At 45.2% G+C, this 57,671-nt stretch carries 55 protein-coding genes and 2 other annotated features (2 of these 57 only partly in view); of the genes, 7 read left to right on the top strand and 48 right to left on the bottom strand.

All coding sequences use genetic code 11. The features are described 5' to 3' along the window. A protein-coding gene (pheS, locus tag JSY36_RS12205) for a phenylalanine--tRNA ligase subunit alpha (protein WP_205166616.1) crosses the window boundary here: on the bottom strand, positions 1–141 show its start. Its footprint begins 888 nt before the window's first position; only the first 141 of its 1,029 coding nucleotides appear in the window; its start codon is at positions 139–141; the stop codon falls past the left edge of the window. 67 nt (positions 142–208) lie between these two features. Further along, positions 209–435, bottom strand: a binding site (T-box leader). Between the two features lie 403 nt (positions 436–838). Next, on the bottom strand, positions 839–1,594 hold the full coding sequence (locus JSY36_RS12200; protein ID WP_205166615.1) for a TrmH family RNA methyltransferase: 756 nt from the start codon (positions 1,592–1,594) through the stop codon (positions 839–841). 159 nt (positions 1,595–1,753) lie between these two features. Between JSY36_RS12200 and sspI the strand changes: the two genes are divergently transcribed. Beyond that, complete coding sequence (sspI, locus tag JSY36_RS12195) at positions 1,754–1,963, top strand: small acid-soluble spore protein SspI (protein WP_122897915.1); 210 nt, start codon at positions 1,754–1,756, stop codon at positions 1,961–1,963. Between the two features lie 237 nt (positions 1,964–2,200). Here the strand turns inward: sspI and JSY36_RS12190 are convergent, their stop codons facing one another. Next, positions 2,201–3,280 carry a M42 family metallopeptidase gene (locus tag JSY36_RS12190; protein WP_205166614.1) on the bottom strand — a complete coding sequence of 360 codons (1,080 nt, stop codon included), beginning with the start codon at positions 3,278–3,280 and terminating at the stop codon, positions 2,201–2,203. 303 nt (positions 3,281–3,583) lie between these two features. Here JSY36_RS12190 and JSY36_RS12185 point away from each other — a divergent pair, with 303 nt between their 5' ends. Continuing rightward, complete coding sequence (locus JSY36_RS12185) at positions 3,584–3,925, top strand: hypothetical protein (protein ID WP_205166613.1); 342 nt, start codon at positions 3,584–3,586, stop codon at positions 3,923–3,925. A gap of 22 nt (positions 3,926–3,947) precedes the next feature. On the opposite strand, the gene dut is transcribed toward JSY36_RS12185, so the two are convergent. Then, positions 3,948–4,382: a dUTP diphosphatase gene (gene dut, locus JSY36_RS12180; RefSeq protein ID WP_205166612.1), complete on the bottom strand. Its 435-nt coding sequence runs from the start codon at positions 4,380–4,382 to the stop codon at positions 3,948–3,950. Positions 4,383–4,641: 259 nt separating this feature from the next. On the opposite strand from dut, the gene JSY36_RS12175 reads away from it, so the two are divergent. After that, entirely contained in the window at positions 4,642–5,034 is a 393-nt protein-coding gene (locus tag JSY36_RS12175; RefSeq protein ID WP_205166611.1) for a sigma-w pathway protein ysdB, read from the top strand. Between the two features lie 302 nt (positions 5,035–5,336). Here JSY36_RS12175 and JSY36_RS12170 read toward each other — a convergent pair whose 3' ends face one another. The 22 genes from JSY36_RS12170 to JSY36_RS12065 form a co-directional block, all read right to left on the bottom strand. Next, positions 5,337–6,764: a dihydrolipoyl dehydrogenase family protein gene (locus JSY36_RS12170; protein WP_205166610.1), complete on the bottom strand. Its 1,428-nt coding sequence runs from the start codon at positions 6,762–6,764 to the stop codon at positions 5,337–5,339. Between the two features lie 19 nt (positions 6,765–6,783). After that, positions 6,784–7,440 (bottom strand): TVP38/TMEM64 family protein, encoded by a 657-nt coding sequence (locus JSY36_RS12165; RefSeq protein ID WP_205166609.1) that lies wholly within the window; start codon positions 7,438–7,440, stop codon positions 6,784–6,786. Positions 7,441–7,454: 14 nt separating this feature from the next. Further along, positions 7,455–8,540: an FAD-dependent oxidoreductase gene (locus JSY36_RS12160; protein WP_205166608.1), complete on the bottom strand. Its 1,086-nt coding sequence runs from the start codon at positions 8,538–8,540 to the stop codon at positions 7,455–7,457. After that, on the bottom strand, positions 8,541–9,140 hold the full coding sequence (locus JSY36_RS12155) for a CDP-alcohol phosphatidyltransferase family protein (RefSeq protein WP_205166607.1): 600 nt from the start codon (positions 9,138–9,140) through the stop codon (positions 8,541–8,543). Beyond that, on the bottom strand, positions 9,133–10,104 hold the full coding sequence (locus JSY36_RS12150) for an ABC transporter ATP-binding protein (RefSeq protein WP_205166606.1): 972 nt from the start codon (positions 10,102–10,104) through the stop codon (positions 9,133–9,135). The genes JSY36_RS12155 and JSY36_RS12150 overlap by 8 nt, the downstream gene beginning before the upstream one ends. 2 nt (positions 10,105–10,106) lie before the next feature. Beyond that, positions 10,107–10,919 carry an ABC transporter permease gene (locus tag JSY36_RS12145; protein WP_205166605.1) on the bottom strand — a complete coding sequence of 271 codons (813 nt, stop codon included), beginning with the start codon at positions 10,917–10,919 and terminating at the stop codon, positions 10,107–10,109. Then, complete coding sequence (locus JSY36_RS12140) at positions 10,916–11,785, bottom strand: ABC transporter permease (RefSeq protein ID WP_205166604.1); 870 nt, start codon at positions 11,783–11,785, stop codon at positions 10,916–10,918. The genes JSY36_RS12145 and JSY36_RS12140 overlap by 4 nt, the downstream gene beginning before the upstream one ends. Beyond that, positions 11,760–12,986 carry an ABC transporter substrate-binding protein gene (locus JSY36_RS12135; protein WP_205166603.1) on the bottom strand — a complete coding sequence of 409 codons (1,227 nt, stop codon included), beginning with the start codon at positions 12,984–12,986 and terminating at the stop codon, positions 11,760–11,762. Before JSY36_RS12135 ends, JSY36_RS12140 begins: the two co-directional genes overlap by 26 nt. Before the next feature lie 250 nt (positions 12,987–13,236). Beyond that, a complete protein-coding gene (locus JSY36_RS12130) occupies positions 13,237–13,827 on the bottom strand; it encodes a TVP38/TMEM64 family protein (protein WP_205166602.1) in 591 nt (196 codons plus the stop codon). 79 nt (positions 13,828–13,906) lie between these two features. Further along, positions 13,907–14,203, bottom strand: a complete 297-nt coding sequence (locus tag JSY36_RS12125) for a DUF1294 domain-containing protein (RefSeq protein WP_122897942.1) — start codon at positions 14,201–14,203, stop codon at positions 13,907–13,909. Positions 14,204–14,704: 501 nt separating this feature from the next. Beyond that, positions 14,705–15,061, bottom strand: coding sequence for a 50S ribosomal protein L20 (gene rplT / locus JSY36_RS12120; RefSeq protein ID WP_026690618.1), 357 nt, complete (start codon positions 15,059–15,061; stop codon positions 14,705–14,707). 94 nt (positions 15,062–15,155) lie between these two features. After that, a complete protein-coding gene (gene rpmI / locus JSY36_RS12115; protein WP_205166601.1) occupies positions 15,156–15,350 on the bottom strand; it encodes a 50S ribosomal protein L35 in 195 nt (64 codons plus the stop codon). A 118-nt stretch (positions 15,351–15,468) separates the two neighbouring features. Next, complete coding sequence (gene infC, locus JSY36_RS12110; RefSeq protein WP_122897946.1) at positions 15,469–15,972, bottom strand: translation initiation factor IF-3; 504 nt, start codon at positions 15,970–15,972, stop codon at positions 15,469–15,471. Between the two features lie 129 nt (positions 15,973–16,101). Further along, positions 16,102–16,219: a sequence feature (ribosomal protein L20 leader region), on the bottom strand. Positions 16,220–16,361: 142 nt separating this feature from the next. Then, complete coding sequence (locus JSY36_RS12105) at positions 16,362–16,562, bottom strand: UPF0236 family transposase-like protein (protein WP_336511485.1); 201 nt, start codon at positions 16,560–16,562, stop codon at positions 16,362–16,364. A gap of 253 nt (positions 16,563–16,815) precedes the next feature. Next, positions 16,816–18,759, bottom strand: a complete 1,944-nt coding sequence (thrS, locus tag JSY36_RS12100; protein WP_205166599.1) for a threonine--tRNA ligase — start codon at positions 18,757–18,759, stop codon at positions 16,816–16,818. Between the two features lie 393 nt (positions 18,760–19,152). After that, complete coding sequence (gene ytxC, locus JSY36_RS12095; RefSeq protein ID WP_205166598.1) at positions 19,153–20,013, bottom strand: sporulation protein YtxC; 861 nt, start codon at positions 20,011–20,013, stop codon at positions 19,153–19,155. A gap of 148 nt (positions 20,014–20,161) precedes the next feature. Then, positions 20,162–21,856 (bottom strand): M3 family oligoendopeptidase, encoded by a 1,695-nt coding sequence (locus tag JSY36_RS12090; RefSeq protein ID WP_205166597.1) that lies wholly within the window; start codon positions 21,854–21,856, stop codon positions 20,162–20,164. A 423-nt stretch (positions 21,857–22,279) separates the two neighbouring features. Then, on the bottom strand, positions 22,280–23,386 hold the full coding sequence (gene mqnC, locus JSY36_RS12085; protein ID WP_205166596.1) for a cyclic dehypoxanthinyl futalosine synthase: 1,107 nt from the start codon (positions 23,384–23,386) through the stop codon (positions 22,280–22,282). A 179-nt stretch (positions 23,387–23,565) separates the two neighbouring features. After that, on the bottom strand, positions 23,566–24,510 hold the full coding sequence (gene dnaI, locus JSY36_RS12080; RefSeq protein ID WP_205166595.1) for a primosomal protein DnaI: 945 nt from the start codon (positions 24,508–24,510) through the stop codon (positions 23,566–23,568). A 12-nt stretch (positions 24,511–24,522) separates the two neighbouring features. Next, on the bottom strand, positions 24,523–25,926 hold the full coding sequence (locus JSY36_RS12075) for a replication initiation and membrane attachment family protein (protein WP_205166594.1): 1,404 nt from the start codon (positions 25,924–25,926) through the stop codon (positions 24,523–24,525). Between the two features lie 148 nt (positions 25,927–26,074). After that, positions 26,075–26,545, bottom strand: a complete 471-nt coding sequence (nrdR, locus tag JSY36_RS12070) for a transcriptional regulator NrdR (protein ID WP_122897962.1) — start codon at positions 26,543–26,545, stop codon at positions 26,075–26,077. A 27-nt stretch (positions 26,546–26,572) separates the two neighbouring features. Then, positions 26,573–26,986: a DUF1499 domain-containing protein gene (locus JSY36_RS12065; RefSeq protein WP_122897964.1), complete on the bottom strand. Its 414-nt coding sequence runs from the start codon at positions 26,984–26,986 to the stop codon at positions 26,573–26,575. Between the two features lie 164 nt (positions 26,987–27,150). On the opposite strand from JSY36_RS12065, the gene JSY36_RS12060 reads away from it, so the two are divergent. Next, positions 27,151–27,417, top strand: a complete 267-nt coding sequence (locus JSY36_RS12060) for a phage holin family protein (RefSeq protein ID WP_205166593.1) — start codon at positions 27,151–27,153, stop codon at positions 27,415–27,417. A gap of 1,074 nt (positions 27,418–28,491) precedes the next feature. Here JSY36_RS12060 and speD read toward each other — a convergent pair. From speD to JSY36_RS11990, 14 genes are all read right to left on the bottom strand, one after another. Beyond that, entirely contained in the window at positions 28,492–28,893 is a 402-nt protein-coding gene (gene speD / locus JSY36_RS12055; RefSeq protein WP_205166592.1) for an adenosylmethionine decarboxylase, read from the bottom strand. A gap of 219 nt (positions 28,894–29,112) precedes the next feature. Further along, complete coding sequence (locus JSY36_RS12050; RefSeq protein WP_122897970.1) at positions 29,113–30,138, bottom strand: glyceraldehyde-3-phosphate dehydrogenase; 1,026 nt, start codon at positions 30,136–30,138, stop codon at positions 29,113–29,115. Between the two features lie 270 nt (positions 30,139–30,408). Continuing rightward, positions 30,409–31,002 (bottom strand): dephospho-CoA kinase, encoded by a 594-nt coding sequence (gene coaE / locus JSY36_RS12045; RefSeq protein WP_205166591.1) that lies wholly within the window; start codon positions 31,000–31,002, stop codon positions 30,409–30,411. A gap of 71 nt (positions 31,003–31,073) precedes the next feature. Further along, positions 31,074–31,712 carry a sporulation membrane protein YtaF gene (gene ytaF, locus JSY36_RS12040; protein ID WP_205166590.1) on the bottom strand — a complete coding sequence of 213 codons (639 nt, stop codon included), beginning with the start codon at positions 31,710–31,712 and terminating at the stop codon, positions 31,074–31,076. Positions 31,713–31,811: 99 nt separating this feature from the next. After that, complete coding sequence (mutM, locus tag JSY36_RS12035; RefSeq protein WP_205166589.1) at positions 31,812–32,639, bottom strand: DNA-formamidopyrimidine glycosylase; 828 nt, start codon at positions 32,637–32,639, stop codon at positions 31,812–31,814. Positions 32,640–32,691: 52 nt separating this feature from the next. Then, on the bottom strand, positions 32,692–35,328 hold the full coding sequence (gene polA, locus JSY36_RS12030; RefSeq protein ID WP_419466043.1) for a DNA polymerase I: 2,637 nt from the start codon (positions 35,326–35,328) through the stop codon (positions 32,692–32,694). A gap of 968 nt (positions 35,329–36,296) precedes the next feature. Further along, positions 36,297–38,081, bottom strand: coding sequence for a two-component system histidine kinase PnpS (gene pnpS / locus JSY36_RS12025; protein WP_205166587.1), 1,785 nt, complete (start codon positions 38,079–38,081; stop codon positions 36,297–36,299). Next, positions 38,074–38,790, bottom strand: a complete 717-nt coding sequence (locus JSY36_RS12020) for a response regulator transcription factor (RefSeq protein ID WP_205166586.1) — start codon at positions 38,788–38,790, stop codon at positions 38,074–38,076. The genes pnpS and JSY36_RS12020 overlap by 8 nt, the downstream gene beginning before the upstream one ends. A gap of 225 nt (positions 38,791–39,015) precedes the next feature. Next, complete coding sequence (locus tag JSY36_RS12015) at positions 39,016–39,162, bottom strand: hypothetical protein (protein WP_205166585.1); 147 nt, start codon at positions 39,160–39,162, stop codon at positions 39,016–39,018. Continuing rightward, complete coding sequence (locus JSY36_RS12010; protein ID WP_205166584.1) at positions 39,149–39,628, bottom strand: MaoC/PaaZ C-terminal domain-containing protein; 480 nt, start codon at positions 39,626–39,628, stop codon at positions 39,149–39,151. Before JSY36_RS12010 ends, JSY36_RS12015 begins: the two co-directional genes overlap by 14 nt. 116 nt (positions 39,629–39,744) lie before the next feature. Next, entirely contained in the window at positions 39,745–40,683 is a 939-nt protein-coding gene (gene mdh / locus JSY36_RS12005; protein WP_122897985.1) for a malate dehydrogenase, read from the bottom strand. Between the two features lie 83 nt (positions 40,684–40,766). Next, positions 40,767–42,029, bottom strand: coding sequence for an NADP-dependent isocitrate dehydrogenase (gene icd, locus JSY36_RS12000; protein WP_122897987.1), 1,263 nt, complete (start codon positions 42,027–42,029; stop codon positions 40,767–40,769). A 110-nt stretch (positions 42,030–42,139) separates the two neighbouring features. After that, positions 42,140–43,255 carry a citrate synthase gene (citZ, locus tag JSY36_RS11995; protein ID WP_205166583.1) on the bottom strand — a complete coding sequence of 372 codons (1,116 nt, stop codon included), beginning with the start codon at positions 43,253–43,255 and terminating at the stop codon, positions 42,140–42,142. A gap of 420 nt (positions 43,256–43,675) precedes the next feature. Then, positions 43,676–44,149, bottom strand: a complete 474-nt coding sequence (locus tag JSY36_RS11990) for a DUF441 domain-containing protein (protein ID WP_205166582.1) — start codon at positions 44,147–44,149, stop codon at positions 43,676–43,678. 80 nt (positions 44,150–44,229) lie between these two features. On the opposite strand from JSY36_RS11990, the gene ytvI reads away from it, so the two are divergent. Next, complete coding sequence (gene ytvI, locus JSY36_RS11985; protein WP_205166581.1) at positions 44,230–45,339, top strand: sporulation integral membrane protein YtvI; 1,110 nt, start codon at positions 44,230–44,232, stop codon at positions 45,337–45,339. A gap of 73 nt (positions 45,340–45,412) precedes the next feature. Here ytvI and JSY36_RS11980 read toward each other — a convergent pair whose 3' ends face one another. Further along, entirely contained in the window at positions 45,413–45,814 is a 402-nt protein-coding gene (locus JSY36_RS11980; RefSeq protein WP_122897996.1) for an FxsA family protein, read from the bottom strand. A gap of 285 nt (positions 45,815–46,099) precedes the next feature. Between JSY36_RS11980 and JSY36_RS11975 the strand changes: the two genes are divergently transcribed. Further along, entirely contained in the window at positions 46,100–46,369 is a 270-nt protein-coding gene (locus JSY36_RS11975; RefSeq protein WP_205166580.1) for a hypothetical protein, read from the top strand. 31 nt (positions 46,370–46,400) lie between these two features. Here the strand turns inward: JSY36_RS11975 and pyk are convergent, their stop codons facing one another. From pyk to dnaE, 7 genes are all read right to left on the bottom strand, one after another. Beyond that, complete coding sequence (pyk, locus tag JSY36_RS11970) at positions 46,401–48,155, bottom strand: pyruvate kinase (protein ID WP_205166579.1); 1,755 nt, start codon at positions 48,153–48,155, stop codon at positions 46,401–46,403. 88 nt (positions 48,156–48,243) lie between these two features. Continuing rightward, a complete protein-coding gene (gene pfkA, locus JSY36_RS11965) occupies positions 48,244–49,203 on the bottom strand; it encodes a 6-phosphofructokinase (RefSeq protein WP_122898000.1) in 960 nt (319 codons plus the stop codon). Between the two features lie 217 nt (positions 49,204–49,420). Beyond that, positions 49,421–50,398 carry an acetyl-CoA carboxylase carboxyl transferase subunit alpha gene (gene accA / locus JSY36_RS11960; protein WP_205166578.1) on the bottom strand — a complete coding sequence of 326 codons (978 nt, stop codon included), beginning with the start codon at positions 50,396–50,398 and terminating at the stop codon, positions 49,421–49,423. Between the two features lie 2 nt (positions 50,399–50,400). Continuing rightward, the gene (accD, locus tag JSY36_RS11955; protein ID WP_122898004.1) at positions 50,401–51,297 is read right to left on the bottom strand and encodes an acetyl-CoA carboxylase, carboxyltransferase subunit beta; all 897 of its coding nucleotides are present in this window, start codon (positions 51,295–51,297) and stop codon (positions 50,401–50,403) included. Positions 51,298–51,582: 285 nt separating this feature from the next. Then, on the bottom strand, positions 51,583–52,248 hold the full coding sequence (locus JSY36_RS11950) for a FadR/GntR family transcriptional regulator (RefSeq protein WP_205166577.1): 666 nt from the start codon (positions 52,246–52,248) through the stop codon (positions 51,583–51,585). Positions 52,249–52,712: 464 nt separating this feature from the next. Beyond that, a complete protein-coding gene (gene ystJ, locus JSY36_RS11945) occupies positions 52,713–53,954 on the bottom strand; it encodes an NADP-dependent malic enzyme (protein ID WP_122898008.1) in 1,242 nt (413 codons plus the stop codon). Positions 53,955–54,093: 139 nt separating this feature from the next. Next, a complete protein-coding gene (dnaE, locus tag JSY36_RS11940) occupies positions 54,094–57,483 on the bottom strand; it encodes a DNA polymerase III subunit alpha (RefSeq protein ID WP_205166576.1) in 3,390 nt (1,129 codons plus the stop codon). Positions 57,484–57,631: 148 nt separating this feature from the next. On the opposite strand from dnaE, the gene ytrH reads away from it, so the two are divergent. Beyond that, positions 57,632–57,671, top strand: the start of a protein-coding gene (gene ytrH, locus JSY36_RS11935; RefSeq protein WP_122898012.1) for a sporulation membrane protein YtrH. Its footprint extends 293 nt past the window's final position; the window shows 40 of its 333 coding nt (coding positions 1–40); it begins with the start codon at positions 57,632–57,634; its stop codon lies beyond the right edge, outside the window.

Genomic DNA, 57,671 nt, shown 5'->3' with positions numbered 1-57,671 from the left:
GCCCATTCCCTTCAGGACTTCTGTGATTGGTCCTTTCTTTCCTAAGTAAGCAACACGAACGTCTTTTATGTCTTTCACTTCGGCTGCCTGTTCGACTTTTTGCAGAGCTTCTGCCTGCAGTTCTTCTAAGCGGTCGAGCATGTTCATTTCCTCCTTTATTTTGCTATCTTCATTTTTTTGACAAACAAAAAGAGCCTTCAATCCCCTGGAAAGGGACGAAGACTCGCGGTACCACCCTCATTAGTAAACTTACGCTTACTCACTCGATCGTTAACGGACAGGGTCCGGGCTGCCTTAATAAAGCGTTGTGCTTTACGTTCCGGCGCCAACTCCGGAGTGAATTCGGCTGGGTCTCGCATCAAAGTGCTTTCAGTCTGCGGCACTTTGTCCCTGAATGCTGACGGTCAGCGTACTACTCTCCATCACAGTTTTTAAAAGGCTGTAATTGTCTGGGGTTAATTATATCCTTTTTCCTTTTTTGTTGCAACGGCTCTGGGTATACATTCTAACCATTTTTATACTTTTTAAAGCAGGTTACTAAATAAAAGGCTCTGTTAAACTCAGTTGTTGATTTCCGGTCATTGCAGCGGGGGCGCCGGTGAATGGAAGAATCCCTGCTTCTTCCTCTGCAGCTTATTCTTCCAAGCTTTCTGCGTCGAAACAACTCGGAGCTTATTCGTGATGTAAACGCTCATTGCTCCTCCAGGAGTGTCGCGCATTCGCTGCAATCAACCTATTTTATATAAAAGCAACAATGGTCTTTAACAAGCGAAACAAAACTGGATGCACCCCGATTCATGGAGGTGCCGTGACGCTCCGCTGTTTCTGTCTGGCTGCTTTAAACGACCTTGAGATGATACAGGAGGATTCCCGCTGCCACGCTTACGTTAAGGGATTCCGCCCCTCCGTATAAGGGGATGTAAAGATTGTGATCTGTTTGTGCAAGAAGTTCTTCGTCAATACCCTGACCTTCGTTTCCCAGAAGCAGGGCAAACTTCTGCTGGGGCTCGATAGCGGAATAGGTGCTTCCGTCAAAGGATGTGCCGAATACCGGTACACCGTTTTCTTTGCACAAGGCAATCGCTTCCTGCAGGTCCATCTTCTGAACAGGAATATGGAACAAAGACCCTTGAGTGGAGCGGATGACTTTACTGTTATAAGGGTCCGCTGTTCCTTCAGAGTAAGCGATTCCCGTCACGCCTGCTGCGTGGGCAGTGCGGATAATTGTTCCCATGTTCCCCGGGTCCTGTATACGGTCGAGAAAAAGAAACTGGCCGGTTTCAAGAGGAATGTTCACATTTTCCGGCAGTTCACATACAGCCGCAAAACCTTGAGGAGTTTCCGTTTCCGACAGCTCCTTCATGACACGTGCGGTCACTTCCACAGGCTTGACATCTGCTGCTTTCCATTCTTTCGGCATCTCCTCTCCTTCCCGAATGATGAGTTCCACAAATGGGAGGTTCGCTTTGAGTGCTTCTTCTATAAGATGACGTCCTTCAATGAAAAACAGGACCGATTTTTCACGGCCTCGCTTTGTATGAAGTTTTTTCCACGCTTTTATTTTTGGATTTTTAGGGGATTCAATTCGTTCCATTTTGGCTGCTCCTTTAACTTGCTGCGGTGTTAAGTAACGCACAGCTCTATGTTTTTTACATAATTCTTCTTTTTAATATCATACTATACCTGAGACTACATCCAAAATGCGAGGGATGTTTTTGTTTCAGGAGTTAGATATGATGAAAGGATGATAACCATGAGCTTTAATCTGCGCGGTGCTATTATGCAGAACATTCAGGGCAGTGACGAAGAAAAAGTAGAAGCGACGATTCAGGACGCGATCCAGAGCAAAGAAGAAAAGATGCTGCCAGGTCTTGGCGTTTTATTTGAAATTTACTGGCAGGAAGCAAATGAGCAGGAAAAAGCTGAAATGATTCAGCAGATTTCCCAGGGCTTGCAGAAGTAAATATCCAAAACCGGCTTCTTATGAGGCCGGTTTTTGTGTTTAAGAGGATGAAGGTCGTTGTTATAACAGGATATTGGGATTTATTTTCCATGAAATCTCATCAGGGGGCAATTATTCACACTCGCGCCCCATTATTTAACAATCGCGTTTGAATTTTTAACACAAAAGGCCAAAAAAACCACTCCCCTCTAACTAAAATACACAAAAAAGACAGCCGCAGCTGCCTTTTCATCCGTATTATTCAAACGTAATTTTATTTACTGTATCACGGTCAAGCTTTTTAATAACCTCTACAATCAGCTTCACGGCATTTTCAAAATCGTCGCGGTGAAGAACTGCCGCATGGGTATGAATGTAGCGCGTCGCAATCGTAATGGACAATGCAGGTACACCGTTCGCTGTTAAGTGGATCGCACCTGAGTCTGTTCCGCCCCCTGGTACATAGTCAAACTGGTAAGGAATTTCTTTGTCGTCCGCTGTTCCAGTTACGAAATCACGAAGACCTTTATGGCTAACCATGGATGCATCGTACATGATGATCTGCGGGCCTTTACCCATTTTAGCCAGAGCATCACGGTCGCTTACTCCCGGAGTATCGCCGGCAATACCGACATCCACTCCGAATCCGATGTCAGGCTGAATGTGGTGGGCTGCCGTGCGGGCACCGCGGAGACCGACTTCTTCCTGAACCGTTCCGACACCGTATACCGTGTTCGGATGGTTTTCGTCTTTCAGCTGGCGGAGAACTTCGATGGCAATGGCACAGCCGATGCGGTTGTCCCACGCTTTGGCCATAAGCATCTTTTCATTTTTCATTACAGTAAATTCACACACCGGTACCACAGAGTCTCCCGGGCGCACACCGAATTCAGCTGCTTCTTCACGGCTGGAGGCACCGATATCAATGTACATGTCTTTTTTATCCACGCTTTTCTTTCGTGCTTCCGGGGGGAGGATATGCGGAGGCTTGGACCCGATCACTCCGGGAATGTTTCCGTCTTTTGTCATTACCGTCACACGCTGGGCGAGCATGACCTGCTCCCACCATCCGCCGACCGTCTGAAATTTCAAAAAGCCGTTATCATCAATATTGGTTACCATAAAACCGATTTCATCCAAATGACCGGCAACCATAATTTTAGGACCGTCAGAAACAGAACCGGTCTTTTTAGCAATCAGGCTTCCGAGGCCGTCAGTTTCAATCTCATCGGCAAAAGGCTCGATATGTTTTTTCATGACGTCACGGGCTTCACGTTCGTTACCCGGAATCCCATTGGCATCAGTGAGCTCTTTGAGCATCTTAAGCGTATTATCCATGTGTTAAACCCTCCTGAATTTATTACAAAATTATGTATCTTCAAATAGTATAACGTTTTTACACCTGCCGCTCAAACGTTATGATGCTAAAGCCCGGAGGTCAGATGACTATCAATTCTGATCAAACAGACAGGTAGGCAAGCAACCAATACCGTTTTGAATCCATATGATATAAGAGCTTAATGCCTTAGAAAAGACAGGTTATATAAGATTGACAGTAACGAGGTAAGGGCAGAATTCCAGCCAGCCTTATGGTAAAAGCAATTCGAGAGTGAAGTATTTAAAACGGGAGGTACAGGGTAAATGAACAATAATCCGCCTCAAAACCTTCAAAGGTTTGTTGATGATATCAATACGATTACTGCAATGAACAATGAAACTAAAAAAACGAACAATCCCTATGATGTAAGCTTAAGCTTAAAGCTTGCTTTAGTTGCCGGATTCCTTACAACCTTTGCTGATGCTCTTGCTACAGTTGCAGCTAAGATTGCCATTGATGAGGAAATTCAGGGTAATATCCAGAACCTTAAGGATGAGCAGGCACAGGAAGCCAAGTTTACTGAAATGCAGAATCAATTAGATGAACTGCAAAAGCAACTTGCAGAATTGACTGGTGAAAAAAACGGGAAGGCGTCAAAAAAATAAAAGGATGAAGAGATCGTAATCATTATTTGCCAGACGATCCAAATCCTTTTTCTGCACGGATAGTTTCGGAAAGATCATTCGTTTCTGATACGTTTACGAACAATACCGGAGCGATCACCATCTGTGCGATACGCATTTCCTTCTCCACAATAAAAGGTTCTTTACCATGATTAATCAAAATAATTTTAACTTCTCCTCTGTATCCTTCGTCAATGGTACCCGGACTGTTTAAAACAGTTACAGAATGCTTGAGGGCAAGTCCGCTTCGAGGTCTGACCTGGGCTTCAGTGCCTTCTGGCAGTGCAATCTGAATCCCTGTTCCTATGAGCGCGCTTTCTCCGGGTTTCAATTCTTTTCTTTCTATTGCATATAAATCCAGACCAGCATCACCCTCGTGCGCCCGTTCTGGTAAAATAGCATCTTCATGGATGCGCTTTACATGTAAAGTCGGCTGCATTTCGCTCTTTTCTCCTTTCAGATTGTGATTACACTATTACTATCAGTGTAATCGTATCACTCCAGTTATTATTGTACAAAATTCATCATTTGTTCATTTATTTTCTGGAACTTTATCGCTGAAGGTTCGTAACCCATAATAATGAATCCAAAGAAATTACATGACAGTTGAAACTTTTTTTAATTCCTTTCGTATACACTAAGGAATAAAACAAAAATCATGATTGTTATATATAAGGTTTATTAAAGGAGAGATAACTATGCTCAGCGTCATTCTGTTCCGAATCCTTCTGCTGATTGCTGTTTCCATACTCGTGTTCAGTGTCATAAAGTATGCTGTTGACCCTCGCCGCAAGCTTGAAATTGCCCGTAACAAAGGCGGGTTTTATTTCCTTGATGACTCAAACAACGTTAGGAAGAACTTTTTCCTGACTTATGGACATGTCATGTTTGAAGGGGAAAAATACCTCGGAACCATTAATGACTCCTTTGAGGTGACCTCCATTACGGTATGGACGGAAGAAAAAGACAAGCTGAAAGGGCTCAGGAAAACAGACTTCCTTTTTATTGAGAAGGAAATTTCCATTCGCTATCCTCACGCAAAAATCGAATGGAACAGCCCGATTAAAGAGCTGCTAAAGAAAATGAATTAACTCCCTCAACAGAGCAGTGTCCAAAAAGTTTAAAAGCAGACTGTCAATGGCTTCGTACGCTGCTCGACCTGAAGGAGTAAACCCACTCCTTCCGGTCTCTATAAAGAGGGACGGCTACTCTTTAAAGAGGTTGGACAGAAGTGTTTTTGTCAACAAGAATCTGAACGAATAAAATGCGGTGCAAATAAATCGCTCCTAAAAATACTTCGCTTTCCGCGGGAAGCTGGTGAGCCTCCTCGATCTTCGCACTAATGTTCGGATTCTCAGCTAAACTCTTTCTTATTGTCCCAGCCTCTCTTATTTCATCGTAACCATTTGATATACGTTTCCGTCAACTTTGGGACTTTTCCTTCGAAGAGCCGCTTTTGCCAGTATTGATCGGCCGCTTTTGAGACCATTTCCCCGTGACTCGGATAAGGGTGGATCACACTGGAAAAATCCTTGATTTTGTGACCGTGCTGTTTGGCGAACACCACTTCCTGCATCCAGTCCCCGGCCAGGGTACCGATAGCATGTGCGCCGAGAATCGCACCTTTTTTGTCAGTAATGATTTTCACCAGACCTGTTTTGATCCGCTCTGCTGTAAACCGGTCAACATGCCTTGCATCGCTCCTGTAAACATGAATGTTATCTCCATACTCATCCCGGGCTTCTTTTTCCGTCAAACCCAAATGAAAAACTTCAGGGTCTGTATAAATCGTATAGGGGGTGTGGGTGTAGTCAACCGACTGCTTTACTCCAAAAACAGCATTGGCAACCACCGTTTTCCCTTCCAGTCCCGCTGCGTGAGTAAAAGGATATTCTCCTGTCACATCACCGCACGCGAAAATGGTGCTGACGGATGTCTGCATTTTTTTATTCACTACAATCTTTCCATCTTTTACGTCCACTCCTGTTTTTTCCAAACCCATTTCTTTAACGTTCGGTTTTCTTCCCGCAGCGATAAGTAATGCATTACACTCAATTTCCTGCGTGGTACCGCTATCCCCTTCTACAGTCAGTCCAATCTTTTCGGCCTTTTTCTGAGCCTTCGTTACCTTACGATTGAACATAAACGTCATCTCTTCTGATAGAAGATGATGCGCGAGCTCACGAATTTCCGGCTCTTCTTTTTCCATCAGCCCGGAATGATCAATGACGGTCACATCAGATCCGAACCTGGACATAGCTTGTGCGAGTTCGATTCCAACGGGACCTGATCCGAGAACAACAAGTTTAAGAGGCACACGGTCGATACTAAAAATGGTTTCATTGGTCAGATAGGATATATCTTCAAGACCGGCAATCGGGGGAATCATCGGACTCGAACCTGTAGCAATGACGATCCGTTTTGCATAAATGGTTTCACCCGTGTCTATTGAAATTTCATTTTTCGTTTTCAATGAAGCTGTACCATGGTACTCGTCAATGCCAAGAGAACGGAGACGTTTTCGGTCATCATGGGGCTGAATCTCAGCAATGGCATCTTGTACCCGGGACTTCACGACCGAAAAATCAGGAGCGCCCGAAAGCCCCAGCCCAAACTCCTCCGCTGCTTTTTTCGCATCTCTGAGTTCTTTTGCAGCTTTAATATATGCTTTTGAAGGGACACACCCGTAATGGAGACAGTCCCCGCCGGGTTCGGGATCTTTTTCAATCAAAGCTGTTTTTGCCCCGAATTGAACGGCACCGATGGCCGCTGTCAATCCTCCTGCCCCTCCGCCTATCACAGCAATATCATATTTCTTCATTGCACTCGACCTCCTTTTTTCAAGCATCATTATCTTTGTTTAAACCAAGAGCCGACCGGACCTGATCTTTAAAAAAGAGCGGAACAAGCATAATGATAAGAAACAGGCTTCCAGCAAAAATAAGTGTTCCGAATCCCCCGTCCACAAAACTCGACCCAAGATAGGTAAAGGCAAAAACCCCCGGGGTCATTCCGATTACCGTAGCGAGGATAAAGGCTGAAAACCTCACCTTGGAAATGCCGGCTGCATAGCTGATCAGGTCAAAGTTGAATAAAGGAATGAGTCTTAATACAAGCACATAGAAGAACCCTTTCTTTTCAAGCTGGTTCTGAATGGCCTTTCTTTTTCCAGCTGACCCTTTACCTATGTTCTTTCCAAGCTTTCTCGCTGTCCAAAAAGCAACCGCAGCACTTCCCGTGGCTCCAGCCAGCGTATAAACAGTGCCAAGAAGGGGGCCAAAAGCGAGACCTCCTGTAATGGACAGTACAGAAGCGGGGAATAAAACAAGCGGACGCAGCGTGTATATGAGTATGTAGATAACGGGGCTGAACCAGCCAAACGACAAAATCCACTCTCTTAAAACTTCCGGGTTAACCTGGAGTACTTCCCGGTTTAAAAAATACAGGAAAATAACTACGAAGGCTGCTCCACCGTAAACCAGCATGTTTTTCTTCATCCCCCACGCTCCTTTCAGCACCGGAGGGTCTTCATAAATTTCCGGTCGATTTTGTTCTTCAACTTCCATGCCCACTTTCCGTAAAACGAATAATCACCGTATGTGAGCACTCCTTCTTTATGCCCGGCAGATAAAATCGCAAGGTACTTATTCTGAGGCTTAAAGGGCTGCAGCTCTTCTCCTTTTAAATACTCTGTAACGTTCTTATATAACTCCCTGGACTGCCTGATTGCGTAAACACCGTTTTTAGGGAGGTCAGGATATGGTTGTAACGTCACGCAATCCCCTGCCCCAAAAATAGAAGGGTCCGATACCGATTGCATAAATTCATTCACAAGGAGGAATCCGTCACTGCTTTTTTTCACACTGCTTTTTTCAATAAGTGGTGGAGCTTTTGGCCCGGCAAGCCAGAGTATGTCATCCCCATCTATTACCCCTTTTTCAGTCTTTAGGAGACGGGGCAGGACTTCCTTTACAGCATCATTCTCAAACAAGTGGATGTTTTTATCCAGTAATAAACGCCGGACTTTACGCTGTGTGGTTCCAGCCTGTCCATCCAGAACATGTCCTCTCGTCACAAGAGAAATCCCTTTATTCCCCGGGACGTTCTTATCCCTCCAGGCGGTTAATGAAAAAGCAAGCTCAACGCCGGCTGCTCCTCCCCCCACAATAACCGGTTTTTCTGAATAGCGGAGTTGATCAACCACCTCCGGGAAACGGAAATTCGGTTTCAGGGATAAAGCATGCTCACTGACACCGGGAACAGGATCCTGAACATACGAGCCTGCGTTAACACTCAGGGCATCGTATGCAAGAGGTTCGTTGTTACTTAAAATCAGCTGCTTATTCTCAGATTCGATCCGTTCTGCCGTATCGCAGACAAACGTAACGCCATGCGCGTTACAAAAAGACTGCAAATCGATTCGAATGTCGTTAAGCGAATAAATCCCTTCCGCAAAACCGGAAAACATCCCCGAATAATACTGATAGGGGTCAGGGGAAATGAGGGTAAAGTTTTTATCACGATGACTCTCTTTTTTCTGTTTTTTTATGATGGAGAGGTTGGCATGGCCCCCACCCACGAGAACGAGGTTTTTCATCTAACCGCCGCCTTCCGTATCCGAAAGAATCCTTTTCGCTTCAAGCATCCTCTGCATGCCTGTAAACACTTCAACGAATAAAAAGAGCAGAGTTGTATAAAGGAGTACCGAAGGGAATAAAATCATCAGGGAGAAAAGAATGAACCCTTCTGTTCTCTCCGCCAGTCCGGCCTGATAGTAGAACGATTTCACTCCTCTTTTTTCCGATACGGCTCCCACTGTTAAAAACACGGTCATGGAAAAGATAATGGAAACGCTCAGAAGTAGCAGGGCCCACATCACATCCGGGTACAAAAAGGCGAGACCGAGGATCACACTTACTTCCACAAGCCGGTCAAAAGTCACATCCATCACCGTGCCAAACGGGGTGGACGCAGTCTTTCTTGCCATAGACCCGTCAACGGCATCAAGAAACCCGGAAATCCATAAGACTAGGACAGCAGTGACAGGCATTTCCATTAAAATAAAGACCCCTGATGACACACCGATAATAAATGCAGCTACCGTTACCTGATTGGCAGTCAGGTTGAGCTTCAAAAGCTGATCGGCTGTTTTTCCGATAAGGGGTTGTACGTATTTTCTGGCATGTGTATCAAGCATGATTATCGCCCTTTTCTCTTTGATACTCCACAAACGAATCTTCGTCCCAAGTAACAGCTATTTTCTCTCCGACAGTTAAATCCCGCTTGCTGTGAACGGTCACGCTCGTACGTTCAAGCTGTACACGATAAAACACGACACCGTGCAAGGTCCAGACCCGCTCAACCGTACCATTCTCCCCGTTTTGACCAGTGGGATTTCCCCTTTCTAAACGCAAGTTTTTTGCAGGGACGAACCCACCTTCCAGAGCAAGTCCTTCTCCTGTAACACCAGTGACACCTGAAGACTCCGGTCTTTCCTGCACTTCTTTTGGAGATCCCGTCTGCAATATCGTTTTATTTCCCATCACTGCCAGCTTGTCCCCCATAAAAGAAGCTTCATCACGGTCGTGTGTGACAAAAACAGCCGTCATGTTCTCTTTTTTCAGGAGACTGCGAATCCACGACCTTAAGTTAATACGAAGCTTCGTATCAAGACTTGAAAAAGGCTCGTCCAACAACAGGAGCTGAGGTTTAATGACCAGCGCTCTCGCGAGGGCTATCCGCTGCTGCTGCCCTCCGGAACACTCTGATGGGTAATGGTTCCCGTAGTCCTTCAGTTCAACTTTTTCAAGTACGGCAAGTCCCGCTTCGTTTCGTTCTTTTTTCTTAACACCACGGATACGCAGTCCGTATGTCACATTCTCCAACACTGTCATATGAGGAAACAGTAACGGCTGTTGAAACATGAGTACTACAGGACGTGCCTCCGCACGAACATTGCTCATGTCCTTACCGTCAATTTTAATCTCCCCTTTGGTTATACCTTCGAGACCTGCCAGGCAACGGAGGAATGTGCTTTTCCCTGTACCTGATGGTCCTATTAAACTTAGTAATTCCCCTTTCTGCAAAGAAAGCGTCACATTTTCAAAGACCGTTTGTTGCTCATACGTTTTTTTCAGTTGCTGTATATGCAGGAAATCCATTGTTATCCTCTCCTGTTCCATTGTGACGGGTAAGGGGAAAGCAGCCGGATCAAAAGTTCAACAATCCCAGCCACGATCACGGGCACAGCTGCAAAGAGTAAAGAGAAAGCAGCAAGAACCGTATCATTCCCAGAAGACACGTAGGGGTAATAGAGCATTGGCAGGGTCACAATCCGACCGCCCCCGATAATGACAGTCAGAACATACTGACTTAAGGAAATAACCATCGTCAGAAACACTGCAGCCCTGATACTTGAGGTAAACTGGGGCAGTTGAATGTGCAGGAAGATCTGCCAGTCCGTCGATCCAAGAACTCTCCCCTGATCCTCCCAACGGGCACCTGTTCGCTCAAAAGCTGAACGGAATATCCGAATCGAATAAGGAACCGTAGGAATTAAATGCACAAGGACAACCCCTGTCCAAGAGTCAGCGAGCCCGAATCTTATCATGGCAAAGTGAAGACCTATGGCAATAGCCAATACCGGGATGAGAATAGGAAGAAACAACAGGGTATCGACTACTCCCTTACCTCTGAAGTCTTTCGAGGCAAGAGCCTTTGCTGCCGGGATGGCAATCAGTAAATTTAAAACGATTACGGCGGAGCCTATTCCTACCGTAACCAACAAAGAATGTAACAGTGCCGGATCGGACAGAACCTGATTCCACCCACGCAGCGTGAATTCGTCCGGAAACAGCATCCCAAACCGCCAGGGTGTGGATATACTCTGAAGAAATAACAGAATAACCGGGATCACAAAGACAATCAGTGAGAGGATGAGTCCTAAAGCCGCCACACCTTTTTTTACAGTAATCATACCGACCCCCACATCCGCTCTCTGAGACGCCGGATCCGCCTGCTGAGGAAATAATAGAAAACAAGGATACAAAGGGTCAGTAATGCTATTAGGGCAAAGGCAGAAGGACGCATTCCCCAGTCTCCCCCATAAAACCAGTTATAGCTTAAAACCGGCAGCATTTGCGGGTAGGTCGCTCCGATCAGATAAGGTACTTCAAAAGCTCCAATAATAAAAGCAAACAGGATCACAGAGATCTCAAGCATTGCATGCTGAATATACTTCCACTCCACATCCCAAAACCTCCGAAAACTTCCCCCGCCCAGAGTCGTAACTGCATCTTTAAGCCTGTGATCCATCTCATAGAAGACCGGCAGCATCATGAGCATGACAAAGGGTATTTCTTTCCACACATAAGCCAGGATCAGACCAGCGCCACGCTGATCGTTTGTGAGGATTAGAAATTCCGCGGGATCCTTTATCAGCCCGAGCTGATAAGTTAAGGATGCGATCCACCCGCTCTGGGAAAAAAACACCATGATCAGATAAGCTGCCACAAAATGAGGAAACAACATCGGAAGCCATGCAAGCCATTTCCAGTGAAAGCGGGCAAGATATGTGTAGAACACCTTTGCCAGAGCAGTCCCTGCCACCAGGGCAATGACGGTAGATACCATGGTTACAGACAGACTGAACCGAAGACTGTCCCAAAAGGCCGGATGGGAAAACAATGTTGTGTATGCCTCCATTGTCCAATACTCATTCCACCCGTCTCGGAAACTGAAAACCAGTCCCTGAAAGATAGAATAAAGAGTCAACAGCGTTAGTAGAGAAGCCGGCAGGGTGAGTAGGATTGTTTTTTTATTCGCCTGAAACCACGTTTTCAAACCATTTCTCCTCCAGCCACGGTACAAATTGAGCGTCCAGTTCGGGCAAAAATGCCTCACCCAGCGTTTCTGCATCCAGGACAGACTCTCCCCGGTCCACTGCTTCAAATGCCGACCGCTCCTCATCCGGAAGAAGACTGACATCCAGCACCGTATTTTCACCCCATCCTTCAGGGCTTAATTTTTTCAGCTGGGCTTCAGGTGACAATAGCTCATTAATGACCACCATGGCACCTTTCGGGTTTGGTGCATTAAACGGAATGGAAAGGAAGTGCGTGTTTCCGATTGACCCGCTGTCCAAAACAAACGTCCGGACAGAATCAGGGAAACTCCCTTCTTCCACTTTATTTACAACCCTGGCTTCGTTGTATCCCATTGTCATCCATACTTCGCCTCGCCGAAACAGCCGGTCAAGCTCTGTGAGAGATGCTGGATACGTTTGTCCTTCACGCCACAGGTTCACCTCAATCCGGTTTAAATACTGCCATACACCTGCGGCTTTTTCTTCCACCTCGTCATCGTCGGACCTCATTTGCAGAAGCTCTTCCGGTTCATCAAACTGGGAATATAACAAGTGGCGGAGAAATGCATTTCCTGTAAAGTCGGTCGCTTCAGGATAAGTGAACTTGCCTGGATTATCCTCAATCCATTCTGCAAGCTCTTCAAAGGATTCAGGCGGAGTATCCACTTTTTCGCTGTCGTAAACAAAAACAAACTGTACTTTCCCCCAGGGCGCTTCATAGCCGTCAACATCAGTTCCGAAATCAACCTGATGATCGAGACTGTTTTCATCTACGTATTGTTCCATGTTCGGAAGTATGTCTGAAAAGGAACCATAAAGGAGATCACGCTCTTTGGCATTTCTGAAGTTTTCTCCATTGATCCACATCACATCAACAGACCCGTCCCTCTGACCGGCCTGCCGTTCTGTCTGAAGGCGCTGAAGAACATCCGGAGTATCCATAGGAACCCGGGTTAATTTAATTCCGTGTACGTCCTCCATCCGCGGTGCCGCCCACTCATCTATGTATGAATTAATTGCTTCGTCGCCGCCCCACATATAAAGACGTACTTCTGTATCAGCAGCACCCGCTTCAATTTCTCCCCAGTCTTTATTAAGGACTTCCAGATTCTCTTCCCCGTCTGCTGTTGAACAAGCAGCCAGCAGGGTAAGAACCAAAGGTAGTAATCTTTTTCTCATCCGTCCCTCTCCCTTGCTGAATTCATCATATATTCACTTTATCATGTTCTATTTATATCTCACGTAATTTTGCTTACTCCCTTATGCCCGGAAAAAAAGGTTGATCCAAAAGGTCGGTTTTTACCTTTTGGATCAACCTCGAAGCAATGGCACCTGCCTGGCCCTTTACGAATAGGTTCTCGTGATGGGCGAGTAGCGGGCAGAGTCATTGCCAATCTTCTTTTGTACTTTTGGGACACCATCCACACTTTTATTCAGACATTCTCGATCGGGATCTTGATGCAAAGAATTTATCCCATTTATACGTAATCGGACCCTTTTGGCCCATCAGATAAAAAATGACGGCAAGACCTCCAATTGTAATGAGAGATCCCGTTAACGACATCTCACTTATGGCCTGACCAAAGGCTGTAAAGAGCATAGCCGGCAGAATCAGTCCCCCAAAAGAATACTTCATATATTCTTTAAAAGACGACGTCATTTCCATCAGATAGAGACTTAACAGATGAAAGTGAACGAAAGGGAGCATTCTTAATATCATGACCTGCCCCAGTGTAAGCTGACGGTTTTTAAAGATCCGCTGTTTCATCTTTGAAAAACGGGCTCTGATTGATGGGAAATAATCGACAACTTTGTAAAAGAAAAAACTCATTAATGTAAGACCGACCAGGGAATACAGACTTCCGTAAAAGAAGCCGAAAAAATACCCTCCTGCAATACAGACTACAATAACAGGTAAAAATAAAAACGGACGAATGAGGTGAAGGAGAATAAAAATAAGAGGGGCCAGCCAACCTGCTCGTTCAATAATTGTTGGAATGCCTTCAATGAAATCATTCATGGTGTATCTCCTCCTCTCGTAGTCTATCCTATGATACCGTCAGACAATCTATGATGAAAGGCTCGGTACACCTTCACGGTTATCCATACATGGACCCGGCAAGCCACACAAGTAAAGCAAATAAAGCAATATGCAGTAAGCATAAAAACGGCAATCCGATTGAAAAGGTTTTTTTCCTCGTTTTATGTCTGAACGTTTTTGATGCAAAAAGCATTCCAAATGCACCGCCAAATGCAGCCCATGTAATAAGGGATTGCTCAGATGTTCTTCTGACCTGCTTTTGCGCTTTTCGTTTATCATTCCACATGACGACAAATGCAAGTACGTTAATAATTCCATAATAACATAGAAAATACATGATCACGCCTTGTACCATCTGCTCTTCCGCCTTCCAAAAGGACTATACTAATCTATTCCCTTACATCCCGATACGTAACCAGCTGGGAAAAAACAATCTTCTTGCAGGAGCTGTTTTATGATGGTGATGCAAGATTCCGGGGAGTGAGAGGCAGGGTGAGACCTCTCAATACGACAATAGGCCGATGAAAAAGTCAACCACTGAAAATAACGTCACTACTCTGGTGTCGGATGGTCACTGATGTGTTTAAGGTCATTTATGTATAAAACATTGATTGGAGCGAAATGAGCGCAAATCAAAACATGCCTGTTACAGAGCCGATCTTTAAAGAAAATGGACCTTTTCAGTGCCCTCACCCTCAGCATGAGGAGGCTCTCCGCCACCCCCGCGGAAAGCGAAGGGCATGGAGGCAGATCCACATCCCCATTCACAGCAAATATGGCTTAATATCATCCCTAATAAGAAAAGCCACCCTCAAAGAGAGTGACTTTTTGTTTTAAATTAAAGCTTCATAACCAATTACTTAAGGTTAGCTTTTGCTTTTTCAGCAAGAGCCGCGAAGCCCTGCTCGTCGTTTACAGCAATGTCAGCAAGCATTTTACGGTTCATTTCGATACCAGCCTGCTTAAGACCGTGCATGAAACGGTTGTAAGAAAGACCGTTAATGCGAGCCGCAGCATTGATACGTGTGATCCATAGCTTACGGAAATCACGCTTCTTCTGTTTGCGGTCACGGTAAGCATATTGTAAGGACTTCATTACTTGTCCTTGTGCTGATTTAAATAAACGGTGTTTGGAACCGTGGTAACCTTTAGCTAGCTTTAAAACTTTTTTACGACGACGACGTGCTACATATCCGCCTTTTACTCGAGCCATCGTAATCCCTCCTCAATAAATAATTCTATACAATACGATCAATAAATGTTGAAACAATCACAGGCATCAGCCTGTTAACGGCCTGGTGCCGTTATTATCTTGGCAGCATTGCGTCGATACGCTTCTGGTCACCTTTGGAAACCATTGAAGCTTTACGAAGCTTGCGCTTTTGTTTAGTTGATTTGTTAGCAGCAAGGTGGCTAGTGTAGCCTTGGGAACGCTTCAACTTGCCAGTTCCCGTTCTCTTGAAACGTTTTGCTGCGCCACTGTGTGTTTTCATTTTAGGCATTTGCAAGTCCTCCCTGTTAAGAAAGATTAGTTGTTGTTTGTTGTCGTTGCAGGTGATTGCCGGTTGTACCCGGCAGAATAAATATGGTCGTTGTATTGTTGTCTGTCTCTATTTAAGTTTACTTTTCGTTAGTCGGCGCAAGCACTAAGAACATGCTGCGGCCTTCCATCTTCGGCTTAGACTCGATGGTAGCAATGTCTTTACATTCTTCAGCAAGCTGCTCAAGCACTTTTTTACCGAGTTCAGAGTGAGTAATCGCACGTCCGCGGAAACGGATCGCAGCTTTTACTTTGTCACCTTTGCTCAGGAACTTGCGGGCATTACGTAACTTCGTGTTGAAGTCATGCTCCTCAATGTTCGGGCTTAAGCGAACTTCTTTTAAGTTCACGATTTTTTGGTTTTTCCGAGCTTCTTTTTCTTTTTTCTGCTGCTCGTAACGGAACTTACCATAATCCATGATGCGGCATACCGGCGGTTTTGCGTTCGGTGCAACCATAACAAGGTCAAGGTTAGCGTTTTGGGCCATTTCCAACGCTTCACTCTTGGGTTTTACACCAATCTGATCACCGTTCGCTCCTACCAGTCGTACTTCACGAGCACGAATAGATTCGTTAATGAACATATCCTTACTAATATTGAGCCACCTCCAAATTGATCCGGATCAAAGCAAGACTTGCTACAGCACCGTTATGCTTCCCGCTTAAGCTTATGGGAACCCACAAAGGCAGTGTAAGCAAAGCTTTATTATCTCTGCACAAAAAAGGTGCGAGCGCATAAAATCGCCCACACCTCTACTGGTTATGTCTAATCAGTGATAACCTGTCAACTTGTGTCAATCAGGTGAGAAGCGGGCGCTTCTGCTTGCTTTGTGTCCATATTTTGTTCACTAAAATAGAATAGCACATCCAAAAACGAAATGTCAACAGATGTTTGCTTTTCTTATTTTTCAAGCATAGCAATCATAACGCAGCCCGGTGGAAAAAGCAAATGTCTGTGCGTATAAGGTTTGAGTCAAGTATTTGTGGGAGAAACTTTACCAACTGTGTCAATCCCTTTATTTGCGAGCTTCTTTCGGTAGTCTCCAAGCGCTTCAGGGTACTTGCTTACCTGCTCAATCAGTCGCTCTAAGGCTTCTTCCTTTCTCTCGTGTTCAATCGTCCCTACAGCGCTGTTTAGCTCCACCATGAAGCCCTGAGTGTAAAAAAAGCCGATTTTTCTGTTAACCGGCTAATCCGGGGCTTGGCATCCCGCAGCATCAGGGCGCGTCCATGCGGAGATTGGGGATAACCGTAAAATAGCGCGTGAGAAGGGTAAAATCCACGCTGCTAAGTGTAAAATCCCAAGGCATAAGTGTAAAAAGCGAAGCGCTAACCGTAAAATCCAGTGGAAGAAGGGCAAACCCCCTCTCCCATCACCACCGAAAAAAAGCCCAGAAGGGATCTTATCCCTTCTGAGCCTGAATACCTTAACGGCGTTCTCGAATATCCTGTTGAATTTGATCAACGAACTCGTCGAGGCCGACGACTTGTGTTTCCTTTTGTCCGTAGCGGCGTACGTTTACACTGCCCGACTCGATCTCTTTATCCCCAAGAACGAGGAGGTACGGAATTTTTTGCATCTGTGCTTCACGGATTTTATAGCCGAGCTTTTCGTTCCGGCCGTCCACGTGTACGCGGGCTCCGGCTTCACGAAGCTTGTCTTCCACTTTGCGGACGTATTCGTCGTGAACGTCACTTACACCTATCAGCTGAACCTGTACCGGTGAAAGCCATACCGGAAGGGCACCTTTGTACTCTTCAAGAAGGAATGCCACAAACCGTTCCATGGTAGATACAACACCACGGTGGATAACAACCGGGCGATGCTCGTTTCCATCGTCCCCTACGTAAGTGAGGTCAAAGCGTTCCGGCAGGTGGAAGTCGAGCTGAACAGTTGAGAGTGTCTCGTCTTTTCCAAGCGCTGTCTTCACCTGTACGTCAAGCTTCGGACCGTAGAAAGCCGCTTCTCCTTCGGCTTCCACGTACTCTACTTTCATATCGTCCATGGCTTCTTTTAAGAGTGCCTGTGCTTTTTCCCACATTTCATCGTTGTCTACATACTTCTCAGTATCTGCCGGATCGCGATAGGACAGGCGGAAGTAGTAGTTGTCGATGCCAAAGTCACGGTAAACGTTCTGAATGAGTTCCACTACACGGATGAACTCTTCTTTCATTTGATCGGGACGGCAGAAGATGTGAGCATCGTTCAGTGTCATGGCACGAACACGCTGAAGCCCCGCAAGAGCACCACTCATTTCGTGCCGGTGCATTGTGCCAAGCTCAGCGATACGTACCGGTAAATTGCGGTAGCTGTACTTCTGGTGCTTGTAAACCATCATATGGTGAGGACAGTTCATCGGACGAAGAACGAGCTCTTCGTTATCCATTTTCATGGAAGGGAACATGTCATCCTGATAGTGATCCCAGTGACCGGATGTTTTATAAAGCTCGGAGCTCCCTAATACCGGCGTATACACGTGATCGTAGCCAAGCTTTTCTTCAAGATCAACGATGTAGCGCTCTACAGTACGGCGGATTGTTGCTCCTTTTGGAAGCCAGAGTGGAAGTCCCTGACCTACTTTTTGGTTTACTGTAAAGATTCCAAGTTCTTTACCCAGCTTACGGTGATCACGCTCTTTTGCTTCTTCAAGCATCTTCAGGTGCTCATCAAGCTGCCCCTGTTTTTCAAACGCAGTTCCGTAAATACGCTGCAGCATTTTGTTTTTACTGTCCCCGCGCCAGTAGGCACCGTTGATTGTCATAAGCTTGAATTTCTTGATTTTCCCAGTAGACGGAAGGTGAACGCCCCGGCAAAGGTCAAAGAATTCTCCCTGCTCATAGATGCTGATTTTTTCCCCTTCAGGAATATCCTTAAGAAGCTCAAGCTTCAGGTCGTCACCGATTTCTTCGTAGCGGCGGACCGCTTCTTCACGGCTGACTTCCTTACGCTCGATAGCAAGGTTTTCGTCTGCAATACGCTTCATTTCCTTTTCGATCTTCGGAAGATCTTCTGGAGTCAGTGTGTGCTCCATATCGATGTCGTAGTAAAAACCGCCTTCAATAACTGGTCCTACTCCCAGTTTTACATTGTCAAACAGACGCTTTACTGCCTGGGCAAGAAGGTGTGCTGAACTGTGACGGAGTATTTCCAGACCGTCGTCACTGTCGAGTGTCACAATTTCAATTTTTCCGGACTGGGTAATCGGGGCTTTTAAGTCGATCGGATTCCCGTCGAGTTTTCCCGCCACAGCTTTTTTCTTAAGCCCCGGGCTGATGGAAGCAGCTACATCTTCTGTTGTCGTCCCGTGTGAAAACTCCTTCTCTTTTCCATCCGGAAACGCCAGTACAATTGCTTGGTTTACTTCTGCCATGGTGTGTCACTCCTTTAGTTTTAGAAATACAAAAAACACCCGTCCCAATAAAGGGACGAGTGCTGTCATTTTTATACCCGTGGTTCCACCCTGATTCCTGAAAGCGCACTTCACGCCTTCAGCTTCATTTTATCGGTAACGGGGTGGCCGTCAATAGTTAATAGGTGTAGATACCGTTCCCTATTGAAGTTCAGAGGTGGTAACCCTGTTTTTCAACACCCTGGAAGCTTTCAGCCGGTGACTTCCTTCTCTTATGAGCTGTAAAAACGGATCGTGTCCTCATCGTAACTTTTGTTTTTCGTATGTCCTTATGTTACGTATTATAATCACCTGTCATCCGAAATGCAACAGCAGATTATGAGGTTTTATCATCTTATCCACGATTGTCCGTTTTCATTCAATCTCCGGGTACGGCTCCTCACAAATACAGATTCGTTCCTGAAAAATAGCGAGCAGAGTACGGATAATATTTTCCTGGCCTTCGTCAGAATAAAGATACACACGTTCCGGTGCCATACTCACAAGAGGACTGATGATCCGCTCTGAAACAGGAAGTGATCCGTCAAACGCAACCTCATCGTCCAGCATCCTTAGTATATGGGACAGTGTAAAGCGCTCTCCGTCTGAATTATACATGGACACAGGGGTATCATTGAGTACCACATGAATCTCTGAGTACAGCGGTGGCTTTTGGACGAGGTACTGTCTGCAGGATTCGACCATCAGCTGATAGTCCTGCTCCATCTTATACTCGTCAATCGCAATTTCCACAGCTTCTGTTAAGTCCTTTTTCATATTCCGAAGCCTGAATTGAAGGAAGGACTCAAACGAAAAGCTTTCCCTCTCTTCAATCATGCCCCGGAACAAGAGATAAAGCTCTCGTTGAAGCTCATTCATTCCAAAGTCCAGATGAAGATCCTCATGCTCACCACTAATGATTTCCCTTGTCAGAGCAACAATATCTTCAACTTCTTCCATTCCCTGAAAATAAAACCGGTCCCGAACGACCGTTTCAAGCCAGGAAGTCAGATAATGTTTCAGCGTGAAATTCGTCATTACTGCACTGACCGTGGACAAGGCAAGTGACAGCCTCTCCTCATTATGGTCGTGAAATGTAATGGACACGCAGGTATCATCATCATTTTTAGAAAGTGAAATATCTTCATTTAACTTATCGAAAGTACGTAGTGACGTTGTCAATTGCTCATGGCAATTCCGGCATTGCTGACTAACTTCAAACTCGATCGTTACCAACGGCAGCCCCTCCCAAACGTGCAATTGAGTTGAGGGTCTTGGGCGTTTACCTGCTATGCTTCTTCAACTCTTTGCAAACATCTAGTACATATATATGGGGCTGTCCTCATTTTATGTTTACCTGTTTTGACTTTTGTCCGTTTATTGCTTACAGCTTCGTATCATCCACGCTGCTCAGGTACGCTTCAATGTCATCAATGACTGCTTTTACTGTGCCGTCCTCAAACGGGGAAAGTAAACCGGCTTCGTTTACAAGGGAAGTAAAGGACTGACTTCCTCCGGCCTTACATAAGGATAAATAATCATTCCATGCACGATCCCAGTCGTTTTTCATGTTTTTCCAAAACTGAAACGCACAAATTTGCGCAAGTGTATAGTCGATATAATAAAACGGTCCCTGAAAAATATGCCCCTGGCGCTGCCAGTAGCCGCCGTTCTCTAAATAGCTGTTATCCCCGTAATCACGGTGAGGAAGGTATTTCTGTTCAATCCTACGCCAGGCTTCCTTTCGTTCCTTCGGCGTCGCCTCAGGGTTTTCATAAACAAAATGCTGAAATTCATCAACCGTCACACCGTATGGGATAAATAACAGACCGGATGACAAATGTTCAAATTTGTACTTCTCTACGTCCTCTTTGAAGAACGACTCCATCCATGGCCAGGTGAAAAATTCCATGCTCATGGAATGAATTTCTGCTGCTTCCATTGTCGGAAAATTGTATTCCGGTACTGAATAATGCCGGCTTTCATACCCCTGAAACGCATGTCCTGCCTCATGTGTAAGAACATCAATGTCTCCTGAAGTGCCGTTAAAATTGGCAAAGATAAACGGTGCCTGATATTCACTCAGGTATGCACAATATCCTCCGCCCTGCTTCCCTTTTTTACTGAGGAGATCCATCAGATCATTTTCCTGCATAAAATGGTAAAATTCCTTCGTCTCAGGAGATAATTGCGCGTACATTTTCTCACCATTCGCAATGATCCATTCAGCGTCTCCTTTTGGTGTTGCGTTTCCGGATTTAAAACTAAACGGTTCATCAAAATACTTGAGTGTGTCAACACCAATCCGGTTTTGCTGCCGTTCTCTTAACTTCACAGCAAGAGGTACAATGTGTTCAGCTACCTGATCACGGAACCTGGCAACCATGTTCTTGTCGTAATCGGTCCGGCTCATTCTTGCATAACCAAGCTCCACAAAGTTCTCGAAGCCAAGCTTCTTGGCAATCTTCGTTCGTACTTTTACAAGCTCATCATAAATACGGTCAAAGTTTTCTTCGTTCTCACTCATAAATCTGTAGCGCGCTTTTGCAGCGGCCTCTCTCACTTTGCGGTCCGTGTTCATTTCAAAAGGAGTGAGCTGGGACAGCGTTCGCTCTTCTCCTTCAAAGTCAATCTTAGCTGATGCAATAATCTGATTGTACTCTGTAATAAGCTTATTCTCTTTTTGCAAGTCTTCAATAACCGCTTCATCAAACGTTTTTAATGACATTTCAGCCAGCTGGAAAAGCTGCTTTCCCCACTTCTTTTCGAGACCGCTTCTGAATTTCGCATTCACAAGTTCCCGGTATACGTTGGTCGAATAGCCCTGAAGGACAGGGGAAATTTCATCTATGTAGTCTTGTTCCTTTTTATAAGATTCATCATTCGTATCAATAGAGTGACGAATGTACACAAGAGAACATTGAGTGTCCACCTCACTCCGGAGCTTGTTAATGGCTGCCAGCGACTCATCCTGTTCTTCAAAGCTTGATGATTCCTTAAAAGATTTCAACAGTTGTTCAAATTGCTGCTCTACTTTTTTTACATCAGGGCGAGTATACGTCATATCATTAAATTTCATAAGATCAATCCTTCCCGTTATGGTTGCATACCCTTAACAATTTCGTGATGGGGGGTACTGAATCCTCTAATTCTGAAAACGATGTTGGTTCCGGTTTCACACAGACATTACATCAAAGAGGAGGGGACCAAAGTGAGAATCCATATTAATAAAGGAAATTTAAAGGATTTATTTAGCTTCGGTGAAACAAGCGGAGGTGCAATGGTCTCTGGGTTAAAGAGCTGTTGGTTTCTTAAAATGTTGATTGGAGCGAATGCGCGACACTCCTGCGGGAGGAGCGGGTGCCGGGGAGACCCCGCAAGTGCGCAGCGCTGAGGATCGAGCCGCCCGCGGTGCAATGAGCGGAAATCAACATCTGAGTTTATAAAGCCTAAAAAACTCCGGAAGCCTGATACGGTTCCCGGAGTTTAACTGTTTTATTGTTTAGTTTTGCATAATGAAGTCTTTTTCCGCCTGCTCGTCGCCTTCGAACACTCTGAGGGTGTTGTACTTTGTATCACGCTGGGCAGGGGTTTTACCCGCTTCACGAATCAGACGGAGAATCAGGTTGGTATCCACTTTGTGCGTTGCACCTGCTGCAGATACTACGTTTTCCTCAATCATCGTACTTCCGAAATCATTACATCCGTAAGTGAGTGATTTTTTCCCTACTTCAGGCCCCATCGTAACCCATGATGATTGGAAGTTTGGAACGTTATCAAGGAAAATTCTTGAAATAGCCAGGTTTTTCAAATACTCTTCAGGAGTAACCTTCTCTGCCTTCATGTTCGTATTGTCAGGCTGGAACGTCCATGGAATAAAAGCAAGGAAACAGTTCGTTTCGTCCTGGGCATCACGAACACGCTTTAAGTGAAGGGCCCGCTCTTCCATGGTTTCCCCAAATCCGATAACCATGGTGGCTGTTCCGTGCATGCCGACTTTTTTGGCCGTCTTCATACACTCGATCCACTCTTCCCATGTTCCTTTTAAGCGGCTGATCCGCTTTCGGGTTCGGTTGTCGAGAATTTCAGCCCCTCCGCCTGGCAGGGAATCCAGACCGGCTTCATGAAGTTCAGTTAACACTTCTTCCAGTGACAGACCTGAGACTTCAACCATCTTCCAGATCTCAGCCGGGGAAAAGGAGTGCATCGTAATATCAAAACGTTTTTTGATCTCTTTTAGAAGATCCGTGTAGTAGCTGAAAGGAAGATCAGGGTTTGTTCCCCCCTGCATCAAAATTTCTGTACCGTCTACATCTTTTGTTTCCTGGATTTTCTGGAAAATCACGTCATTGTCCAGTACATAGCCGTCTTCATGTCCCGGCGGACGATAGAAAGCACAGAATCGGCAGTATGTGTCACAGAAATTTGTATAATTAATATTGCGTCCGATAACAAATGTCGTAATCGGTTCCGGATGCCACTTCTGCATCATTTCATTGGCAACGGCTCCGATTTTTTCCACTTCATTACTTTCGTAAAGTTCAATCGCATCTTCAACTGAAATGCGCTCACCAGACCGTGCCCGCTCTAAGATGTGATCCACACTCATGTATATATCCCCCATCCTGACTAAGCTTATGTTTATGAATCTATTAAAATGGAAAACTTGCCCCGCATACAAAAGAATAACGGATATCTTTCGCTTCCCGTTAATCTCTCCATCCTATCGTAACATAGAAAAGGATGAAATAAACAGGAAAAAGCCAGGCTCACACCCGTACCTTTTCCTTACGCATTATACGTCCGCCGGTTCGTACCTTTCATTGCGATTTCTTCATTCAGGTGCCGGATCCGCTCCATAATCCTCTTCGCTTTCAGCACTTCAATGTTCTCAACGCCACCACGGTTTGTATATGTCAGATGGGTTTCCAGTTCATCAAGATCGTAGTTCGAGGTAAATACGGTAGGCAGCTTCTCCATCATTCTGTATTGAAGAAGAGCTCCCAGAATATCGTCACGTACCCAGGCACTCATCGTTTCCGCTCCGATATCATCAAGAATCAATACCGGAACACGCTTGACCGTCTCCAGTTTATCCTGATAGCTTCCGTCCGTAATTCCCTGCTTCAGTTCCCGGAAAAAATCAGGTGTGTATATAATCATGGATTCGATTTCCCGCTCTGCAAGAGCATTACTCACCGCCCCCATCAAGTAGGTTTTCCCAACACCAAAGGAACCTGTAATATAGAGGCCCTTTCCGTCTTCTCCCGGCTTTGTTTCCTGGGAAAACTGGAGGGCTTTTTTAATGGCGGTGACTCTTGACGCATTATCCTGATCGATATCCTTAAAGGTAACAGCGACAATTTCTTTAGGAATATACAGACTTTTGATAAAGGAAGCCTGACGCTTTCGCTCATCGGCTTTTTTCTTAAGAGGACACGGATGATAGGATACCTGAATATCGTCCCGGTACATTTTCAGTTCCGGCTGATAGCCCTGCATCAGATTCGGGCAGTTTTCAAGGCCCGGACACCGGTCACAGTTGGCCCATTCCTTTTTATATTGAAATAAGTCATTTAGATGTCTTTCTATCTGCGCTTCTGTCAGGCCGTTCTGTTTAGACAGAAACGCCTGAATTCTGCTATCTTCAAGAACTTCCTGCATTAATGCCTCAAGGCGTTTTTCAAAATTTCCGCCGCTCAGCTTACGAATGGATCTTCCGATTGGTTCCATCTGTATCCCTCCCTACTTTTTATTTTTCTCATATTGCTGCATCAGTCTGGCAAGCTCTTCTTTTTCCCGGTCCAGATCCTCTTCAGGTTGTTTTTGACTGGTCTTCTGCTTTCCTTCAGCCTGTTCTTTTTCCTCAGCAAGCCATTTTGGCAGCCTTTCTTTTCTTACCTGCTTAGACTGGCTTTTATTTTGACGCTTTCCGCCAAACCCTTGCTTCTCCGCTGCTTCTTTCCGGTTTTTATGCTCCTGCCTTGCAATCACCATTGCTTGTTTAACGGTCGTAATATTTTTACGGCTCCACTGGCCGGCAATTTTATCGGCAAACCCTTTTGTAAGCTTCATATCGTTCACCATCAGAATGTAGTCAATGAGAACATTTACAACGCCCGGGTGAAGATGATAGTCGAGCATAAGGTTTTCAACAATCTTCATATCTGCCGGAGGCACCTTTGCCCCTGCACTCCGGTTTTCAAGCATTTCCATTGGAGAGGTCGTTTCGTAATAACGGATCATTTTTTCTTCTTCACTCACTGGTTCCTCTGTCTGTGAAACAAGATGACCCGGCTGCTTTCGCAGTGCAAGGCTCGGTGGATCCTGGCTGTAAATCATCCGGTACCGCCGTTGAATCAGCTTCCTCAGTTCTTCCGTATCAAGCTCGTCTTCATGGATCATTGTATCCTGCACAAACTTGCTCATTTCAATAGGTTCTACTTTATATACAAAGGCCAGTTGGGACAGCGTACGTTTTACTGCAGGCTTTTCCAGCACTTTTTTATTAATGAATGGCGGGAGATCCGCAAGCATCAGACTGAAATCAAAGTCAGTCCCTTCAAACCGGTAAGCATTCCCTTTCTCTTTTTCACCGCGAAGGGTCTGATCGTTTACTTCCAGCTCCTCACTGTAGGAGATCATCTCTGACTGGTGCAGTGACTGAAATACGTGATCAAAGGAGCGGGTGACATCTTCAGTTTCCGTAATATCCTGTCTTTCAAGAGAAAAGCGGTCCCTGATCCGTCTGTATTGCTCTTTTCCAAGCCTGTTATACAAAAACACACTGAGGACATCGTCTCTGAAAAAAGCATCGGGTGTAAGGGGCTTTTTCAAATCATAGATATATACCACTTCTTCAGCGTCTTTTTTCCGGTAGGTTGACATAAGCCCCATGGCTTCGAGCTTTTTCCGCTCGTTAAACAATTCGTTCAGAGGCTGTCCTGTAAGGACCATCAACGTCTGGTGCTGTTTTTCCTCTCCAGCCGAATGCTCCGCTTCTGTCCAGAGCGTCAGATAAAGGCTGTAGGCAAGAGCGCCGATCAGGGGCTGATAAAGCAGCGTCAGGGCATCCCGGTCTGTATCATGAAGTTTGTCTTTCATTTGTACACGGTAACGATCGATGGGTAAAAGTTCTTTCCAGTGCATGACCCGTATTCCCCTTATTTCCAAAGTATCTTTCCCTATTGTACCAAAGTCCTTCTCTTTGCTCTATCGAATGGAGTCAGGGAATTGTAACCTTCTCCAAAACGAAAAAAAGAGCTTCTTTCCCGCCGGACGGAAGCCCTTTTCCTGATTATGAATCTTTATTATCTGCTCTCTTTAACAACTCTTTCAGTTCATCAACAAATACATTGATATCCTTAAACTGACGGTAAACTGAAGCAAACCTAACATAGGCTACATCATCAATGGCAGCCAGGCGCTCCATAACCTGTTCACCGATATCATGACTGTCGATCTCAGAAATGCCATGGTTTCTAAGCTCACGCTCAACTTCGTCTACGACATTCTCCAGCTTTTCAAGGGGTACAGGGCGCTTTTCACATGCCCGGATCAACCCTCTTAAGATTTTTTCTCTTGAGAATTCTTCCCTGTTACCATCTTTTTTCACAACAATAAGCGGCGTTTTTTCCACCCTTTCAAATGTCGTGTAGCGGTAACTGCAGGATTCACATTCCCGGCGCCTCCGAATGGAGCGGCCTTCATCACTCGGGCGGGAATCCAACACACGTGTTCCGTTATTCTGACAGCTTGGACATCTCATATTATCTTCTCCATTCCTGTCGCCCGGTTAAAACCCTTGCGTTAAATTGTCACCTAAACCTGCACCGACAAATGTCAGGCGGCCGTTTAAACTTTTATACAATTCGTAGATCAGTTTTCTGCTGTAGCCGAAATCCACCGGCAGTACTGTTTCAGTCGTTACAGAAAAATCGACAGCCGTCCGGTATGGCCTTACCATAATAACGGTTGCCACAAGGAAGATTTTCTTCCCTGAATCGGCCCTTACAATAATTTCTCCCCGTTCTTCAGACACGGACTGGACTTTTAGCCCCTGGCGCTGGTTAATCATTGCCTGAACTTCTTTCATTACTTTATCCTTCGAGGATTTGTAATAATGCGTCTGCAGCTTTTCATCCGGGTGCTTTTCCCGTGTTTCCGTATGTGTGCTTATGTATTTTTGAATTGTATCTCTAAATCCCATTATTCATCCCACCTTAGCACTTTAAGAATAGCAGGAAATAACAGCATGTTCAATATTTCCGGAAAATTGATGCGATTTCTGTCGGTAATTTTGGTCTTTATCCAATTGTGGTTTGTCATGAAATGAAAGGGCTTGCTTATAAATAAAGAAAGCGAGGTGTAGATATGGATTTTCTTCAGTTTATCGTAGATGAAGCACTGATCCTGATTCCGGTTTTGATGATTATTGGAAAGATCATTAAACAAACGCCCCGGGTTCCGGACTGGCTCATCCCCTACCTGCTGCTTGGTCTGGGAATTGTATTTACAACTTATCTCATAGGCTTCTCCATGCAAGCTGTAATACAGGGAGTGCTTGTTACCGGTGCAGCTGTTTTCGGTCATCAGCTTATTAAACAGATAAGAAGGGCAGGCGGGAGAAAGGAACAATGAAAGTAAAAAAGAGAGCGGTCCATCAGTCTGATGAGTCGCCCTCTTTATTTAACGCCGTTTTATGAATAGATTGTTGCTATTTTCACTTCTTTAGTCCAGAAAAATAAGATGAAGAGAAAAAATGTCCTGGCTGTTGAAAAAATGTTCTTCTTAGTGATATAGACTGTTGATCCCGCTTGCATATCCTTCGCTTTCCACGGTGGTGCCTCCTCGAGCTAAGCGAAGCATTGAAAAAGTCCATTTTCTTTTAAATAGGCTCAGAAAAGTTAGGTGTTGATCTACGCTCATTGCACTTTCCGCGGGCGGTTCGGGAGCCTCCCAGCATGCTGCTTTTCCCTCTGCCGGCTAAGCTCTGAAGCTTTATGCGTCGAAGCAACTCGAATCTTATTCATAGAGCAGTGCTTGTGCTTGACCAGGTCTTCCCGGAACTCGCTTTTCCACAGAAGTGTCGCTCATTCGCTGCAATCAACACTTTTTTATAACGCCCACGACCTTTAGCACTTCAAAAAATCAAAACCAATTCAGGTTACATTCAGAGCCCTAAGGTTGTGACATTATTATCAGATTTTGACTTTTTCAGTGGCCTCCTATGCTTTGCGGGGTCTTGCCTGGCCCCTACTACACTACTGCAGGAGTCTTCGGACATTCCGGCTGCATTCCTATTTCATCGCTGCAAAAGTGTTTGTGAAAACAACTATCCTCTTTTATAGAAGCGAGAAACACAAGCTTAGGTATATAGGTTTCTCGACAATTTGAACAGGTTAAGAAAAACTGTCTTACGATAAAAGACCCCCATCCCCCATGACGTACGAAATAGGCATGCGGTCTTTTTCGGTAAGGTTTCTTTATCCTCTGGTTCTCAACGCCTTTTTTTGCGGAGTTGAACAGAATACGTGAGACTCCTGCGGAAGTGCGAGAGAGACCCCGCAAGGGCAAATCCCTGAGGAGGCTCGGTGCGAATCCGCGGAAAGGGAGCGTATTCCGTTCAACCAAGCCACCCTTTTCATCGTTTCAAGATTTCAAGGTTAAATAAAAAATACTTCCGAAGCCGTCCGGCCAAGGAAGTATTCTATATTAGTTAGTCGTTGCAGATAAGGCTCTTTCCGTGCGTGGTTCGCCGACTTTAATCGGTCCCATGCCCCGGGGAACTTCTACTGCCTCTGTTAGTTTAGCATCCAGGTGTTCCGCAATGTAATTTGAAGCAACATTCGGGTCAATTCTGTCTCCACACGTATATACGTCAATACTTGCGTATCCGTGCTCCGGGAAACTGTGAATGGTAAGGTGTGATTCACTGATAATGACAACTCCGCTTACACCGTGTGGCGCAAACTTGTGAAAAGCCACTTCCCGTACTTCTGCCCCTGCTTCAAGTGCTGCATTTACAAATAATTTTTCGATAAATCCCATGTCATTCAGCTTTTCGATGTTGCACTCCCAAAGTTCTGAAATGACGTGTCGTCCCATGGTTTCCATACCGAAATCCCCCTTTACTATGTTTCATGCCTTCCTTACTAAGCATGGAGGAATGGATCACTACGGGGGAAAGTTAGTCCAGAGAGGTCCTAACCCTTAAGTACCGATCATCCCTACTATTGCTTTTATTCGAAGATCACGAAAAATAGTATACTTCCTTTGCATTTTTTTTGCAATGGTTTTTTGGGTGGAAAAGAAATCAAGGAACGCCAATGGTTCTTAGGCAGTCACTTCAGATTGAGCGGTAAGAGCTTCGCCAACATGCTCGATCAGGTTAACAACGCGGCAGGAATAACCCCATTCGTTATCATACCAGGCAAGTACTTTTACCTGTCTGTCGTTTAGAACCATCGTTGACAGTCCATCGATAATTGAAGAGTTCTCGTTTCCGTTAAAATCAACACTTACAAGAGGGTCTTCAGTGTACCCGAGAATGCCGGACAGTTCATTATCAGCAGCGTTTCTCAATACATTGTTCACCTGTTCCACTGTAACATCGGTTTCAAGGTCCACCACAAGGTCAACAAGGGAAACGTTCGGGGTTGGTACACGAAGTGCCATTCCGTTCAACTTCCCTTCCAGTTCAGGAAGCACCTTTGCAATGGCTTTAGCTGCACCGGTTGTAGTCGGAATAATGGACTGTCCGCATGCACGTGCACGGCGAAGGTCCTTATGCGGGTTATCGATGTTTTTCTGGTCATTTGTATACGCGTGTACCGTTGTCATCATTCCCGACTTAATACCGAAAGCTTCATTTAACACCTTTGCTACGGGAGCCAGACAGTTCGTTGTACACGAAGCATTTGAGATAATATCATGGTGCTTCGGATCATACTTGTCTTCATTTACTCCGTATACAATTGTAATATCTTCATCTTTGCCCGGTGCTGTGATTACAACTTTTTTCGCACCTGCTTCCAGGTGGTAGGAAGCGGTTTCCTTCGTTTTGAATTTCCCTGTCGCTTCAACAACGATGTCAACGCCGAGTTCCTTCCATGGAAGTTCAAGCGGATCTCTATTATTAAGCAGTTTTACTTTGGAACCGTTTACAATTAAGTGATCATCAAAAGCTTTTACATCTCCCATAAAAGGTCCGTGGACCGTGTCATGCTTAATAAGATGAGCCAGCGTTTCTGCCGGGTAGGATGCATTAATTGCCACCACTGATAGTTTAGTATCCAGCACTGCTTTACGGAAAACCATTCTGCCGATTCGGCCAAAACCGTTGATTGCGATTGTCGTCATTTGAGAAGGCCCCTTCCATCGTATATGTGTTATACTATTCAACATTAATTTCAATTTTAGTATAACATATATTATGCAAGTAGGACGGAAATTTCGAATAAATTTTTGCGGAATGGGTGATTGTCTATTCCGAGTCAGGGTTGAAATCATGGAGCATGGGTAGTCTCTGATGGTCTGTCCTCTCCGCGCCGTCACATCGACCGGTTTCCTGATCGATTGGCCGGTTTCCTGCACAAAAAGACCGGGAAGAACCCCTCCCGGTCAATTTTATTACCCTATACCCCAGCTTTTCAGGACTCCGGTAAGTTCGTTTCTCGTTTCTTTCACAGTCCCGCTGTTATCAATCACCGCATCCACACGCGTTTTTTTCTCATCCAACGGCATCTGCGAGTTAATCCTGCTTCTGGCTTCATCCTCACTGGACGCGTCCCTCGCCATCAGCCTCTTCAGTTGTGTACCGGCATCTACGTAAACAAGCAGGGTCCGGTCAACCAGATACTCCAGTTCACTTTCAATCAGCAACGGAATGTCTAAAACCACATGGGGATGACCGGCTGAAAGGAGATCGTCACGCTGTTTTTTCATCTCACCGCGGACAGCCGGGTGAACAATGCTGTTTAGCTTCTTTCGCTTCTCTTCATCATTAAAAATAATTGACCCTAGCTTTTTCCTGTGAAGAGTGCCGTCATCATGAAGCACTCCTCTGCCAAAAGCCTGTACAATTTTTTCATATGCCTCATGCCCGGGCTCTACGACTTCCCGGGCAATGACATCGGCATCGACAACAGGGATTTCCCAGTCCCCCATCATTTGGGAGACTGTGCTTTTTCCACTGGCGATGCCGCCTGTTAGTCCGATAATCATTTGCTCCTGACACCTCACTCTATATTAGAAGGCATTGGAAAAAGTTAAAGATCGAACTTTTCAGTGCCTTCTTATAGTTTCCAGATACCAAGGACAATCAGAACAACACCTGGAATAAAAGAAAGGCTCTTCATCCATTTGGCATCAGCAAAAACATAGCCGCTCCTCATACCGAGTGTGAGGCAGAATACGCACATAAATGCTACGCTTACAGCCATCATGACTGGTGAGAAACCGATCAGCGCAGCCCCGAGGCCTGCACCAAATGCATCCAGAGAAAGAGCCAGCCCAAGGAGAAATGCTTCCCGTCCGGTAATTGTTCCCGAGTTATCCAAGTCAGCTACCATCGGCTTTCTCAGTACGGTAATGACGATACCCAGTTTCTTAATTTCAAAGTTAAAGATGTACTCCCGTTCTTCTTTTGTTTTCCGGTCCTTTTTGGCAGGGTTATAAATCTGGTAAAGGGCCCATGCACCGATCAGGATCAGGATAAAGCCTCCTATTGTCTCAGCCATCCCCGGGCTCATGACCCTTGCAATGGCTGTACCGATCGTCATTGCAAGTAAGATTGACGTTGCCGAACACAAAGCAATAAATACGAGCGACCTGGCTGGTAACTTCATTTTTCTTAATCCATATGTCAGACCAACACCAAAGCTGTCTAAGCTTACGGCAAAGGCCAGTAGCAGCAGGGAGAGTAATTCCACCATTACCATTGCAGCTCCTTCCCATAACCATCGATACGATAGTATATGGCATGAGCCCATCCAATGTACGAAGGAATTTTACAATCAATCAGCCCTCCCCGCCTACGATGGCTGGCAGACAGGGCATGTATGAGTGCCGCGCCCTCCTACAACTGACCGTTCCACTTCTGCACCGCATTTTTTGCAGGTTTGACCGGTCTTTCCGTAGACAAATAATGATTGCTGAAACATCCCCATTTCACCTTGTCCGTTTACATAGGATTTGATGGATGATCCGCCCTGCTCCACAGCTTCTTTAAGGGTTTTGTAAATAGCTCCGTGAAGCTTTACTGCTTCTTCTTCTGTGATTGTATTTGCTTTTCGTTCAGGGTGGATACCTGCAAGAAAGAGAGCTTCGTCCACATAGATATTCCCAAGACCCGCGAGCACTGTCTGGTCCAGAAGCGCCGATTTAATAAACCTTGTGGTGCGGAGAAGCTTTTCTCTCAAATGTACCGGTGTAAAAGCATCCGTAAACGGTTCTACTCCCAGATGTGACAGAGGCAGATTTTGAAGTTCTTCTCCTCTCTCGAACAGATGCATCGTTCCGAACTTCCGAACGTCACGATATCTGAGTTCTTCCCCGTCCTTAAACCTGAACCGCACATGGGTGTGCTTATCCACTTCCTCATCAGTTTGGAAAAGTCCGTAGCGTCCTTCCATTCTGAGGTGGGATACGAGTGTCCATGTATCGAGGTGAAAAAGAAGGAATTTTCCCCGTCGTCCGATGCTTTGGAACGTTTCCCCTTTCAACATATCAGCAAAAGCCCCCGCATCATCCGGACGTTTTACCATCCGGGGCCAGGAAACAACCACTTCTTCAATTGTCTTTCCTGTAACAAGCTGCTCAAGAGTCCGCTTGACAGTCTCTACTTCCGGTAATTCAGGCATAACCATTCATCCTTTGTTTCATATTAAATGTGCCTCAAAAAATATAAGATTTTTATTTTGCGTCGTACCATGTCTCCCCGTATGACACGTCGACCTTCAGAGGGACGTCAAGTTCAATGGCGTTTTCCATCACTTCCGGTACGAGCATTTTCATCGTTTCAATTTCATCTTCCACAACTTCAAAGATCAATTCATCGTGTACAGACAGAAGGAGGCTTGATTGGAGCTGTTTTTCTTCCATTCGTTCAGCAATATCCACCATCGCCTTTTTAATGACGTCGGCAGCACTTCCCTGGATCGGCGTATTCATAGCTGTGCGCTCAGCAAAGCTTCTCTGGTTAAAATTACGGCTCGTAATTTCAGGCAGATACCTGCGGCGGTTCAGCATCGTCGTAACATATCCTTTATCTCTTGCTTCATCAACGATGTTTTCCATATATTCTTTTACCCCCGGGAAGCTGTCAAAGTACCGGTCGATAAAGCTCTTCGCTTCCTTACGGGTGATTCCGAGACTCTGGGAAAGCCCGTAGTCACTGATACCGTAGACAATTCCGAAGTTAACCGCTTTGGCTGTCCGGCGCATGTTCCCTGTGACCTCGGCTTCTCCCACGTTAAAGACATCCATAGCTGTTTTCGTGTGGATGTCCATGTCTTCCCGGAAAGCCTTGACAAGGGTTTCATCCTGACAAATGTGGGCCAGAACACGAAGCTCAATCTGGGAATAGTCTGCTGCAAAAATAACGGCATTTTCCCGTTCCGGAACGAAGGCATGACGGATCTTCCGTCCTTCATCCAGCCGTACAGGAATGTTTTGCAGATTCGGCTCAGTCGAACTCAGACGCCCGGTCTGGGTAAGGGACTGGTTAAAGATCGTGTGAATCTTTCCTGTTTTCTTGTGAATAACTTTAAGAAGTCCTTCAATATATGTTGAGTTCAGCTTCCCAAGCTGACGGTACAAAAGGATCTTTTCCACAACCTCGTGGTGATCCTGAAGTTTTTCAAGAACATCGGCAGAAGTGGAGTAGCCCGTTTTTGTCTTTTTCACAACAGGAAGATTAAGCTTTTCAAAAAGTACTTCTCCTAATTGCTTCGGCGAATTAATATTAAACTCTGTTCCTGCAAGCTCATGAATTTCAGCTTCAATTTCAGCAAGCTTCTTTTCAAGTCCTGCACCCATGTTCTCAAGCTCTTCACGGTCGACAGAAACACCATGCTTTTCCATGCGCCCTAAAATAACACTGAGAGGCATTTCAAGGTCATAAAATAATTCTTTCTGTTCATTTGCAGTCAGCTCCTCGTCAAGCTCGTCCCGAAGCTCAAAGATCGCTTTTGCTTTTCTTCCTAAATGCTGATAGAGTGCGTCACCTTCTGCCACTTTCCGCTTCTTGCCTTTCCCATAAACCGATTCGTCATGCTGGACACGGGTACTCTTTTTACGTTCCGAAATATCCGCCAGATCGTGGGCACTTGATGAAGGATCGATGAGGTAAGAAGCAATCTGGACATCAAACTCAACTCCGTCAAGGGTGATCCCCTCCCATCCGAGAGCGACTACAGACCGCTTGGCATCATACATAAACTTCGCATGTTCTTTGTCTTTTGCCCACTCGGCAAAAACGTCACTTTGAAGGGCCACCTCTGAAGAAATGAAGTACGTTCCTGTATTATTTGCAATAGAGAACCCGACAATATCAGCCTGATGATAATTTTCATTGAGGGATTCCACTACAAGAGCAGACGGGGATACCAGCATGTCACTTGTCAGTTCCGACACTTCTGTTACAGAAAGATCCTCCATCTCTTCGCTTTCCGCTTCTCTGTCTCCATCGAATTTATCCAGGAGTGATTTAAATTCAAGCTCTTTAAATAGTGCCACAAGCTTTTCCTGATCATGCTCGCCCATTTTCGTATCCTCAAAGGACACGTCTACAGGAGCGTTGCACATAATGGTTGCCAGTTCTTTGCTCATGAGTGCCTGTTCTTTGTTGGCTTCCAGCTTCTCTTTCAATTTCTTTCCGGAAACTTCATCCAGGGATTCGTAAACGCCTTCTACTGTTTTATGGGCTTTCAGGAGTTTCAGTGCTGTTTTTTCCCCTACACCGGGAACACCTGGAATATTATCGGAGCTGTCTCCCATAAGCCCTTTCATGTCAATAATCTGAATTGGAGTAATACCGTATTTTTCATCAACGAGCTTTTCATCGTATGTATCCATATTCGTGATGCCTTTTTTCATCATCGCTACATGAATGTTGTCATCTACAAGCTGAAGGAGGTCTTTATCTCCGGTGTAGACTTTCACTTCCCAGTTTTCCTTTGAGGCCTGTTTGCTTAAAGTACCGATAATGTCATCAGCCTCATAATTTTCCACTTCGTAATGCTTGATACGGAATGCATCCAGAAGCTCTCTCATATATGGAAGCTGCTCTGAGAGTTCCGGAGGTGTTTTTTCTCGTTTGCCTTTGTATTCCTGATACGTCTCATGGCGGAATGTTGTTTTGCCCGCATCAAACGCTACAAGCATGTGAGTCGGCTTTTCTTCTTCAAGTACTTTCAGGATCATTGTTGTAAATCCATATATCGCGTTTGTGTAAATCCCTTTTTCAGTGTTCAAGAGTGGCAGGGCAAAAAACGCACGGTAAGCCACACTGTTTCCGTCTACAAGAACGAGTTTGTTCACGTTCAACACCTCAGCTTTTATTATTAGCGGCCTGTCCGCCGCTTTCATTCATGATGTATTCCTGTTTATTTTATCAAACTTAACAGAGAGAAGGAAATTCAAGCTAGGAAGTATGGATGTTGATGCTGCCTCCATGCCTTTCGCTTTCCGCGGGGGCGCCGGTGATCTCATGCTCCGCGATTCCACTGATAAAGTCCAACTTCTATAGTATAGGCATAGAAAATGAAGGCGTTGATTTACACTCATTGCGCTCCCTTTCCGCGGGCGGTTCGATCCTCAGCGCTCTGCGCTTCCGGGGTCTCCCCGGAACTCGCTTTTCCGCAAGAGTGTCGCCCATTCGCTTCAATCAACACAATTTTTTAAAAAGACAATTGCCTTTACCACATCCAAAAATCAAAAACCATTTTATGCTGCAATTAGAACCCTAAAGTGGTGACGTTCTTATCGGACCTTTACTTTTTAAGTGCCCTCTCCCCATTGCGGGTCTCACCGCGCTCCCGCTCCCGCAGGAGTTTCAGGCATTCGGGCTGCATCATTTCTTTGCGTAAACAAAAACCATTTGTAAAACTGTCGGTTCTGTGTCCACCTTCACCGACAAACGACTATTGTCACTCCCTAAAGGCTTCCTCTTCATTTACCACAACACTCCTGTGGAGCGATGAGCGTTTACATCACTAATTAGCTTCGAATTGCTTCGATGCAGAAAGTTGCGAAGTATAAGAAGTATAACTGGCAGAGAAAGAATCAGGGGTACTTCTTATTGAATGAAGGTCCTAATGCAATGAGCGCAAATTAACACCAGAGTTTAACAGAGCAAACAAAAAAAGACCGGAAGCTCAGGGGTGGGCTTCCGGCTAAACAAGGGGATGTAACATAAATGCAATCCGAGAGATTACATTCCTATGAAACAGTACATATATAATGTACCGCATCATTTTTAAGGTGAAGTATCGAAATTGTAAAGTTACTGTAAAGATTTACATGTCTTTTTTCTCTTCCACCCTTTTTTTATAAAAAGTAACTTTAAAAGTTGTTCCCTTGTTCACTTCACTTGTGACATCAAGCCTGGCTTTATGAGCTTCCGATAAGTGTTTGACAATGGCAAGACCCAGGCCTGTTCCCCCTGAGTTTCTGGAACGCGCACGGTCTACTCTGTAAAAACGTTCAAAAACCCTTGGAAGCTCTTTTTTAGTTATACCAATTCCCGTATCTTCCACTTCAAGAAGGACCGTTTCTGCCTGCTCCCGCACCCTCATGGTTACATTTCCTTCTTCCGGCGTATACGAAATCGCATTGTTCACAAGGTTTAAAATCACCTGCTTCAGACGGTGAGGGTCCCCTTCAATCTTTGGATTTCCCATAACTTTCGTTTTCAGGTCAATTTTCTTTTTATCTGCCTGTTCCTGAAGCATCATTTTCACATCTTCAATCATTTCATGGAGGTCAACTTCCTGCCAGTTTAGGAGAAAATGGCTTCCTTCAATTTTTGAGAGCTCAAGCAGATCATGTATCAGACTTTCGAGGCGGTCCGATTCTTTCGATATAATCGTCAGAAACTTTTCTCTGAGTGCAGGATCTTCCATCGCCCCGGCCAGAAGGGTCTCTGTGAACCCCTTCAGGGACGTAACCGGCGTTTTCAACTCATGGGAGACGTTTGCCACAAAGTCTTTACGTGCTTGTTCAAGCTTTTTAAGTTCTGTAATGTCATGAAACACGAGAACAATCCCCCGCAGCTTTTCATTCGACCCGATAATCGGCGCTCCATACACATCAAAATGACGCATCTCAATCCCGATCGGAAGCTCAAGGTGCCTGCGCTTTCCTTTTTCAGTAAGAAAGATCTCCTGAACGAGCCTGATGACCGTTTTATGACCGATGGCTTTGTAATAAAGCTTATGGAGCCACAAATCAGTATCTTCCTGGAACAGGTCCTTACACGAGCGGTTCACAAGGGTAATGTCACCTTTTGCGTTAATAAGAAGCAGTCCGCTCCCCATATTTTCTATAAGGGTTTCAAGGTGTTCCTGCTGCATCTGATAGGTTTTTGTAATCTGTCCGAGATTTTCAGCAAGAACGTTCAGCGACCTGTTAAGGTGACCTGTTTCATTTGCCTCTCCTTCAAATGTACGGGCTTTGAAGTTTCCCTGCGCCAGCTGCTTAGCCACACGGGTTGCTTCTTCAATCGGTGCAATCATCTGATTGGTCAGCTTGGATGTGAGGGCAAAAATAATTAAAAAGGCAATGGAAAAACTGACGAGCAGGAAGATCCAAATGCTCCGGTATACGCGGTTCATTTCTCCCAAAGTAAGACCGAGACGGAGATAACCGATGGTTTCACCATTATTTTGAAGCTCTGTGGCATAGTAAAGAAGTTCTTCCCCCAGGGTGTTACTCATTCTGATTTCACTACCCGCGCCTTCATTAACCGCTTCCTCAATTTCAGGTCTTCCGCTGTAGTCCTGGTCCTGTGAAGGGGATTCAGCAGATTCAGCAACAACCCGCTTTTCTGAATCAAGAAGAGTAATCCGAACGTCAAGTTCAGCAGCAAGAGTACGGACAAGCTCTTCAAGTTCGGCCGTATTCTCCATTCCCGTCTGCTCCACGTTATAGGCTATTACTCCCGTTTCCTTCTCGATCCGGTCGCCCATCCGTTCAAAATAAAACTCCTTAAACAGCGGGCCAAGTAAAGCACCGAGACAGGCCAGAACGATAAAAACAATGAGTGTTAAAGGAAGGATGAACCGCGCACGGTAACTATTCATTTAGAGCTGGCTCCTCCAGCTTATAGCCCAATCCCCTGATTGTTTTTATATACACAGGTTTTTTCGTATTTGGTTCAATCTTTTCACGAAGATGGCTGATGTGCACATCCACAATCCTTGTATCCCCTACAAACTCATAATTCCACACTGCGTTAAGAAGCTGGTCCCGGGTTAGGACACGTCCTTTGTGGTTAACCAGGTAGAGGAGAAGTTCGAATTCTTTGGGTGTCAGCTCCATTGGCTGATTTCTAAGAAACACTTCATAGTTGTCAGGATGGATTTCCACATCGCCGATGACTAATTTGTGCACTTCTTTTTTTGTTTCTTTTTCTGAAGCCGTTGCCTGGGTTCTTCTCAGAATCGCTCTGATTCTTGCTACGACTTCCCGGGGGCTGAAAGGCTTTGTTAAGTAGTCATCCGCCCCAAGTTCAAGACCGAGCACTTTATCAAACTCATCATCTTTTGCTGTCAGCATCAAAATCGGAGTCATCACTTTATTCTGGCGGAGCTGTTTACATACTTCCAAACCGTCCAATTCAGGAAGCATCAGGTCAAGTACAATAAGGTCAAATTTTTGATTCGCCGCTTCGTCCAAAGCTGACTTGCCGTCCATAGCCGTTGTTACGGAAAAACCAGACTGCTCCAGGTTAAACTGCAAAAGCGTAACAATTGATTCCTCATCGTCTACTACAAGGACTTTCTGAGACATGTATAATTCCTCCCGCGCCTGCTCTTGACCCCCAAAATCAATGCAGAACAAGATAATATATGTACTGTTTCATCTTTTCTTTTCGCTGTTTCCGGAGTTGCCAGAGGCTATTTTCTTTTTTGTCTATGGGCTCTGTTATCGCGTAATCGCTTTAGCACAGCCTTCTTTTTTATGAAATGGGATATTCAGTCATCCCTCTTTTCATATTACTATATTTTTATATTTTTACAAAGGCTGTGTAAACATACAGAAAACAAACACAAAGACAGCCAGTGCTGCCGGCACCTGAATATACGATTCGTCCTTCTGTGACTGAACCAAAAAAGCCGCCTCAACTGAGACGACTGCCTGATATTGATTAAAAGTTTTCAAACGTTCCGGCATCCTGGGTAACAGGCTTCCACGGATAAGGAGGGCAAACTTCCATTACCCCTTTGACGATCTCTCGTCCGTCTTCGTCTGTGCCCTGGACTTCGACCGTCACAAGATGTTTCTTTTCATCCACACTCACTACTTCGACTGACAGTGTCAGTGTCCCGTAGTGATAAAGAGGAGCGGGATACTCCAGTCTCTGGCTTAAGACCGCGCTTCCGGGACCCGGCAGGTGCATAGAGACCGTAGAGTTAATGATGCCGTTAATCATAATATGAGGAACAATCGGTTTTTGAAAAGGCGTGCGTGAAGCGTAATCGTGCTGAATATAAATCGGGTTTGCATCGTCAGAGAAACCGAGATACAACAATATATCTTTATCTTCAACTTTCTTTGAAACTTCGACTTTCTCCCCAACCTGAAGATTGGAAATGACCGTGCCGAGTTTCCGTTTTTTCGTAAACATCAGACATCCCCTCCTGCTTGTCATTCATTCGAATCTAGTATGCCCGGATCGTAAGCGCTTACAATTGGATGTAAGAATAAATCCGGTTTTAGCAACCGGATTTATTCGTTGAGTACTTATTTTACCAGAGATAGGACGTTACTTACTGAGTCTGCAGATTTTTTAAGCTCTGCTTTCTCTTCATCAGTGAGTTCAAGTTCAAGAATTTTTTCGATTCCGCCTCCGCCGATTACGGTTGGTACACCGAGGTACATGTCATTGTATCCGTACTCACCTTCAAGGTAAGCAATTGTTGGAAGAATTCGCTTCTTATCTTTAAGAATCGCTTCCACCATCTGGACAATGGATGCAGCCGGTGCGTAATAAGCACTTCCGTTACCGAGAAGGTTTACGATTTCTCCGCCGCCTTTACGAGTACGCTCTACAATAGCATCCAGACGGTCCTTGGAGATAAGCTTCTCCAGAGGAATACCTCCTGCGTAGGAGTATCGGAGCATTGGCACCATGTCGTCTCCGTGTCCCCCAAGAACGAACCCGGAAACGTCTTCCACACTTACGTTAAGCTCCTGAGCAACGAACGTACGGAAACGGGCAGTATCAAGCACACCTGATTGACCGAACACACGGTTTTTAGGGAATCCGGACTCTTTGTAAACTGTGTACGTCATTGTATCAACCGGGTTGGTAAGAACAATGATGTAGCAGTCTGGAGAGTGTTTTACAATTTCACGCGTTACTTTTTTCATGATGTCTGCGTTTGTATTTACAAGATCATCACGGCTCATTCCGGGCTTTCTCGGAAGACCGGCAGTGATAACTACGATATCGGAACCGGCAGTGTCTTCATAGTTGGATGTACCGATGATGTTGGAATCAAATCCCTGAACAGGAGACGCTTCCAGCATATCAAGGGCCTTCCCTTTAACAGGGTCCTCGTTATTCGGGATATCAACAAGTACAACATCACCAAGTTCTTTTTGTGCAGCCATCAGAGCTGTTGTCGTTCCTGTAAATCCGCCGCCAACGACAGTAATTTTTCTGCGTTTAATTGTCATTTTCCTTTCCCCTCTCACTTTTGTGATTATGTTAAAGAAAGACGGCGTTCCGCCTTAATAAGACGGACGCCTCATGATCTCAATTAAAGGTTTTTGATAAGTTCTTTACCAAACTCGGAACATTTTACTTCTGTTGCTCCATCCATCAGACGGGCGAAGTCATACGTAACAACCTTGCTTGCGATTGTTTTATCCATTGAAGCTTCGATCATATCTGCAGCTTCGTTCCAGTTCAGGTGGCGAAGCATAAGAACGCCGGATAGAAGAACAGAAGATGGGTTTACTTTATCCAGGCCGGCATACTTAGGTGCTGTACCGTGAGTTGCTTCAAAGATAGCATGTCCGCTGTCGTAGTTGATGTTGGCACCAGGAGCGATTCCAATTCCACCAACCTGTGCAGCAAGTGCGTCAGATACATAGTCACCGTTAAGGTTCATTGTAGCTACTACATCAAACTCTTTCGGACGAGTAAGGATCTGCTGTAAGAAGATATCGGCAATAGAATCTTTAACGATAATTTTGCCGGCAGCTTCTGCTTCAGACTGAGCTTTGTCTGCAGCTTCACGGCCGCTCTCTTCTGTAATTTTGTCATATTCAGCCCATGTGAATACTTTATCGCCGAATTCTTTCTCAGCAAGCTCGTAGCCCCACTTTTTGAATCCGCCTTCTGTAAACTTCATGATGTTTCCTTTGTGAACAAGCGTTACACTCTTACGTCCTTCGTCCAGTGCGTACTGAATAGCAGAGCGGACAAGACGGTGTGTTCCTTCTTCGGACACAGGCTTGATTCCGATTCCGGAAGTTTCAGGGAAACGGATTTTCGTTGCCCCAAGCTCGTCGCGCAGGAAGCTGATCAGCTTTTTCGCATCCTCTGAGCCTTTTTCATATTCAATACCAGCATAGATATCCTCAGAGTTTTCACGAAAGATAACCATATCTGTATCTTCAGGACGCTTTACAGGAGATGGTACTCCTTCGAACCAGCGAACCGGACGTACACATGCAAAAAGATCAAGCTCCTGACGAAGGGCTACGTTTAATGAACGGAAACCGCCGCCGATTGGAGTTGTTAAAGGACCTTTGATTGCGATGAAGTATTCACGGATTGAGTCAAGTGTTTCATCCGGAAGCCACTCACCTGTCTGATCGAATGCTTTCTGACCTGCAAGTACTTCTTTCCACTCAATTTTCTTTTCGCCATTGTATGCTTTATCTACAGCTGCCTCAATAACGCTTGAAGCCGCTGCCCAAATATCAGGACCAATTCCGTCTCCTTCGATGTAAGGAATGATTGGATTGTTCGGTACGTTTAGTACCCCGTTGTTTACTGAAATACGTTCTGCCATTTGTAAAGACCTCCTAATGTCATTCAGTATGTATGAAAGAAAAATGCACACCTCTACCTCTTTCGTCACTGAGGCGGCTTTTTCCTTCATTTCTTATGATTAATGTTTCTTTATCGTTTGTCAACCGGTACCCATGCTTGTTTGTCAGGACCTACATATTCTGCACGAGGACGGATCAGACGGTTGTTGTCGTACTGCTCAAGGATGTGTGCAAGCCATCCGGATACACGGCTTACTGCAAAGATAGGCGTGAACAAGTCATGTTCAATCCCCAGGCTGTGATAAACGGAAGCGGAATAGAAGTCTACGTTTGGAAGCAGACCTTTTTCACTTGTAACGATCTCGTCAATCTTCACGCTCATCTCATACCACTTGGATTCACCTGTAATCTTCGTAAGCTGACGGCTCATTTCTTTCAGGTGTTTCGCGCGAGGGTCACCGTCTTTGTAAACGCGGTGGCCGAAGCCCATGATCTTTTCTTTGTTCTCAAGTGCTTTATGAATGTATTCTTCTACTTTATCTTCGTCACCAATTTCTGAGAGCATCGCCATTACGCGCTCGTTGGCACCACCGTGAAGCGGTCCTTTCAGTGCTCCGATTGCTGCTGTAACACCGGAGTATACATCAGAAAGTGTGGCTACACATACACGTGCAGTGAATGTGGATGCATTCAGTTCATGATCGGCATGAAGAACGAGAGCTTTGTTGAATGCTTCAATTGACGTTTCATCCGGCTCCTCACCGTCCAGCATGTAAAGAAAGTTTGCTGCATAGCTCAGTTCCGGTTTAGGTGCAATTGGTTCTTTTCCTTCGCGGATACGGGCAAATGCAGTCACAATCGTAGGCATTTGCGCCTGAAGCTTCATGGCTTTTTTACGATTTGCCTCTTCAGACATCTCGTCCGCATCTTCATCAAACAAAGCCAGATTCGAAACCGCAGTACGTAAAGCTGCCATTGGATGTACTTTATCAATTGGATACGTTTTCAATTGCTCCAGTACTTCAGAAGGAACTGCGGAATATCCATTCAGTTCTTTTGTAAAAGACTCAAGCTCCTCTTTTGTAGGCAGCTTGTGATTCCAAAGCAGATAAACAACTTCTTCAAACGTTGCATAATCAGCCAGATCATCAATGTTATATCCGTTATACGTTAAAACTCCGTCAATAATGGAACTTACGCTGGATGTTGTTGCTACAATACCTTCCAAACCTTTTGTCGTACTCATACCAACCTCTCCTTTAGTTCATTATTTTTTATGGGAACTAAATACTTTATTCCCTTAACGATTCTTCAAAAACCTTCATCTGTTGTGGATCATAAAAGCTTTAAATAAAAGCCCCAGCGGATCAGAGCGTGGAGGGAGATATCACAATATCTTATTTGTAATGTTTTTTTAAAATAACATTACTGCGTGCTTCCCTTTAGCATTCACCTATGTAGGAAATATCCTCCCAAAAATAGAAAGCGTTTTCGAGAATGTTTTTGAAGACCGTAACTACTGTTATTTATTTATTGTTTTTCAACAGTCAACTAACATTATAACGATTTTCAACAACTTTGTGAACTTTAAATTATCAAATCAAGGCAAGATTCTAACTTATACTATTATTTTAATTTGTTTGACACTTCACGTACAGTAACGATATTACCCACCCATCGACGTAAAAAATGACACGATCCTCATCGCCATATAGGCAATTCCGGCACCAATGAGAGGTCCTACTGCGACGCCGTTAAAAAGGGCTACGGCAAGGATGGTGCCAAAAACAAGGGCTGCAGTAATATGGGGATCGTTCTGAAGAAGTTCAACACCGTTGGCTGCAATAACAGCAACAAATATCCCTGCTCCCAGAGCAACCCAGGCATAGGAGGATTTCATCGCTCCTGTAAGCTCTTTAAAACCAATCTCCCCTGTTACAATCGGTACGAGGACGGCGATCGTAATAATGGTCACGCCAATATGAATTCCCTTTTGCTGCAATAGCGGAAAGGCCTTATCTCCCAACCCGACCCATTTAAGAACAAGCAGTACTGCAACTGCAATAATTAAAGACTGGTTTTTCGCAATTAACCCTATACCTAATAAAATTATCATAAAAATAGTTGCTGGTGTTAACATATCGATTCTCTCCTCGCAGTACAAGCCGGCATGTCTTCCCATTTCTTCTCATAGATTAATGAAGAGAGGAGGACGGGACTATGATTAAATCAGGCGCCCCTTTAATTCGATCCGGACTTATTATTCTTTATTCATTCATGTTCCTTGTGGCAGGCTATATTATCATCCGTTTTCTCTACCCTTTTGTAATCGGGTTTATCCTGGCTCTTCTTCTTTTGCCGTTCGTGAACAAAGTGGAAAGAGGCTTTGGATGGTCACGTTCTCTTTCAGTTATTCTTGCTATGGCCGGCCTTATGCTCATTTTGATTACTTTTACTACAGTGGCAGCAGTCGAAATCGCAAATGGACTTATTTACCTTTCCGGGGTGCTCCCTGACTATATTAAAAATACCGCATCTACCGTTGAACAGTGGATCACAACGTCACTGCTTCCGGTGTATGACCGAATCAATCATCTTGTCCTGTCTCTTGATACAAGCCAGCAGGAGACCGTTTTGAGCTCCATACAGTCAATTACAGCTGACGTAACACAAAGAGCCAGTGAGTTCATCCAGCTCGTCTTTAACGGTCTGGCTGATCTTCTCCTGAGTCTGCCCAACACGATTACCATTCTCTTATTTTCCCTGTTATCTGCTTTTTTTATCGCAAAAGACTGGCCTCTTATTCTCAGCTGGTATGAAAGGCTTGTTCCTTTGCATGGAGTAACGTATGTAAAAAAAATAACGGACGAATGGAGAAAAGCCATATCCGGCTATGTTCTCGCCCAGGTTATTCTAGTGGGTATGACCGGAGTGATCGTTCTCATCGCCCTTCTCATCCTTGGTGTCAAGCATGCCATCACCACAGCTGTTCTCATTGCCCTTGTAGATGTACTTCCTTATTTAGGAACAGGGATCGTTTTTATCCCTTGGATACTGTACAGTTTTTTCTCCGGCGACTGGTTCATGTCCATTGGTTTAAGTGTCATATACGGTATCGTAGTCATTCAAAGGCAAATTGCAGAGCCTAAAGTTCTCTCGCGGCACATCGGCGTTCATCCACTGCCTCTTTTGATTACATTGTTCCTGAGTTATCAGCTGCTCGGGTTTGCCGGACTCCTTCTCGGACCGATGATTCTGATCGTTTTGCAGTCCCTCGTTAAAGCAGGCGTGGTGCAAGGGGTTGTGTCGTATATCATGAACGGAAAGTGAAGACGCCCTTGAAGCAGGTAATCAATAAAGATAAAGAAAACCGGCTGAAAATACAGCCGGTTTCTTTATGCAGCTAAAACTTGCGTCCTCTGTAGAAGACAACATTCCCCGATCGGATTGAACGCTCAAACATACGTTGCAGAAAGCCTTTGAAGATCGCTCTCGTCTGAGGGAACAAAAGGAAGAACCCTAATGCATCGGTAATAAAACCCGGTGTGAGAAGAACGACTCCTCCTACCAGAATACAAATGCCGTCCAGGAGGACCCCGCTCGGCATCTGCCCCTGGGCGCTTTGCATCTGAGCTGTACGGATGGCATTTAAGCCTTCTTTTTTAGCAAGAGCTGCTCCAAGTATTCCTGTTGCAATTATGAGTAAAATAGTGGGAATGATCCCGATTGTATTTCCTGACAGGACCAGCACACCAATTTCTAAAGCGGGTACAACAATGAGTAAAAGCAGAAAAATCTTTCCCATAACGACCGTCTCCTTTGGTTGTGTATCATAAGCACGTTTTACGTGAGACGTACATAGTTGAGTACCCTTCTATTTTATCGATTTTCAAAGCGGTTGTCGAGGATCGATCCTCCCTGATAAAAGCGGGTCTGCACACGGACAAACAACTTTCTCTTTTTTTTGTGAAAAGGGATTGAAATAAGCTAAGGACCGTACTTTTTTTGTTCCTTCCTGTTCCAACAGCCGGTACCGTACAAGTGATATTGCGGTGTGTTTGCTGCATTCATTGCCTGATGAGCAGCGTGGATGGCCTGTTGGACCACTGAAAATAGCGGTTTTCCCTCTCTTATCCTTTATATGGCGAGCTTTGGACATCAGGCTGTAGTGGGGACGAATTTACGAGACTCCGGGGTTGATTTCGGAGACCCGGGAATTCTTATGCAGAACTTTCGCAGTTTTATGCAGAACTTCAAACGTTTTAAAGAGAATTCGTCATTTTTCGACAAACACACACACCGCCACCTTCAGCAGCCCCAGATTATTAATAGAACCAATAAGAAAAAGAACCGGCTTTAAAAACCGGCTCTTCTCCAATCATTCTTATTTATTACAGGACACTCGCTACACCTTTGTAGATGTTGCCGTGGCTTCCGTCAACAGTAATTTCGTCTCCGTCTGTGAAGAGGTCTGTTGCACCTTCTACACCTACGATGACAGGGATCCCGAGGTTCAGGCCGACTACCGCTGCGTGGGAGGTAAGTCCGCCCTGCTCTGTAACAACAGCTACAGCTTTTTCAAACGCATCCATCATGTCACGGTCAGTGCTTGTTGTGACAAGAATCGCATCCTGCTCCATTTTTGCAAGTGCTTCTTTACCGTCTTTGGCAATAACCACTTTTCCGGAACGTGTTTTACGGCCGATTCCCTGACCTTTTGCAGCAACTTCACCGACAACATGAACTTTCATAATGTTCGTTGTTCCTCTTTCACCCACTGGTACACCGGCAGAGATGATAACAAGATCTCCGTGGTTTACAAGGCCTGACTTAAGGGATTCTTCTACAGCTGAAGAAAGCATTTCATCTGTTGTTGTAGCCTTAGGTCCCAATTGAGGGTGAACGCCCCAAACAAGGCAAAGAGAGCGGCATACACGCTCGCTGTGTGTAATGGCAACAATCGGGCTCTCAGGACGGTATTTAGAGATCATACGAGCTGTGTGGCCGCTTTCTGTAGCCGTTAAGATCGCAGAAGAGTTTAGGTTTAACGCTGTGTGGGCAACAGACTGACTGATGGAGTCTGTAATTGTATGCTCACTTTCTTTGCTGCGGCGGCGGAGAATGTCTTCATACTTCAGAGCCGTCTCAGCTTTTTTAGCAATGTTATTCATTGTCTGTACAGATTCTACAGGGTATGTTCCTGCAGCCGTTTCACCGGAAAGCATGATTGCATCTGTACCGTCAAAGATCGCGTTTGCTACGTCACTTGCTTCCGCTCGTGTAGGGCGTGGGTTGCGCTGCATGGAATCAAGCATTTGAGTCGCTGTGATGACAGGCTTGCCGAGGCGGTTACATTTTTTAATCAATTCTTTTTGTACAAGAGGAACATCTTCCGCCGGGATTTCCACACCAAGGTCACCACGGGCCACCATAAGGCCGTCAGACACTTCAAGGATTTCATCGATGTTGTCGACGCCTTCCTGGTTTTCGATCTTAGGAATGATTTGAATGTGAGAAGCATTATGTTTTTCAAGAAGTTCGCGGATCTCAAGAACGTCCGATGCACGGCGAACGAAAGATGCAGCAATAAAGTCAACGTCCTGCTCGATACCGAACACAATGTCGTTGGCATCTTTTTCAGTGATACCAGGCAGATTTACACTTACTCCCGGCACGTTAACACCTTTTTTGTTTTTCAAAACGCCACTGTTTACAACTTCTGTTACAAGTTCACCGTCACCGATAGACTTCACGCGAAGTTCAATTAAACCGTCGTCCAACAGAAGAACAGAACCTTCGTGAACGTCGTCGATAAGACCCGGGTAAGTAACCGAGATCTTAGAAGCGTTCCCTACTACTTCAGTCATGGAAACGATGACTTCAGAACCACGCTCAAGCTCAGCTTGCCCGCCTTCAAGGGTCTGTGTACGGATCTCAGGTCCTTTTGTATCAAGAAGAATCGCAACCTTCTTCCCTGCTTTTTCAGCCGCTGAACGGATATTCTGAATACGCGCGCCGTGCTCTTCATAGTCACCGTGTGAAAAGTTCAGACGGGAAACGTTCATTCCTGCATCAATCAGGCTGGACAGTTTTTCAATAGACTCACTTGCCGGTCCAATCGTACATACAATCTTTGTTTTTCTCATTCGTAAATCCTCCTCAAATTTCCTGTTACCATTTCTTTACCGTACGAAAGCCAGGACAACGGAGTCCCAGCTGGCTGTACGTGTATGACTAAATTGAAAGTTCCTGAGACAGTTGGTACATCTCTTCATCAACGGTGTGCTCTCTTGATAGGGCTTCGTCGATGTCATGGGAAACAAGCTTGTTACTTTCAATACCCACCATCTGTCCCTGCTGGCCGTTTAAGAGAAGCTCCACTGCCTTGGCACCGAGACGGCTTGCCAGCACACGGTCAGCTGCTGTTGGTGATCCGCCGCGCTGGATGTGACCAAGAACAGTAACCCGTGTTTCGAAGTTAGTCTTATCCTGTATCTCTCTTCCAATATCAACGCCTGAGCCTACACCTTCAGCTACAAGAATAATACTGTGTTTTTTACCACGGTCAGCCCCGCGCTTAAGACGGTTCACAATGTCATCCATGTTGTAGTCAACTTCGGGAATGAGGATCGTTTCTGCACCATCTGCAAGACCTGCCCATAGTGCAAGGTCCCCTGCATCCCGGCCCATCACTTCCACAACGTATGTACGTTCGTGGGATGTAGCCGTATCACGGATTTTATCAATGGCATCAATAACGGTATTCAATGCCGTATCAAAGCCAATCGTAAAATCTGTACCGGAAATATCATTGTCAATCGTACCAGGTACTCCGATCGTCGGGAAGCCGTGTTCCGTCAGTTTACGGGCACCCTGGAAGGAGCCGTCTCCGCCGATGACAACAAGGCCGTCGATACCAAACTTGTTTAGTTGTTCGATACCCTTCTTCTGGCCTTCCATCGTTTTAAATTCTTCACATCTTGCTGTATAAAGCATTGTTCCGCCGCGGTGGATGATGTCACCTACAGAACCTAGTTCCAGTTTTTTAATTTGTCCGCTGATCAACCCTGCATACCCCTGGTAAATTCCGTAGACCTCCAGGTCATGGTAGATTGCTTTACGAACAACTGCACGAATGGCTGCGTTCATTCCGGGTGAGTCCCCGCCACTTGTTAAAACTCCAATGCGCTTCATTCGCTTCATTCACCTCTTCATTAATCTTTTATATGAGAAAGCTTGCTTGTAATCGGGACAAAAGTTCCACATCTTTATCCTAAGCTTTTCTTATACTATCCTTGATTGACGTTTATACTCGTATCGCAGTAATAAAAATAACACTTTCAAAACCTTATAGCAATAGACATCCACAGGCAAACAAAACAGCCGTCCCGTCGGGGGATGGCTGTTTTCCTTAATTGGCGCTGTTGGTACCGTTTACATAGTCATATTGTCCAATGTTATTAAATTTTTCGTAACGTTTTTGAACAATTTCTTCTTCTTTTACTTCTGCAAGTTCCTCGAGAGCCCTTGTAAGTGTTTCATCGATATACGCTGCCTGCTTCTCCACATCACGGTGAGCTCCACCCCGGACTTCCGTAATGATGCCATCAATGAGATCGAGTTCTTTTAAATCAGGCGCCGTGATTTTCATTGTTTCTGCTGCACGCTGCGCCTGACCGGCATCCTTCCATAAAAGGGCTGCTGCACCTTCAGGAGAAATGACAGAATAAGTGGAATTCTCCAGCATGTAGATACGATCTCCTACACCAAGTGCAAGCGCACCGCCACTTCCACCTTCACCGATGACAACACAGATAACCGGAACGTTAAGATCAGCCATTTCAATCAGATTTCTGGCGATCGCCTCGCTCTGTCCTCTTTCTTCTGCTGCCATACCAGGGTAAGCCCCTTTTGTATCGATGAAATTAATGATCGGACGCTTAAACTTTTCAGCCTGTTTCATAAGACGCATCGCTTTACGGTAGCCTTCAGGATGAGGCATTCCGAAATTACGGCGAAGGTTTTCCTTCGTCCCTTTTCCCCGCTGATGACCGATAACGGTTACAGGGCGTCCCTTGTATTTTGCAATACCTCCGACAATCGCTTCATCATCGCCGTAGAGTCTGTCGCCATGAAGCTCCAGAAAATCCGTAAACAGGCGCTCGATGTAATCAAGCGTGGTTGGTCTGTTGTTGTGCCTTGCAATCTGTACACGGTTCCAGGGACTCATGTTGCCGTAGATGTCTTCTTCGAGCTGCTCCATACGGGCTTCCAGCTTTTCAATTTCACCTGACAGATCGATTCCTTTTTCTGCAGTAAATGCTTTCAGTTCAGAGATTTTTCCTCTTAGTTCCGTTATTGGTTTTTCAAAAGGTAAGTCTTCAGCCATGATTACACCTCCTGTTCGTTGGGCTCAAGCTGCTCTTTCACTGCTTCCTCACTTAAGGGTGAGTGGATGCTCAGTATTGTTTTAAGGGTTTCCTTCAATTCTTTTCGTTCAACGACACGATCCAGCTGGCCGTGCTTTAGAAGGAATTCTGCCGTCTGAAAATCCTCAGGAAGCTCCTGACGAATCGTCTGTTCAATGATCCTTCTTCCGGCAAAGCCAATCAATGCCTTAGGTTCAGCCAGGTTAATGTCACCCAGAGAAGCAAAACTTGCTGATACGCCCCCTGTTGTAGGGTGAGTCATAACTGATATAAATAAGTTTCCTGCATTACTCAACCGGTTGAGGGCTGTGCTCGTCTTTGCCATCTGCATAAGACTGAAAACACCTTCCTGCATTCTCGCACCCCCGGAAGCTGCAAATAAAATAAACGGCTTGTCCTCTTCGATGGCACGTTCTATGGCACGGTTGATCTTCTCTCCCACAACCGAGCCCATGCTTCCCATCCGGAAGCGTGCATCCATAACACCTACGACAGCCGGATATCCGTCAATCTTTCCTTTCCCAGTAACAATCGCTTCATTAAGACCTGTTTTCTCCCGGTCTGCCTTTGACTTTTCCTGATAGGATGGAAAATTAAGCGGATCCTTTGCGATAATATCGTGATCAAATTCCTCGAATGTTTCCGGGTCAAATATTGTATCCATACGGTCATAAGCAGTAAGTCTGTGGTGAAAGCCGCAAGAATCACAGACACTCAGATTTTTCTTCAGTTCTTTTGTATACATAATACTTTTACACTGTGGACATTTCGTCATTAACCCTTCAGGAACTTCCTGCTTGGCTTCTTCCGAAGGTATCGTTGCATACTTTTTCTTCTTTGAAAAAAGATCCCGTAACACATTTCTCACCTCTTTTTATCCATATCTGAAACATCAGTGCAGTTAACCCCGGCATTATACAGCCGAAAGACACCATAACTGGTCACTGCATATTACCATGAAACCTCGCATTTATTGAAAGCCCGTCTAAATTCACCAGGTAATGATTATTCATTTCGTGTTTGCCGCGGGCCCGTTACAGTTCAGCATTATTAATATAGAAGTAATCGTAAATTTTTTCCATCATAACACTGTCTGTTGGGCAAGTTCAAGTTTATTCCTGCTTTGAATATCGGCATAATAAGTTTAAAAACGACTGTTTTCGAGATGATGACGAAGGCACTGAACAGCCTTGTCCTCATTCTTTGAACAGATCGCTTCATAGATCGCTTCGTGTTCATGAATCGCATCTTCAGTTCTTCCCCTTCTCGAAAGGGATTCTCTGAGTGCAACCTTGCTGTATTCCACCAAGGGACGCCAGATATTCAGCATTAAATGATTATGACAGGATTCTACAAGCGCCTTATGAAAAAGGTAATCTTCTTCTACTGGTATATGTCCATCAGCCCAGGTTGCTTTTGATTCATCTATTAATATTTTCAGTTTTTCCAGCTGCTTTTCAGTTGCTCTTCTGCAAGCAAGCCGGACAGCTTCTATTTCGATAATGGCACGGGTTTCCGTTACATCTTTGCGCGCCCGTGTTTCTCTTAAAAAGAAACCGGCCAGTATTTCTGCCAGCCGGTGCCCTCCTGCCCGCTGTATAAAGGTTCCTTCACCTTTACGGGTCTCAATGAGATCGAGGAGTTCCAGCGCCCGAAGCGCTTCTCTTACAGAAGACCGGCCTACCTGAAGTCTTTCAGCAAGCTCCCGTTCAGAGGGAAGTTTATCTCCAGGAAGGAGGTTATCTTCATGGATGATATGATCTAGCTCTTTTAAGATATTAAGATATACTTTATTAGCTGGTGAGGTCATTTACGACCACCTGCTTTCATTCACTATTAGGGAGACGCGGGTGTCTCAGTCATCCTTACAGACCGGCCGGTGCATCATACACATCCCAGTCCCGTATAAATAAACCGGAGAGAAGCTGCTGCAAACACTACAGATGAGGCTGGGACAGAAGTGTTTTAGTCCACAAGAATCCGAACGAATAAAACGCGCTGCAATAAACCGCTCCTGAAATATACTTCGCTTTCCGCGGGAAGCGGGTTACCCTCCTCCAGCTTTCCTGCTTCTTCCTCTGCCAGCTAACCTTAGCAGCTGTCTGCGTCGAAGCAACTCGCCGCGTACTCATGAAGGAAATGCTCGTCACTCCGGGGTCTCACCTTTGCTTTTCATCCCGCAGGAGCCTGCGTATATTTCATCCGCTATGTCAGCGCATTGTTTGGATTCAGCTAAACACTTTCTTTATATTCCAACCTCATCTTCACATCTGTTTATTTTGATTCGTCGATCATTGTAAGCTGCTGTGTTTTTTTCTCTACGTCGTCAGGGTTTACCTTTCGTCTGGCAACACCTGTTTCCATTGCCGCCACAGCTACACTTTTCGCTACTGCAGGAGCAACACGGGGGTCAAATGGAGCCGGAATGACGTAATCTGTATTCAGCTCATTATCACCAACAAGACCGGCAATTGCTTTAACTGCTGCAACCTTCATTTCTTCATTGATATGTGTGGCATAAACATCCAGAGCTCCTCGGAAGATTCCAGGGAATGCGAGAACGTTATTTACCTGGTTAGGGAAATCAGAGCGTCCCGTACCAATCACACTCGCACCGGCTGCCTTCGCTTCATCAGGCATAATTTCCGGAGTCGGGTTTGCCATAGCAAAGATAATCGGATCCGGGTTCATGCTCTCCACCATCTCTTTTGTCAGTGCCCCTTCAACAGATACACCAATGAAGACATCCGTATCTTTAATAACGTCTTTTAAGCTTCCATCAAGCTTTCCTTTGTTAGTAACCTGGGCCATTTCATGCTTCAGGTCGTTCATCCCTGATGAGCGGCCTTCAAAAATAGCTCCTCTCGAATCACAAAGAATAATTTCCTTGCATCCCATGCTCAGTAGAAGCTTAATAATCGCAATTCCTGCAGCACCTGCTCCGTTAACCACCACTTTGATCTCTGCCATGGATTTTCCGGTAATCTTGAGGGCATTCAGCAGGCCGGCAGCTGTTACAATCGCTGTTCCATGCTGATCGTCGTGGAATACAGGAATATTCATTTCTTTTTTGAGGCGCTCCTCAATCTCGAAACATCTTGGAGCAGCAATATCTTCAAGGTTTACGCCGCCAAAAGTCGGCTCCATCAATTTTACGGTTTGTACAATTTCATCTACGTCATTTGTATTTAAACAAATCGGAAAAGCATCAACGCCGGCGAATGATTTAAACAGCACCGCTTTTCCTTCCATTACCGGCAGAGAAGCTTCCGGGCCGATATTTCCTAATCCAAGAACGGCAGTACCGTCTGAAACAACGGCAACCATGTTACCTTTCATGGTGTATTCGTAAACTGACTGCGGATCTTCGAAAATGGCTTTACATGGTTCTGCAACGCCAGGTGAATAGGCCAGTGACAAGTCTTGTGCATTTTTTACTGCCACTTTTGATACTGTCTCGAGCTTCCCTTTATGCACCCGGTGCATATGTAAAGCTTCTTCTCGTAAAGTCGCCATTCTTCCACTCCTTTTTTCATTATGATTCCTTATTAATGTAAGGTGCGGCAGGGCTGACCCAGCCTTCCTTTATTCCAAATAGTGGTCTGACCACTTCGTGAACAACTTATATTATAACAAATCCTTTCCGGAGATACACCTATTCTTGTCTAATAACGATGTTTTTTTCACCGAGGAGGTCTTTAAGGCGTATAAGCAGGCTTTCGTCACCCGATACAGACCATTCCTCATTAAGGCGGTACACCTTTTTTACCTCCTCATCATACAGGACAACGCGTACTTCACCAGGGTCATCCTTCAACATCCTTTTTAGCCTGTCACGGTAGCCCGGGTCCTGATGGTCCCCGTCAAGTTTTACATAGAGTACCTTCCCTGCCTTTTGGTTAAATGATTTCTTTAGATTTTCAAGAGGTGTCATCTTGTCTGCATTAATTTTGAGCTGGCCGTTATGATAGCTTGTTCGCCCTTCTATAAATAACAGTTCACCTTTATTTACGACAGAACGGTATTTTTCGAAAGTCTTTGGAAAAAGCGTAATCTCTGCTTCCCCAGTCTCGTCAGTGAGCTGCATAAAAGCCATTTGCTGTCCTTTTTTTGTTTTAATGACTTTCACATCTTCAATGAGGCCTGCAAGACGTACAACTTTGCCTTCATCGCTGTTTTCCAGTGTATGTTTCACAGTTGACCTCTGATACTCTTCAAGGGTATCGCCATAGGAATGGACAGGGTGATTTGTTGCGTAGAATCCGAGTACCTGCTTCTCAAATTGCAGTTCCTCCTGCTCTCCAAAAGGAGGCACATCGAAATAATCGGGCTTTACAACATCTTCATCAAACAAAGCCGTTCCCTTTTGTGATCTCGATTCGTTTAATTTCGCCCCATATTCCATTGCTGCATCAAGATTGGCTAAAAGACCGGCACGATGAATACCGAATTCATCACAGGCCCCTGATACAATCAAGGCTTCAAGTGCCCGTTTTGGAAGGTGGCGCGGCGCAATACGGGCACACAGGTCAAATAAATCCTGAAACGGCTCCTTCGCTCTTTCTTCAAGGATAGCCTGGATAGCCTGAACACCAACGTTTTTTACAGCTGCTAACCCAATCCAGATCTCATTTCCAATTGCTTTGAAGCGTGCACTGCTCTCATTGACAGAAGGGCCTTTAACTTTGATCCCTTTTCTTCTTGCTTCCGCTATATATTCCGCCATTTTCTCCTGATGATGAATCACACCGGACAAAAGGGCAGTAAGAAAGGACGTTGGATAATTTGCTTTCAGGTAAGCCAGCTGATAGGCAATGATGCTGTATGCAACAGCATGACTGCGGTTAAATCCATAGTCGGCAAAACGGACAATCAGATCGTATACACCATCTGCTTCCTTTGCTGAATAGCCGTTCTTTGTTGACCCTCCAACAAATTGGGCCCTGCCCTTTTCAAGGACTTCCCGCTTTTTCTTCCCTACAGCCCGGCGGAGAATGTCTGCCTCTCCAAGAGAAAAGCCGGCCATTCGGGAAGCAATCTGCATGATCTGCTCCTGATAAATGAGCACACCGTATGTTTTCTCAAGAATCGGCTTCAGGTCAGCGTGAGGATAGGTGACCTTCTCAAGCCCGTGTTTACGTTTAATATAAACAGGAATGTTTTCCATCGGTCCCGGTCTGTAGAGCGCGTTAACCGCTACGATATCTTCAAATTCAGTCGGTTTCAGACGTTTTAGGACGCTCCTCATGCCAGAGGATTCGAGCTGAAACACACCGCTTGCATCCCCTTCTGAGAGCATGGAAAAGGTGTTTTTGTCATTAAAGGGAATCGCTTTTATATCAATCGTCTCTCCATGGTCTTCCTTGATAAGCTCTGTAATGTTTTTTATGAAGCTCAAGTTCCTGAGACCGAGGAAGTCCATTTTCAGGAGTCCCAGTTCTTCAAGTATCCCCATCGGATACTGTGTAAGGTTGATGTCATCGTTACCGGTTTGTACCGGGACTATATCTGTAAGTTTATCTCTGCTAATCACAACACCGGCTGCATGAACGGATGTGTGGCGTGGGAGACCTTCAATTTCCACAGCTATACTGAAGAGCTCGTCCAACTCCTCATGTTCCTCTAAAAGCTTTGAGATTGCAGGTACGTCTTTTTTTGCTTCGTGTAATTTTATATTGGGCTTTGAAGGGATGAGTTTAGCCAGCCTGTCAATGAGCTTTTGCGGGGTCTGCATTACCCGTCCCCCATCTCTTAATGCTGCTTTTGCCGCTAATGTTCCGAATGTGATGATTTGTGCCACATGGTCCCGCCCATACTTCTGGGCCACATAACGGATAACTTCATCTCTCCGGTCATCGGGGAAATCAATATCGATATCAGGCATTGATACACGCTCCGGGTTCAGGAAACGCTCAAAGAGTAACTCATACTGTATGGGATCTACATCGGTAATTTCGAGAACATAAGCGACGAGGGAACCTGCCGCTGATCCCCGGCCAGGGCCTGTGAGCATTCCCTGTGTGTGGGCATAGTCCATAAAATCCCAGACTATCAGAAAGTAATCATCGTAATTCATGCTGTGAATAACAGAAAGCTCATAGTCAAGACGCTCCCACACTCCCTGTCCGGGTGTGTCTCCGTATCGCTTTGCAATTCCTTCTTCGCACTTTTTCCGCAGGTAGCTTCCGGCAGACTCCCCTTGTGGAACAGGATACTCAGGAAGTACCTGATTCCCTAAATCAATCTCCACATTACACATGTCTGCGATATGTACTGTCGCTTCCAACGCTTCGGGCCAGCCGCGAAAGAGCCGGGCCATTTCATCCTGCGTCTTTAAATAATAGTCATCAGAAGAAACTGGAGCAGGAAGCTCTTCAAGTGTTTCTCCCCTCCCGATCGCCTGGACAACGCGGTGGGCTCTGGACTGTTCAGGGAAAACAAACTGAACATGGTTGGAAGCCACAAACTGAATCTTGTTATCCGATTCTTTCCGCCATTTGTTTAACGCAAGAAGCAGCTCTTTTTCCTCGGCACGGTTATGGCTTTGAACTTCTGTAAAGACGTGTCCCTTTCCAAAAAGGTCCTCTAAAGCAAATAAAGTTTCTGACGCTCCTTCCAGATTTCCCTCAGAGACCAGATGCTGGAGTATCCCTCCTTCAAAAGGAGATATGGCTACAATACTTTCTTTTGTTATGGCGTTCAGGGCCGATACCGGCAGAACCGGCCTGCCTTTCTCCGCATGCTCATAAGCCAGTGCTGTAAGTTTCATTAGTTCTCTTAATCCTGTTTTGTTCCTGGCTAGCAGGATGATCTGAAAGAGGGTCTCCCCCCGGCTCTTAGCAGTCAATTCAACCCCTAAAAGAGGTTTGATTCCCCGGCTGTAACATTCCTTGTAAAAAGAAACCGCTCCGTACATTCCATTTTTATCAGTCAGGGCAAGGGCAGTCATGTTAAGCTCCTTCGCTCTGCGGGTGAGGTCTTTTATTTTTCCGGCTCCGTACAAAAAGCTGTATTCACTGTGGACATGGAGATGAACAAAACTCACTGCCACCCCTCCTTTCACGTAAAATCTTTCTTCTATTGTAACGCAAACAAATGTTTGTGACACCCGGAATGATTATCTATCATAAGTTTAATGAATTGCCATAGACATGTAGTAATGGTTGGACAAAACCAGTCCGGGGGGATGGACGATGGATAAAGATTTTCTTGCAACGTTAATCATTGATTACT

It is taken from the genome of Alteribacter salitolerans (assembly GCF_016901055.1).
Lineage (GTDB): Bacteria > Bacillota > Bacilli > Bacillales > Salisediminibacteriaceae > Alteribacter > Alteribacter keqinensis.
This window is presented reverse-complemented; position numbering and strand designations above follow the sequence as displayed.

Bases quoted from the DNA above. Each gene is read 5' to 3' on its own strand.
- JSY36_RS12200 (WP_205166615.1), bottom strand. From the start codon at position 1,594: ATGGAACGAATTGAATCCCCTAAAAATCCAAAAATAAAAGCGTGGAAA.
- sspI (WP_122897915.1), top strand. From the start codon at position 1,754: ATGAGCTTTAATCTGCGCGGTGCTATTATGCAGAACATTCAGGGCAGT.
- JSY36_RS12190 (WP_205166614.1), bottom strand. From the start codon at position 3,280: ATGGATAATACGCTTAAGATGCTCAAAGAGCTCACTGATGCCAATGGG.
- JSY36_RS12185 (WP_205166613.1), top strand. From the start codon at position 3,584: ATGAACAATAATCCGCCTCAAAACCTTCAAAGGTTTGTTGATGATATC.
- dut (WP_205166612.1), bottom strand. From the start codon at position 4,382: ATGCAGCCGACTTTACATGTAAAGCGCATCCATGAAGATGCTATTTTA.
- JSY36_RS12175 (WP_205166611.1), top strand. From the start codon at position 4,642: ATGCTCAGCGTCATTCTGTTCCGAATCCTTCTGCTGATTGCTGTTTCC.
- JSY36_RS12170 (WP_205166610.1), bottom strand. From the start codon at position 6,764: ATGAAGAAATATGATATTGCTGTGATAGGCGGAGGGGCAGGAGGATTG.
- JSY36_RS12165 (WP_205166609.1), bottom strand. From the start codon at position 7,440: ATGAAGAAAAACATGCTGGTTTACGGTGGAGCAGCCTTCGTAGTTATT.
- JSY36_RS12160 (WP_205166608.1), bottom strand. From the start codon at position 8,540: ATGAAAAACCTCGTTCTCGTGGGTGGGGGCCATGCCAACCTCTCCATC.
- JSY36_RS12155 (WP_205166607.1), bottom strand. From the start codon at position 9,140: ATGCTTGATACACATGCCAGAAAATACGTACAACCCCTTATCGGAAAA.
- JSY36_RS12150 (WP_205166606.1), bottom strand. From the start codon at position 10,104: ATGGATTTCCTGCATATACAGCAACTGAAAAAAACGTATGAGCAACAA.
- JSY36_RS12145 (WP_205166605.1), bottom strand. From the start codon at position 10,919: ATGATTACTGTAAAAAAAGGTGTGGCGGCTTTAGGACTCATCCTCTCA.
- JSY36_RS12135 (WP_205166603.1), bottom strand. From the start codon at position 12,986: ATGAGAAAAAGATTACTACCTTTGGTTCTTACCCTGCTGGCTGCTTGT.
- JSY36_RS12130 (WP_205166602.1), bottom strand. From the start codon at position 13,827: ATGAATGATTTCATTGAAGGCATTCCAACAATTATTGAACGAGCAGGT.
- JSY36_RS12125 (WP_122897942.1), bottom strand. From the start codon at position 14,203: ATGGTACAAGGCGTGATCATGTATTTTCTATGTTATTATGGAATTATT.
- rplT (WP_026690618.1), bottom strand. From the start codon at position 15,061: ATGGCTCGAGTAAAAGGCGGATATGTAGCACGTCGTCGTCGTAAAAAA.
- rpmI (WP_205166601.1), bottom strand. From the start codon at position 15,350: ATGCCTAAAATGAAAACACACAGTGGCGCAGCAAAACGTTTCAAGAGA.
- infC (WP_122897946.1), bottom strand. From the start codon at position 15,972: ATGTTCATTAACGAATCTATTCGTGCTCGTGAAGTACGACTGGTAGGA.
- thrS (WP_205166599.1), bottom strand. From the start codon at position 18,759: ATGGCAGAAGTAAACCAAGCAATTGTACTGGCGTTTCCGGATGGAAAA.
- JSY36_RS12090 (WP_205166597.1), bottom strand. From the start codon at position 21,856: ATGAAATTTAATGATATGACGTATACTCGCCCTGATGTAAAAAAAGTA.
- mqnC (WP_205166596.1), bottom strand. From the start codon at position 23,386: ATGAGTGTGGATCACATCTTAGAGCGGGCACGGTCTGGTGAGCGCATT.
- dnaI (WP_205166595.1), bottom strand. From the start codon at position 24,510: ATGGAACCAATCGGAAGATCCATTCGTAAGCTGAGCGGCGGAAATTTT.
- JSY36_RS12075 (WP_205166594.1), bottom strand. From the start codon at position 25,926: ATGCACTGGAAAGAACTTTTACCCATCGATCGTTACCGTGTACAAATG.
- nrdR (WP_122897962.1), bottom strand. From the start codon at position 26,545: ATGAGATGTCCAAGCTGTCAGAATAACGGAACACGTGTGTTGGATTCC.
- JSY36_RS12065 (WP_122897964.1), bottom strand. From the start codon at position 26,986: ATGGGATTTAGAGATACAATTCAAAAATACATAAGCACACATACGGAA.
- JSY36_RS12060 (WP_205166593.1), top strand. From the start codon at position 27,151: ATGGATTTTCTTCAGTTTATCGTAGATGAAGCACTGATCCTGATTCCG.
- speD (WP_205166592.1), bottom strand. From the start codon at position 28,893: ATGGAAACCATGGGACGACACGTCATTTCAGAACTTTGGGAGTGCAAC.
- JSY36_RS12050 (WP_122897970.1), bottom strand. From the start codon at position 30,138: ATGACGACAATCGCAATCAACGGTTTTGGCCGAATCGGCAGAATGGTT.
- coaE (WP_205166591.1), bottom strand. From the start codon at position 31,002: ATGATTATCGGACTAACAGGCGGCATCGCCAGTGGAAAAAGCACAGTC.
- ytaF (WP_205166590.1), bottom strand. From the start codon at position 31,712: ATGGTGGAATTACTCTCCCTGCTGCTACTGGCCTTTGCCGTAAGCTTA.
- mutM (WP_205166589.1), bottom strand. From the start codon at position 32,639: ATGCCTGAATTACCGGAAGTAGAGACTGTCAAGCGGACTCTTGAGCAG.
- pnpS (WP_205166587.1), bottom strand. From the start codon at position 38,081: ATGAATAGTTACCGTGCGCGGTTCATCCTTCCTTTAACACTCATTGTT.
- JSY36_RS12020 (WP_205166586.1), bottom strand. From the start codon at position 38,790: ATGTCTCAGAAAGTCCTTGTAGTAGACGATGAGGAATCAATTGTTACG.
- JSY36_RS12010 (WP_205166584.1), bottom strand. From the start codon at position 39,628: ATGTTTACGAAAAAACGGAAACTCGGCACGGTCATTTCCAATCTTCAG.
- mdh (WP_122897985.1), bottom strand. From the start codon at position 40,683: ATGACAATTAAACGCAGAAAAATTACTGTCGTTGGCGGCGGATTTACA.
- icd (WP_122897987.1), bottom strand. From the start codon at position 42,029: ATGGCAGAACGTATTTCAGTAAACAACGGGGTACTAAACGTACCGAAC.
- citZ (WP_205166583.1), bottom strand. From the start codon at position 43,255: ATGAGTACGACAAAAGGTTTGGAAGGTATTGTAGCAACAACATCCAGC.
- JSY36_RS11990 (WP_205166582.1), bottom strand. From the start codon at position 44,149: ATGTTAACACCAGCAACTATTTTTATGATAATTTTATTAGGTATAGGG.
- ytvI (WP_205166581.1), top strand. From the start codon at position 44,230: ATGATTAAATCAGGCGCCCCTTTAATTCGATCCGGACTTATTATTCTT.
- JSY36_RS11980 (WP_122897996.1), bottom strand. From the start codon at position 45,814: ATGGGAAAGATTTTTCTGCTTTTACTCATTGTTGTACCCGCTTTAGAA.
- JSY36_RS11975 (WP_205166580.1), top strand. From the start codon at position 46,100: ATGGCCTGTTGGACCACTGAAAATAGCGGTTTTCCCTCTCTTATCCTT.
- pyk (WP_205166579.1), bottom strand. From the start codon at position 48,155: ATGAGAAAAACAAAGATTGTATGTACGATTGGACCGGCAAGTGAGTCT.
- pfkA (WP_122898000.1), bottom strand. From the start codon at position 49,203: ATGAAGCGCATTGGAGTTTTAACAAGTGGCGGGGACTCACCCGGAATG.
- accA (WP_205166578.1), bottom strand. From the start codon at position 50,398: ATGGCTGAAGACTTACCTTTTGAAAAACCAATAACGGAACTAAGAGGA.
- JSY36_RS11950 (WP_205166577.1), bottom strand. From the start codon at position 52,248: ATGACCTCACCAGCTAATAAAGTATATCTTAATATCTTAAAAGAGCTA.
- ystJ (WP_122898008.1), bottom strand. From the start codon at position 53,954: ATGGCGACTTTACGAGAAGAAGCTTTACATATGCACCGGGTGCATAAA.